Raw genomic sequence first — 43,795 nt, 5'->3', positions numbered from 1 at the left:
GCTCTTTGGATGATAGATCACTTGCGCTTTGAGCGTATGTTTCTTCTTTTTACCACTGTAAAACTTACTCTGATTTTTTTTGGGGACGTTCTATTGAACATTCTGTTGCATCAATAATAACCCAATTAAAGTGTTCATCTGCTGTGGTGATAGATCGTTTTGGAAGCGTAAAACGCCTTGATTTCATCAACGCATCCTCAACCTTTTTTATGGTTCGATTCACGTTACTCTCAGCAATATGATAATGCGCCGCCAATTCTAGCTGAGTGTTGTAGTTTCTTAAGTAATTGAGCGTTAACAACAATTGATCCTCAAGCGCTAATGTATGAGGACGCCCTGATTTCTTTTTAAGTGATTCTGCTTTTGCTAAAACCTCGACCATTTCAGTAAAAACTTGCCGAGGTACGCCAACCAAGCGTTTGAATTCAGAATCTGAAAAATGGTTTAATTTCTGATATCTCATGACATTTATATGGGGATAGTTTTTACTTTCGCAAGAGGTCTAATCGTTTATCCATTTTATATCCAACCCAAAATACCGAATACTCCGCTTCAGGTTATAAATTTACCTATGATGATATAAATAAATGGGTTATTGAAAATGTTTATATCATTAATGGTATTGACGAGTGCAAACAGAAAACTTAATGGTTGTAAAATTATCATCAAAGTAAAACTGCAAAGTTTATAATAGGATGATCATTGAATTCATCTAGCTCACTTTTTGTATGCCTTCCATCTTAGCAATCTCTTGTTGTTTCAACAAATTCCCCTGAATTTTACCACTCGACGTTCTAGGCAAAGCATCGACAAACTTCACTTCTTTCGGATAGGCATGTTTAGATAACTGCGTTTTTACATAAGATTGAAGCTTATCTGCCAAAGCTTGATCAGGTTTAAATTGAGGTTTTAGCACCACAAAAGCCTTCACAATTTCGGTACGCTCAGGGTCAGGCTTACCAATCACAGCAGACTCCAACACCTCATTACACTCCAGTAAAGTGCTCTAAACATCAAAAGGACCTATACGATAGCCTGACGTTGTAATGACATCGTCTACACGCCCCACAAAATCCACTCTACCTAACTCATTCAATTTAACGGTATCACCCGTTAAATAATTGTGGTAATAAATTGCTTGGTTCCATTTAATACCCAATGATCACCCTCTCTACGCGCAGTACACTGTAATGCACCTGCATCTGAACCCGCTTGAGGCTCAGTCAAACAAAAACAGCCTAGCCACTCGCCTGTTGCCAATTTCTTCAAATATTTTTCTTTTTGCGCTTCTGAGCCATATTTTAAAGTGATGCCACAAGGCAATGAGTTCTGAACACTGACAATGGTTGAAATTGCACCATCACCTGCAGCGATTTCTTCCAGTGCTAAAACCAGAGAAATATAATCTAAACCTGCACCGTTCCACTCTACAGGCACAGTCATGCCCAAAGCACCCAACTCGCCTAATTCTTTTAATTCGTCATGTGGGAAACGATGCGATTTATCTCGCTCTGGCGCAGTAGGCTTTAACTTTGCCTGTGAATAATTGCGCATCATGTCCTGAACCATTTTTTGTTCATCATTTAAAATCATTTGAGTTTCCTTCTCAGGGTCAGGTTATTTTCAATAGAGTTATATTTTTAATACAGTATTTGATACGCGGAAAAGTCATTTGCAACTGTTCGAGACTGATGCAGTTCGACTCTAAAGTTTCTGCGATTTTTTAGTTTGGTAAAAAATATTTAACGAGTTTTGCAAATGACAATGGTTTTGGTTACTTTTGCCGAAACAAAAGTAACAATTAAAATAGGGTGTAATCTAACTAATAAAGTACAGACACCGACGCAATGAAAGTTAATTTTTTTACTTTGCAGCCATTCGAATTGCGCCATCCAAACGTATCACCTCACCATTTAGATAAGCATTTTCACAAATATGCCCCACCAAATGTGCAAACTCTTCAGGACGCGCTAAACGTGGCGGAAACGGTACCATTTGCCCTAAAGAATCCTGAACATTTTGAGGCATCCCTTTCAACATGGGTGTTTCCATAATGCCCGGTGCAATCGTCATCACACGAATTTTTTCACGTGCTAATTCACGCGCTAAAGGTAAGGTCATGGCTACAACGGCACCTTTGGAAGCCGAATATGCAGACTGACCAATCTGACCGTCAAATGCAGCAACAGAAGCTGTATTTACAATCACTCCTCGCTCTTCCTCACCGACTTGCAACTCATATTTCGCAATCAATTGTGCGGCAAAACGTAGCATATTAAATGTACCCGTCACATTGATATTGAGTACTTTTTGGAACAATGCCAATTCATGGATACCATCACGTCCGAGCACTTTTGCCGAAGGGCCAATGCCTGCACAGTTGATTAAACCATTTAACTGGCCATAGTCTTGCTCAACCTGCTTGAAGAAACTTTCTACTGCGTTTTCATCGGTGACATCTAATTGAATAAAGTGAGCATGTTCACCCAAACGCTTTTGCATTTCCTTGCCAAGCTCTTGGTTCATATCCACCATAATCACTTTCGCACCTTGACCAACCAAGTGCGTCGCTGTTGCCGCGCCTAAGCCAGAAGCACCGCCAGTCACTACAAAAACTTTTCCTTGAATCTTCATTTTTTATCCTTGCATTTCAGTATTTTTTGAGCATTTTGTTTGTATGTGATCATTATGTTTTAAAGATCGCATAGATCAACACTGTTCACTTTAATCTACACTCGACTTAAGACGCAGAGTAAACATAGTCAAGCTTGAGTACAATTTCCAAAAGTTGCATCCTGTTTGATGCATTTGGACAATTCTAAACGTAGAACAACATAATGGATTTTAAGCAAAATAATCAATCAATTGAATTACACAAAGGCACCATCTCGATCAGCTTAGTGAACGAAGTCATCTCTGCGGTTAAAAATGCGGATTGTGATATCTATATGATTTTGCAGAAAGTTGGAATTCCACTTGAATTATTAGATGCTCCCAAATCACGTGTGTCGATCGACTCTTTTGGACGATTATGGATAGAACTTGCCAATCAACTGAATGATGAATTTTTTGGCATGGATCATCACCCGATGCGACGAGGTAGTTTTAAACTGCTTTCTCAAATGCTGATTCATAGTGAGAATTTGCGTAGAGCAACACAGCACATCACACAATTTTTTAATAGCATTCTCGACGATTTTCAAAGTCAGTTATTAGTGCAGGAAAATTATGCATACATTGTGATCAAGGATGTTAAAACCATAAAACCTATGTTTAGCTATGCCACTTACATCATGCTGATCCATAGCTTAATGTGTTGGCTCTCTGGTCAAAGAGTCATTATTAATCAAATTCAATTGAAATGCCCAATGCCTTTAGATGATCGAGATTATAAGTTTAGATTTTGCGAGCAAATTAAATATCAATGTGATGAAAATTACATTCAGTTTGATGCAAATTATCTCAATATTTCAATTAAGCAAGATCATCAATCTTGGTCAAACTTTATAAAGCAAACGCCTTATAATCTATTGGTTCGATATAAAAACCCCAATGCAATCAGCACCATTATTCGCAAACAGCTTATCAATAATCCACCTTCAGAATGGCTTGAAATTCATGATTTAGCCAAACAACTCAACTTTTCTGAAGCCACATTCCAACGACGTTTAAAAGCTGAAGCAATGAGTTACCAACAACTCAAGAATGAAATACGCCGAGATATTGCCATTGAATTACTCACACAAACTGATCTTTCCCTGCAACAGATCAGTGATGAACTGGATTTTCATGATCCAAGTGCGTTTCACCGTGCCTTTAAAAAATGGACTGGTGTCAGTCCAGGGGCTTATCGAAACTTACAAGAACATTAGACTGAACAGTCACTTAGCTTCAATTTCATTTAACTATTTTATTTTAAAAAACATTATTTAAAAATTGTTCAATTAAACATCAAATAATACATTTACATTCATCTGAATAAGATTGCATCACCAGATTAAATAGATTATTTTTCACTCAAATTTTGCATATGATGCAACCTACATCCTCTCCCTCGTTTAATCCGTTAAAGGTCTAAACATGCTTAAAATCTCTGATGTACTTGAACAGCATCTCGTTCAACACGTTACTCACGCCTTAACTTCGCCATCATCTTCATCACTTGCAAATGTAGAAGCAGATGAATTACTGAATCAAGCTATTTTGAATGCATCTGAGTTGCAACTTCAAAATGCAATTTCTGCCTTTTTTATTGACCATGATGCTTTAGAGTTTGCACATGCTCTAGATATTAGCCCTGAAAATATTCAAGCCATTCAATCTGGTGATGCACTCAATCAAGACAATCTTCACGATACGGCTAAAGTCGTTGCACTCTGCTTAGCACTTGAAACCAATGCTTTAGATCAAGTTGAAGTTTCAGAATGTCTAATAGATTATCCGATGTAATTTCATATACTCATCTATTCAACATAACTCATAAAAAAGCGACTATTTAAGTCGCTTTTTTATTTGAAAATCGTGGTTTAATTCGGCCATTGACCTAAAGTCACACGATCATTACCACCATAGTCTTTGACTGTACGAATTTTCTTAAATCCATACTTTTTAAAGACCTGTTGAACCGCTTCTCCTTGATCATAACCATGTTCAAGTGCAATCCAACCTTTCGCAGTTAATTGCTTTTTACCATGTTGGATAATCAGCTCAATATCTGCCATTCCATGTTTATCAGCAACCAAAGCACGACGTGGCTCAGTGGCTAACTTTGGCATATGCTTATCATCCGCATCAATGTACGGTGGATTTGAAACAATCACATCAAAAAACTGATTGGGTTTTAATGCTTTATACCAACTACCTAAGGCAAATTTTACATGGTTTAAATCATGCTGTTCTGCATTGTATTGCGCCACTTCAAGTGTCGGCGCATAAATATCAGTTGCGGTTACATCCCAATCAGGGCGTTCACTGGCAAGTGATAATGCAATTGCACCCGTACCAGTCCCTAAATCCACAACACGTGCATCCTCAGGTAAGTCCAAATGTAGTACCGTTTCAACCAAGATTTCAGTATCAGGACGTGGCACCAAAGTATCTTTCGTTACTTTTAAATCCAGTGTCCAAAATGGCTGCGAACCCGTCACATAGGCTAAAGGCTCACCTGCTTCAATACGTTTGAGTGAATCAACATAGTTCTGTTCTTGTTCAGCTGTTAATTCTTGATCCTTTTTCATAGTGAGGTCAAAAGAATCAATTTTGGTGATGTGTTCAAGTAACCAAGCATTTTCTTGGCGTTCATAACTTTCCGCTTCACCACGTAAAGCCAATGCCTGTGCAATATTCACTTAACCACCATTCTGCTGAGCGAGCATTGCCAACTGATCTGCTTGATATTCACGATGTAAGCTGTCCAAGAGTTCAGTTAAATCACCTTCCATTACTGCATCCAACTTATACAAAGTTAAGTTGATACGGTGATCGGTCATACGACCTTGAGGATAATTATAAGTACGAATACGTTCCGAACGATCACCCGAACCCACCAAGTCACGACGCATTTCAGATGTTGCCGCATCGGCAGCTGCACGTTTTGCATTTTCCAAACGAGATGCCAATAAAGCCAGAGCCTTAGCTTTGTTCTTATGCTGTGAACGCTCATCTTGACATTCAACCACTGTACCTGTCGGTAAATGGGTAATACGAACCGCCGAATCTGTTTTGTTAATATGCTGACCACCTGCACCAGATGCGCGATAAGTGTCAATACGTAAATCTGAAGGATTAATATCAACTGTGGTATCTACATCAACTTCAGGTAAGATCGCCACTGTACATGCTGAAGTATGTACGCGACCTTGAGATTCAGTTGCAGGCACGCGTTGAACACGGTGCGCACCACTTTCAAACTTCAAGCGACCATAAACACCTTCCCCACTGACTAAGCAAATCACTTCTTTATAACCGCCATGTTCACCTTCATTTTCAGAAAGCACTTCAATACGCCAACCTTGCGATTCAGCATATTTACTGTACATGCGATACAAGTCACCCGAGAAAATGGCAGCTTCATCACCGCCTGTTCCCGCACGCACTTCTAAATAAGCTGAATTGGCATCGTTAGGATCTTTAGGAATCATCAAGATGTTTAAATCAGCCTCAAGCGCTTCGATTAAAGCCTTATTGTCTTTAATTTCTTCTTGCGCCATTTCTTTAAAATCAGGATCTGAAAGCATGGCTTCAGCAGTTTCAATATCTTGTTCTGCTTGAGTGTATTTTTTCCATACTGAGGTGATTTCACTTAAGTCACTATGCTCACGTGACAAGTTACGAAACCGTTTATTGTCCGAAATTACTTCTACATCAGCCAGTAACGCTTCTAATTCTTCATGACGATCACAAAGTTGGTCTAATCGTAAACGTAACGATTCTTTCATTTTAAATAAGATCTCAAGCTAAGACTCGATCTGACTTTAAAATAAGTCAGATCAAGCGAATTCTAAATTAGCAATAGTTTAACGAGTCTAAGCCCCAAAAGACATATATATGTCATTTTCTAAAGTATTTACCAACAGTGATGACTTTAAATTGGGAATTTAAGATGTGTATTCGACTTTGGGGAAATAGTCGTCTCTCCATAATTTGTTCTTATTGCGCTATTTTCAGCCTAGAAAATATTCAGTTGTAATATAAACACAACAATGCGCTACCAAACTGTAAAACTCTGGCTTTGCATCTACACATTTTGAGCTGAACTTTTTGTTAAATTTGCTTCATCGAAATAAATATGAATGAAGTCCAGATCTTGGACATGGAGTGAACCATGAAATTGAATGCTATTTTAATCAGTGCAACATTAGCAGCTTCATCTTTAATGGCTGCGAACACTTATGCAGACAGTACAGCTCGTGTAGCTGCAGCAAGTGCATTAGGCAGTGTTGCAGGTACAGCTCTAGGGAAAAACATGGGTGGTAATACAGGTGCGACCATTGGTGCCGCTCTAGGTGGTGCTGGTGGTGCTGCAGTTGCAAGTAATAAGCGTAACCGTACTGAATCTGCAATCGGTGGTGCCCTTGGTGGTGGTGCAGGTTATACCGTAGGTAAAAACATGGGCGGTTCAAACGGTGGTTACATCGGTTCTGCTCTAGGTGCTGCGGGTGGTGCTGCGCTTGGTAACAAGATTTCTAAAGACAAAGCAGCTGATTCACGCCAAGATCGCAAATGGAAGAAAAAACGTAATCGTCGTCATTAATTCAAATGTGATGTCAATCAAGCACCTTCGGGTGCTTTTTTATATCCTGTAGTATTCAACTTTATTGAAATCAAGATCGCATGACAAATAAATAAACAATATAAGATCTAAGGTGAGATTGCCCTGAATTGATCAAACTCAACAACAGCGTGGTGAGAAGAATGTAGTTATAAAAATAAACTTATTTTTGAATAACCCATTCTAGCTCCAAAATCCATACACTTTATTTAATCATGATTCAGCCGTTGTTATAATGATTTTTAATTGATGTGAAAATATTTTTTGAACAGCAAATGTCAACACGCCCTAGTTTTCTCACGTCAATTTCAGTACAGAAGTTCAGCATTTCAAACTGAAGTTAAAAAATTTGCAAAATTGAATGACTATTCAAATCACATAGAACAACCAAGAAAATATGAACAAGAAAATATGAAGAAATTACGAAGAAAAAAATACAATTCAAAAACGATGCCTTCATGCTGTATTTCCGCTTTATCCCTATATTCAATTTAACAGTTAAACAACGCGCTTCGTAAGGAGTCAAAAATGAAAATCAATAAATTACTCTTTGGTGCTGTCATCGTAACTTCAGTGGTGACAATGTCTACAGCTCAGGCGAATAGCAATACTCGTGTTGCGCTCAGCTCAGCACTCGGTGGTGTCGTTGGTGCTGCAATTGGTCAACAAATGGGTGGTTCAACAGGTGCAATGATCGGTTCTGCACTGGGTGGTGCGGGCGGTGCCGCTGCTTCTGCAAGTAAGAAAGATCGTAATGGTGCAGCCATTGGTGCGGCTCTAGGTGGTGTAGGTGGCTATACCGTCGGTAAAAACATGGGTGGCACGAATGGCGGATATGCCGGTGCCGCTGTGGGTTCTGCAGGTGGTTCTGTACTAGGTAAAAAAGTGTCAGAAGACCGCCGCTATGATGATCGTGACGATAACCGAGATAATCGCTATAACAACCGTTATGACCGCAGTGATCGTGGTGGCTATCGCACCAATAACTATCGCTACAATGATCGTGATTATCGGAGCAACCGTGGGGACAATGGTCGTCATTTAGGTTGGTACAAAAATGGGAAACGCTAAGCGTACTTCTGTTTAATCTCTTAGCGATAATCATATTTAAGCACCTTCGGGTGCTTTTTTTAGTTTATAACTTCAAGTTAAAGTTTAAACCTGCGCATGATTAACCCTATTTCCATAGATTAAGATGAATTGAGCATAACTTAAATTCACAATATATCGTATTTATTCGATATACAAAATCGTCATCTAATCGTATGATTTAAACATCCTCTGAATAAGAGCATTTATATGCGCACTTTAAAAGATATTAAATTCTCAGTATTAGAACTCGCGCCTGTCAGAGATGACAAAAGTGTCGAGTTTTCACTTAAGCATGCTTTAGATCTGGCTCAACATATTGAAAAATTAGGCTATGACCGTTTGTGGTTGGCTGAACATCACAACATGGATGGGATTGCCAGCTCAGCAACGGCGGTTTTATTGGGTTATATTCTAGCGAATACGCAATCTATCAAAGTGGGATCAGGTGGCATTATGCTGCCTAACCATGCTCCATTAGTCGTTGCTGAACAGTTTGGTACGCTTGCAACGCTGTATCCAAATCGCGTTGAACTTGGACTGGGTCGAGCGCCAGGCACGGATCAACATACCATGCGTGCTTTACGCCGTGGACATCAAGAAACTGAAGATCAATTTCCTAGAGATGTTTTAGAAATTCTGAGCTATTTTGATGATGCTCAACCGAATCAAAGAATTACAGCCACTCCTGGTCAAGGTACTCACGTTCCAGTCTGGTTACTTGGATCCAGTCTATTCAGCGCTCAGCTTGCAGCAAAATTGGGATTACCTTATTCATTTGCATCGCATTTTGCACCGCGAATGTTAGGGCAAGCGATTCAACTGTACCGCGAGAACTTTGAGCCATCTGAATATTTAGATCAACCTTATGTATCGATGGGTGTTCCGACTGTTATTGCAGATTCTGATGAGGAAGCAGCGTATTTAGCGACCAGTGCATATCAACGTGTATTGGGTCTCATGCGCGGACAAAGCCTCAAACTTAAAGCGCCAGTTCAAGATATGAATGCGTTGTGGTCACCTGCTGAAAAAATATCAGTGGATAATTTCTACGCTATGGCTCAAATCGGTTCGCCTGAAACGATCAAGCAAAGTTTAGAACAACTGCTTGTACCTTATGATGTCGATGAGTTTATTTTTACTTGTGATATTTACGACACGGAAAAACGTAAATACAACTTTGACTTATTGATGCAAATCAAAAATCAAAGTCACTAATGGGTACAATAAACATTCATTAAACTTTAAAGCCTAATGTTATTAGGCTTTTTAATGACCCATATTCCATTGAAATCATTAAAATAAATGATTAGATCGAAGTTTTAAAAATTCCTTTTAATAGCTTTTCTGTACAAAATAAACTATAAAAATAAGCATGATAATAAAGAATACAGAGAAAAATATGCAGCAATACATTAACGAACCCTCTTCAGCGTTCATTGCAGTCAGTTGGGTCGCACTCATTGCTGGACTCGCAGCGTACTGTGTTGGCCTATTCAATGCGCAAATGGCATTAAATGAAAAAGGCTATTATTTAGTCATTATTTTATATGGTTTGTTTTCTGCTGTTTCATTGCAAAAAGTGGTTCGAGATAAATTAGAAGGACTAAATGTCACCCCGATTTATTTAGCACTCTGTTGGGCTTCGCTGGCGATTTGTATAGCGCTTTTAGGCATTGGTTTATTTAATGCCACATTATTACTCAGTGAAAAAGGCTTTTATATGATGGCCTTTCTACTCAGTTTATTTGGTGCTGTCGCAGTACAAAAGAATGTACGTGACTTAGAATACCTGCGTTTAATTACTGTTACACCAGAAATTTCGAACCCACTTTCAAATGATCCATTCAATCATGACAATTCAAATCCTTAACGATATATGAACTTGAGAAAACAAACCGCTCTCAAGTTCATTTAAATTCATGAATATCGCCTACTTAGAAGTTCCTCATACCTCAATTTACGCTCATAAAAAAACCATTTTCAATCAGTCACTGATACCATTTTAAATGCTACATCATTATTGTTAGACAATTTTTATTTTCAAATGACAGCTGTTTGTCCCCAAATGACACCCTATAAAAAATAATCGCATGATGCCTTTTATTTTCATTATTGAAATCATGACTTTATCTATATGGCATAAATAATCAGTTCACATTTATATTTTATGCAAACTTTGTCACATGATGGAATAGTAAAATTGAAGCATTAAAAAAATATGATGGAATGATCATGGCTTCAATCGATCTTGATAAAATGCTTGAAAAAGTTAAAAACACACAATGGACACTCTCTGACATTGACTGGGATGCACCAGGTCGTGAGTTAATTACTGCTGAACAATGGCCAAAATTAAAAGACTTTATGGCAGATTTGATGTGGATTGAGCATGTCGGAGCTCGTGCATTTTCAGCCATGTCTAAAAAAGCACCAACAGACACGCTTCGTGAAATGTATGCGATTTTCCATGCTGAAGAACAACGTCATGCCAATGCTGAAATGGCACTGATGAAACGCTGGGGCATGCTGGATGGTGATATTCCAAAACCCAATAAAAACTTACGATTAATCATCGAATGGTTAGACACCTATGCAGATGACATGCCGTTTTATATTTTGGGTGCGGTGATTCCAATGCTTGAAGTTGCACTCGATGGCGCACTGTGTACGTTCCTACTGGATACAGTTGATGACCCTGTATGCCACCAAGCCTTCGAACTCATCAACGGAGATGAAGCACGTCATTTAGGTGTTGGCTTTAGTGTGATGGAAGCACAGGGCGTCAACAAGACCATGATCGAGCTTGCACAGATGGCTGCCCGTGCTGTAGATCCACGTATGCTGTTAGGTATTTTGGCTTACTTACCGTTAATCAATAAGATGCGAGATAATGTCATTAAGCTAGGATTACCTGAAGAGAAACTTTATGCAGCAATGAATAAGTTTTCTCGTATTGGAGGTCGTACAGTCGAAGGTCGTCGTAATCCATGGTTCCAAATCATTCAATTCCATGGTAAGAACGTAGTAGATCGCAATAAAAAATGGTTCCATATGCCTATCGATGCGATGGTAAAAGTGACTGATAAGATCCCAGAAAAATCTTTACCTAAAGTCCCAACTTGGATATATGAATTAACTGCAGAACCAAAAGCCGTTAGCTAAAACAATAATTAGGTATCTATATGAATAAGGAAAAAATGAAAAACAAGGACGTTTTTTTTGAAAATTCACCAGAGCACTTTCAGAAATTTAAAGGGAAGTTGATCTCTGCTTCTGAAATCAAGCAAACTGATTTTTCAGGTTTACGCGTGGCGATCATTGGTGCAAATCAACTGTCTGTAACGCATTTAGATCAGATCTGTCAACGAGCTACATTTGTTAAAGTATTTCAAATTCGACCCTACTTTATTTTGCCTCACACAGAAAAAGGGATTCAACGCTTAATTTCACATCCGCTTTTAGTGAAGAATAGACGTTTATTTAACCATCGGGTGAAATCTTTGCTGGCGATTCGTTATTTAGAATCTCAAGTCAGTGATGTGTGGTTGCGCCGTCAACTCATGCCGAACTCAGCGTCTGAACGAAAAGTATTTTTAAAGTCTGATACTTATTATCCAGCACTGCAAAGTAGTAATTGCAAACTGATTACGTGGCCTGTGGTAAAAATTACAGAAGAAGCGATTCAAAGTATGGAAGGGATTGAACATTTAGTCGATATTATCGTGCATACCTATGACGAGTAGTCTTAGAATTATGGGGTAGCTTTTAACCCTATCTAGCTAGTGTTCAATAACATTATCACTTAAAAAAAGGAGCAAATTTGCTCCTTCTTTATTACTTCTTTTTGGATATTTGAAGAATTTCAAATTACTTTTGACTTAAAAGTAATATTTACGATTCATTTGATAGTCATATAGTTCACCATTTTCGTCATAGTGAAGTACTATACGTTTTGAAGTTTTCATATCTTCAAGTTCGCGTGGACTGATGGTGAGATATTTCGCCAACATCGCATTATTCACGTTAATTACCGCTTTTATCACATGTTGTTTTCTAAATCTGATCCAATTGAAGCTTGCCCACAACAATAATGTGGCACCAAAACATACAACCAGAACAGCTAACCACATAATATTATGTAATTGAATATCAAACTCTTCTGCGAAGATATAATTTCTAATTAAATTACCTTGATATAACCATAATATTAAAGTTAACAATGGAACAAACAGAAAGCTCCAAAATGCCCAACCCGTAAATTGCAGTAAATAATGACCTTGCTTATTTTTCACAAATTTCGACTGATCGATATATTGAGGTAAATCTAAATCTCTATCCTGAGATAAACCATATTTCGGTTTCATTTCATTCATTTGTTATTCTCCTTTAAACCCGCGATCCGGACTTACCCATCTCGCTCGTTTATTTCGATTAAAAAGTGCTTTAGGAACAGCAACCACAGTCGTCATCACTGAAAGCACCCAGAAAAAAATCGGATACCAAATCACCCAAAAATAATTTCTAAAAAAACGTCCATCGTCATAGCGCTTATCAATCCAAAGACTAATGAAAAACTGAATAAGACAAGTAATGGCCAAAATCACGCCGTACCATTGCGGCATTAATGATTTAATTTGCCATGAGGCTGGATAGTCGATAAACAAACCGGTCAGGAATAAAAATACAATCAGTAGAATCAGATAAGACCAGATCACACTCAGCATGCATTCAATTGCAACTGGCCACATCCCTATCATTTTAAAACTGAACATTTTAGGTAGGTAGGTTTTGAGGACTTCTACACCGCCCTGTGCCCAGCGAACCCTTTGCTTCCACAGTCCTGAAAAAGTTTCTGGCATGTAGATGTAGCAAAGTGCATTTGGCACATAGTGAATTTTCCAGTTATCAATCTGGATTTTCCAAGAGATATCAATATCTTCAGTAATTTTATCAGGAGACCAAAATCCTACACGCTCCAAAGCTGTTTTACGAAAACCTGCGATGACACCTGATACGGTAAAGATACGACCATAGGTTCGTTGTGCACGTTTGATCAGCCCAATAATCGAAGAAAACTCGCCAACTTGTAATTTACCTAGAATACTCGAACGATTTAGAATTCTTGGATTACCTGTCACTGCACCCACATGACCAAAATTCAGCAAATGGTGCATCATCCATAACACGGCATGCGGATGTAATAAGGCATCACCATCAATACAAATCAGATATTCATAACGGCTGAGCATTGCACCTGAACGTAATGCATAAGCTTTACCCTGATTATTGGCAAGATGTATGACACGTAATTGTTCATGCTCTTTCACCATTTCATCTAAAATAGCTCCAGTCTGATCCGAACTACCGTCATTAACAGCAATCACCTCAAAGTTAGGATATTGAGTCTGCAAGGCATAACGAATAGTTTCTCTGACTTGCTCATCTTCATTGAAGCAAGGAATAATAATACTTGCCCCTTCCTCACTCGGCTCTGGCAAGGCTCTTTCTTTAAACTCATATTTAAAGAAAAACCAAACTCCACCGATCATCCATGTCCATGCCATCACCAGTGGATATAGGAATGAAAATGAAAATATAAAATCAATAATACTCATTTCTTAACCCCTTGCTTTGAGTCAATTTGAAATGGGTCTCGATACAATAATGCACCCGGATTTAAGCTGAGCGGTGTATATAAATGTCGATGAACCTGTTGAGCATTGTCAAAATCATAGTGAGAGAGAGCGAGTTTTTGAATACCTGCTCGTTGTAAGCGTTGTAATTGCTCACTTAAGAGTTGCCATTCTTTTTGACTCTTAATGTTGTCATTATTAAGAGTTACCATCAGTTTGGTTTTCTCTAAAGCACTGAAATTCTTTAATTGTTCGATAAATGATTTTAAACGTTTAGGGTTTTCTAAACTGTTTATTTCAAAATTGATTAATGAAAAATCATGGTTTAAGGCATGAACCACTGACTTAAGTGATTGGCTCTCTGTATCTGGGTAGCTAAGCTGTAAATAGAATTTTTGACTATTACTACTATTTAAATACGGAGAAATTCGCTTTTGAATAGCATCACTTAAATCAGTTACAGCATTGAGATCCGACTGACAGTTGCTTTCTAATACTGCTTTGTTTTGGAAAACACATGCCAAACGATTTTCCGCATTCAGCATAATGCCATCGATACCTTTATTATTTTTAACCAAATCCTCCGCTAAATCGACAACCAATAAAGGCTTGCTTGGATCTGGATAAATCGGTAGTTGAGCAGTTACACGATTGAATACTCGCGTTCTCGCCTGCCAAGCGACCCGATTCAACACATCTTGGTTTAATTTTAACTGCGTGGTTGGAAAATAAGCCTGATCATAAACACCATCTTTGTTCTCATCATTAAGCACTTTCAGAATCATCATATTGGTCGATAAAGCACTAACCTGATTTAGTGCTAAGCCTAGTATTTGATTACCTTGCTCCACGTTTTCGGATTTGAATTGTTTTAAATCAACAGTCAAAGCTCGAATTGGATTGTAATTTTCAAATTGTTGAGTTTTTACAAACTCGGTCATTTGTTGATGTAAATCCTCAGACGTTGGATTATTCATTACCAATCCACGCTGATAAATGGCATCACTCTTTTTATTTGGTGTATCTACACCTAAACTAAATGACAAAGGAAAACCTGCTTGTGCCGCAATTTTGGTTGTTTCAGGATTAACCGCACCATAAGGCCAGATGATCGCCAAGGCATCAATTCCAAGCTCTTGACTCAGTACATTTTTCGATTTTTTAAGATCCTGATAAAGGCGCTGTTGATATTCAGCATCCGTTTCATAGCGTTTCAGATGTGGAAAATATTGGTGTGTTAAGGCAGCTGGTTGCTGATTGCCTTGTGGATTCGCCAATATACCTTTGTGCATATCATCAGAATGGCTGGCAAATTCAACTAAACCTGACTTTTTCATCTCACGCATTTGTGCCCAAGTCATTAAATTGCCTTTTCCATACGCTTCATAAGCAGCTTGCGTATTCCCATTGGTCCAACTGGTCACAATTGCAAAAACAACAGGAATGTTGTACTGCTTAACTAAAGGATAGACATGGGTATAGCCACTCAGCGCACCATCATCAAAACTAATCACCACAGCATTTTCCGGCAAAGCTGTACCATTTTTCTTTGCTTCAGCGATCTCACGCAAACTGATCGGATGCCATTGAGATTGTTTAATCCATTCAAAAAACTGTACTAAATTTCGTGTACTGACGGCATAAACATCTTTATCCCCCTGTTTCAATACGTCATCACGAACATCATGAAAAGTGAGACCGATAAAACTACTATCATCAGATTTTTGGGTAGACTGTATTTGCGCAAAACTTGGTGAATGAAACAACCCGAGTGCTATAGCCATTGAGCTGAGTTTTATTATTTTTTTCATCAGAATTTACCTTCAAAACCTAACTGGCCATACCATTTTTTTTCTTTCTCTCCATCGTAGGGATGCATACCCCAGCCAACACCGTATTGAAGCCCCCACGTTCGCGTGAGTTGCCACTGGTGACCATAACGAATATCCACCACAGGCTCTGCATCAAAATCAGTTTGTTTATAGAATCCAGTGGTTAATGAAAATTGTTGAGTGAATGATTGTTCATATTTACGCCAAGTCAACCAATCGTGATTAAAATCAATAGCACCACTGATACTTTCTTTCGGGCTGAAATAAGCTGTTTGGTCTAAGCGATTGCGACCTAAATAACTGGATAATCCGAGCTGAGTTTTATGATGTGGTTGCATAAAAATATTTTGCTGATATCGTGCACTTAACTCTTGTCTTAAATTTCCATCACTAATATCTGTTGCCTGATACTGTAAAGAAGCTTGTTTTGATTCATTGGCTTGCCAAGATAAACCCGCCGTATAGGACTGTGCATCCTCATTCAGTTTAAGTGCTTGTAAAGGGATGTCTGCTTGAGTTGAAAAACCTAAGTTATATCGCCAGTGATCGTCCAGTCGATGATTCCAATTCGCATCGAAACCCAAATCATCACCATCTAAATCTTGTGACAACATCACCGACATAGACTTTTGTTTCGAATCCCACTCTCCACCCAAACCTAAACGTTCATCTCTGATTTTTCCTTCGCGATAATCGCCCATCCTGTGTTTATACTGGGTAAAAACGCGATAGTTATCATGCATCCAAGGCGAATTCAAACGGGTCGTTGATTCAACATCTTTTGTCCCTTTCAACGTTTCTAAAACCTGATTTTGATCGGCTTTACTCTCTGAAAAACGCGAATCATGTGAAATAGAAAAACGTTCCCGATCTGCAAGTTCTTTATGGCTTTTAATGACACTGGTATCAGTAGGATAGCGTTGACTTAAATGCATTGTCTGATTACGCCAAGCTGAAATATCACCGAGTGCTTGTTGATTTTGCATTTGGTTAATGGACGTACTTTTGGATCTTGGCTCTATACCATTTAAACGGTTTAATGTCTGTTCAGCCTGCTGAGGCTTTTCGCGCCAACGTTGAATGCGCACGAGGTTATTGATCACTTCCTCATTGTTCGGGGCACGTTCAATATTTCGAGTTAAAAGATTTTCAGCATCATTCAAGTGATTTGAATAGGCAAGCGACAGTGCTTTTAAATTTTCGTAATCATTTCGTTCAGGATGAACACGCTTATCAACCCCTTTTGCCAGACTGTATTGGAAAGTAGGCATTTTAGAATCAATGTCTTTGATCAAAGTATTGGCTTGTTTATATTTCTCTTGTTCAATCAGTGCGTAATACAAAGAGGTATAAACATTCATATCCGCATAATTTTTTTCAGTTAATAGCGACTTATAAACTTTCTCCGCTTTGGCAGCTTGTTTCGTTGCAAGGTATGCATCTGCAATTGAATGCCTGACGTATGCAGGCATATCGGTTAACGGTAAATCCAGATTATCATTTACTGCCAATACGTCTCGATGACGGCTCCGATAACTCAGCCCATAAATGTATTCATATCGAAAACGACGATACATATTTGGATCCTGTTTAAGCTCAGACTCGAAAACTGAAGCATTTTCTAAAATTTGATCGAGATGTGCATAGCTTTGGGAATCTGCTTGTCCTTGATAGGCTAAATGTTTTTGATTCTTAATCGCATTTTTAATGGATTCAGAAAATTGTCCCAACAGTGCCTGTCTTCTTAGCGTATGCGTTAGATCGAGTTCAGGGTTTTTATCAATCAATTTTAAAGCTTGCTGGTACGATCCCAAAGCCAGTAATACATTTAGATATTCTTGTTGTGATGCAACGTTAATACTCTCACTATTGTTTTTTTGAATGACTGCTAAAGCACGAATCGGTTGATCAATGATTCGATATGCATAAGACAATTGATTCAACTGATCTTGATTTAGCAGCTCAATATCTATTTTTTTCAACTGATTTGCTGCTTCAAGCTTTTGCTGATTCTCAGCCAGTAGAACCGCCTTTAAAATTTCTAAGTCAGTACTGTTATTATTTTTTTTAAATTGTTCGAGTAAATTTAAAGCAGTCGAAAATTGTTTTTTGTCTCTATATGCTTTGATTAATGGTATCTGAGCATAAGCTGGAAATTCAGCAGGATGGATATATGCTAACCACCGATGATCTTCTTCCAAGTCTCGTTTATTTTGTAAAGACAGTAACAAGTAATCAGCGATAAGTTTTTGGTTATTTGGATTACTTTCTAATAATTGTCTCAGTTTGGAAATTCCATCATCAACAATGCCCTTTTTTATAGAAATAACAAGGGTTTCTCGCTGTTGATCAATTACACTTGTAAACTGATTGTTTGCTGCTTGAAGATTCGTTGCCGTTAATGCTAAAACCGTTATAAGGATAAAAGACTTCAAATAATAAAAATCATATCTAGTTTTCATTCTAAAAAATTCACTTGTTGTTCTGCATAAAATGTGACCGATTTCACACTTCATGAATGGTATGCAAATGATTTAAGAATTATCGTTATCTAATGTAATGTGCAAAAACATGCAAAAAATCAATTAATTTCTTTAATTCAATCGATTATTAAAGAATTTGAAAATCCGACATTTGTAATTACTTATATTTTTTATGGCTTCTTGTAAGTTTAGGTAAAATAAATATAGTTAATTTAGCTTCTCTATAGCCAAATACTCTTTTTAAAAATATAAAATACAGCTTAACCATAGCAGTTTTTTTTTATTTAATGTCATACAAGTCAATTGAGTAACTTCTGCAACATTCATTTCCTGTCTAAAAATCACTTTAAAGACTGATTTTGAAAGCATATATTGACTTATTTATATAAATTTTAGCTTTCCCGATAGCTTCTACCTTTTATCGGAATGTGGTTTAAACTGATTTTTTTGTTAGTTAGATATGATGAAATCTAGATTTTAAGGATTAAAATATACTTTTAATAACGTTTTGAATGGCTTTTCTACCCATGTAATGAGAGCACAAAAATGAATCTAATCGAATTTATATGACTAAAAAATTAAGCCAGCAATGGCTGGCTCAAAACAAGGTGACTATAAATATTATTAGGAATTTTTAACCAATTCTGCGCTTTAATCCCGCCATTTGTAGAACACGCGTAGAGATCTCTTCAATCGACATTTCAGAAACATTTAAATACTTAATCCCTTCGGAAATATAAATTCCTTCCACTGCGCGAAGCTCCATTTCACACTGTCTAAAGCTTGCATAACGGCTATTTGCTTTACGTTCAGTACGAATAGCGACTAAGCGCTCTGCATCAATCATCAGACCAAAAAGTTTATGTTTATGTTCTTTTAAAACCGCAGGCAAACGATTGTCATCGAGATCTTCTTCAGTCAATGGGTAATTCGCGACACGAATACCAAATTGAAGTGATAAATAAATAGAGGTTGGCGTTTTACCAGAACGTGATACACCGATCAAAATGAGATCAGCCTTATCGTAATGACGAGTACGAGCACCATCGTCATTATCAAGTGCAAAATGTACCGCATCAATACGTGATTTATATGACTCAGAGTCCGTTACAGCATGCGTTTGCCCGACTAAAGTCGTAGGCTGAGTTCCAAGCTCTTCAGACAGCTTACTAATCATCCCTTCGAACACATCAAGGTTAACGGCATTGGCTGTGTTAATGATGTCTCTTACATAGGGATCGACCAGAGTATCGAACACCAAAGGGAGCTGCCCATCACTTGCTGAACGTGAGTTAATCTCAGCAACCACGCCCATTGCAGCCTCTTCCGTGGTGATATACGGAATAATATGAATATCAAAATCGACATGAGGAAATTGTGCCAATAGAGAATGTCCAAGTGTCTCTGCAGTGATTGCAGTTCCATCGGAAATAAAAAACACACTTCGCTTTATCTCTTTACTTTCTGACATTAAAATACTCCTCATTTATTTGTCTAAGTGCTATATAATCTTTATAGTAAACTGATCTTACATGAGTGTCGCTTAGTAAAATAAGTTTGCTAAGTTTTATTGAAAATATCATGCCAAGATAGTGATTAATACTGCATAAGTGGAGTAACAACTTTGGAAGCACGCGTAATCGGTCTGGAAAAACTAGGTAAGCACGACGTTGAGATCGTGGGCGGTAAAAACTCTTCCCTTGGAGAAATGATTAGCCATTTAGCAAATGCTGGCGTATCAGTTCCAGGTGGATTTGCAACCACTGCTAACGCGTATCGCGAATTCCTAGAGCAAAGTGGCCTTAATGCTAAAATTTCAGCTGAATTGAAACAACTCAACGTTGATGACGTGAATGCCCTTGCAGAAACAGGCGCAAAAATTCGTCAATGGGTTGTCGATACTCCGCTTACGCCAGCTTTAGAAAAAGAAGTCCGTGATGCATTTGCTGCATTATCAAACGGCAACCCTGATATTGCGGTTGCCGTTCGTTCATCTGCAACAGCTGAAGATCTTCCAGATGCTTCATTTGCAGGTCAACAAGAGACTTTCTTAAACATTCGCGGTATTGATAACGTGCTGATCGCGATTAAAGAAGTTTTCGCATCATTATATAATGACCGTGCAATTGCTTACCGTGTGCACCAAAACTTTGACCATGACATCGTTGCTTTATCTGCGGGTATTCAACGTATGGTTCGTTCAGAAACTGGCGCTGCTGGTGTAATGTTTACATTAGACACAGAATCAGGTTTCCGTGATGTTGTATTTATTACTGCATCTTATGGTTTGGGCGAAATGGTTGTACAAGGTGCAGTAAACCCTGACGAATTCTACCTGTCTAAACCTCTTCTTAATGCAGGTAAACATGCTGTATTACGTCGTAACTTAGGTTCCAAACACCAGAAAATGATTTACGGTGAAGAAGCTTCAGCAGGTAAATCTGTTTCTATCGTAGATGTTGATAAAGCTGAACGTCAACAATTTGCTTTAAACGACCAAGAACTTCAAGAACTGGCTAAACAAGCCCTCATCATCGAAAACCATTACGGTGCGCCAATGGACATCGAATGGGCGAAAGATGGTGATGATGGTCAAATTTACATCGTTCAAGCGCGTCCTGAAACTGTGAAAAGCCGCGAAAATGTCGGCACAATGGAACGCTACCTCCTTAAACAAAAAGGTACTGTCCTTTGTGAAGGTCGTTCAATTGGTCAACGCATTGGTTCAGGTCGTGTACGTATTGTTTCTTCAATTAAAGAAATGGACAAAGTACAAGACGGTGATGTTTTAGTTTCTGACATGACTGACCCAGATTGGGAGCCAGTAATGAAACGTGCTGCAGCAATCGTAACCAATCGTGGTGGTCGTACTTGTCACGCTGCAATTATTGCACGTGAATTAGGCGTACCTGCAATTGTAGGTTGTGGTAATGCAACAGAAGTGCTTGTAGATGGTCAAGAAGTGACTGTTTCTTGTGCTGAAGGTGATACAGGTTTTATTTATGAAGGTGCTTTGGATTTTGAAATTCAACGTAACTCGATTGAATCAATGCCACCGCTAGAATTCAAAGTAATGATGAACGTCGGCAACCCTGATCGTGCATTTGACTTTGCTCAAATTCCGAATGAAGGTATCGGTCTTGCACGTTTAGAATTCATCATCAACCGTATGATCGGTGTGCATCCAAAAGCATTGTTAAACATTGACAGCTTGCCACGTGAAACTCGTGCAGCTGTTCTGACTCGTACAGCTGGCTATGCATCCCCTATCGAATTCTATGTAGAAAAACTGGTTGAAGGTATTTCTACCCTTGCAGCTGCATTTGCAGACAAGCCAGTCATTGTTCGTATGTCTGACTTTAAGTCAAATGAATATGCAAACTTGATCGGTGGTAAGTTATACGAGCCTGAAGAAGAAAACCCAATGTTGGGCTTCCGTGGTGCGAGTCGTTATGTATCTGACAACTTCCGTGATTGTTTCGAGCTCGAATGCCGTGCATTGAAAAAAGCACGTGACGAAATGGGCTTAACCAACATTCAAATCATGATTCCTTTCGTACGTACAGTAGCTGAAGCGAAACGTGTAATTGAATTGTTAGCACTGAATGGTCTTAAGCGTGGTGAAAACGGTCTTAAAGTGATCATGATGTGTGAATTACCAACCAATGCATTATTGGCTGATCAATTCCTTGAGCATTTCGATGGTTTCTCTATCGGTTCTAACGACTTGACTCAATTAACACTTGGTCTAGACCGTGACTCAGGTATTGTGTCTCACTTATTTGACGAACGTGATCCAGCTGTGAAAGCATTGCTTTCTCTTGCGATCCAAGCTTGCCGTAAAGCAGGTAAATACGTAGGTATCTGTGGTCAAGGTCCTTCTGACCATCCAGATCTTGCATTATGGTTAATGGAACAAGGTATCGATTCAGTTTCTCTTAACCCAGACTCTGTATTAGACACTTGGTTCTTCCTCGCAGAAGAAAAGACTAAACAAGCTTAACAAAACGTGTTAAAAAAAGACCCATTCGTGGGTCTTTTTTGTCCCTATAATTTTTTCATTCGTATTTTGTTTTTGAGATTCTAGTTTTATGCAAATTTACTTGGCGCGAAATAATCAACAAGCAGGGCCATATACAGTTGAGCAGATCAATCAAATGCTACAGAGCCAACAAGTGTTGTTGACAGACTTGGCTTGGTATCAAGGTATGCCTGAATGGAAAGCTTTAGGTGAACTCACACAAGGCAAACTTGAGTTTCAACCGGCTGGCTATGTTCCGAATGCTCCTTTTGGAAATACGCAACCGAATCAAACGACTAACCAAAACTCCTCAATCCAAAATATCAGTGTGAACAAGAAACCAAAAAATAATGAGCTGGCATCAATCGGCTCACGTTTCTTTGCTAAAGTTCTAGATTTATTGCTGTGGATTCCAGCTCTTGCGATTCCATCTTTTTTCTTTAAAGAAGGTGACTTAACTCAATTACAAGCCATCCAACAAAAAATGCAAGCTACCCAATCCTCCGATCAAGTGGTACAACTTCAGCAAGAACTGTTTCATCTTATTCCAATCGAAGCTTGGCAAGCAATGGCAGTCTACATCGTGATTATGTTGATTGCACAAGCACTTTTACTGGCGAAAACAGGTCAAAGTTTGGGCAAAAAAGTCGCAAAAATTCAAATCGTCGATGTCGATAATGGTGAAAAAGTGAACTTAATGCGTTCATTTACCTTAAGAAGTATGATTTTCATCATTTTAAACATGCTTTTTATGCCATTCATTACGATTATTGATCATGTATTTGCATTAAGTCAAAAGCGTCAAACTTTACACGACAAATTAGCAAAAACGAAAGTCGTAAAGCGTTAAAATTACACTAAGGGATGCTTCAGCATCCTTTTTTTATATATCTGATTTTTATCAATAAAAATAATCAAAACAATGTAATCCTGACCAAAAAAATCGGGTTTAAGTCAACGAGTTAATGCCACTTTATGTATAGCTTAGTTGGATTGATTAGGGCATAATGCCCTACAACGTAGCGGTGCTTAATGATTGATAAGATTCATGCATTGAGAATATGAATTTTCAATCATGGAGCACTTTAATCGCTATCCCATAATTTATTAGGGAATGGGACTCTTCACCGAGGTTGTAAAATGAGACAAACAATTTTAGCTGTATTGTCTTTATCTGCGATCGCTACACTCTTAACAGGGTGTGGTGGTGATATGGTACTTCTAAACTCAAAAGGTCCAGTCGCTCAAGGTCAATCTGATCTGATGATGACTGCGATCTATTTAATGCTGTTGGTGGTTATTCCGTCAGCGCTTATGGCATTGTGGTTTAGTTGGAAATATCGCGCGTCAAATAAAGATGCAGACTATGAACCTACTTGGGCACACTCTACTGCGATCGAAATCGTCGTTTGGGGTATTCCCGTAATTATTATCGGTATTCTTGCATGGTTAACTTGGTGGGGTTCTCACAAGTATGACCCTTACCGTCCAATTGAAAGCGATAAAGCTCCATTAACGATTCAGGTTATTGCTGAACAGTTTAAATGGATTTTTGTTTATCCAGAACAAAACATTGCAACAGTTAACGAAGTACGTTTCCCAGAAAAAACTCCTGTTAACTTCAATCTCACTTCTAACTTTACAATGAACTCATTCTTCATTCCTCAGTTAGCGGGTCAGATTTATGCAATGGCAGGTATGCAAACTCAACTTCACATGTTGGCTGATAACCAAGGCGTTTACCGTGGTTTCTCTTCGAACTACTCAGGTTACGGCTTTACACAAATGCGCTTCCTAGCTCACTCTGTGTCTGATGCTCAATTTGCTGAATGGGTATCTGCTGTTAAAGCGGGTAACGGTACTTCTGTAAATGCTGATGCTGTACAAAAAGGTATCCTAGACAAAGTTGAATTTGCAGCCTTGCGTGATGGTAACCGTGGTAAGAAACAGATTGAAGCAATCATCGCTAAAGCATCTACGCCTGAAGAAAAGGCTGCAGCAGAAGCAATGAAGCCATATCCTACTCAGCCACACCCAGTGACTTATTACTCTTCAGTAGAACCTAAGCTGTTCGAATCAGTGATCAATAAGTATATGAGCAACTACCATGGTGCTGATCACTCAGCGACTGCTGTAGATGCAAATGCACATGATACTGCTGCTTCTGAAGTTACTGTTAATGCCGAACAACCTGCTTCTCAAGTTGTGGGGGAATAAGACATGAACTTATTAGGTAAGTTAGGTCCAGATGCAATTCCGTACGATCCTATCGTATTGGCTACAGTTGCAATGATGATCTTAGGTGGTATCGCAATTGTTGCAGGTATCACTTACTTCAAAAAATGGGGCTACTTGTGGAACGAATGGTTCACATCAGTAGACCATAAAAAAATTGGTATCATGTACCTACTCGTTTCGACAATCATGCTTGTGCGTGGTTTCGCAGATGCGATCATGATGCGTCTTCAACTGTTCCTTGCAAAAGGTGGCGGTGAAGGTTATTTACACCCTGAACATTACGATCAGATCTTTACTGCGCATGGCGTAATTATGATCTTCTTCGTTGCAATGGGTCTAGTGGTAGGCTTAATGAACATCTCTGTACCTTTACAGATTGGTGCTCGTGACGTTGCCTTCCCATTATTAAACTCTTTAAGCTTCTGGTTATTCGCTGGTGCTGCGGGTCTAATGATGGCTTCTCTAGCAATTGGTGAATTCGCTGCAACAGGTTGGATGGCTTACCCTCCACTGTCTGGTATCGAATATTCTCCAGGTGTTGGCGTCGACTACTATATTTGGGCACTTCAGATTTCTGGTCTAGGTACACTTCTTACTGGTGTTAACTTCTTTGTAACCATCATTAAAATGCGTGCGCCTGGCATGGGTCTAATGGACATGCCGATCTTTACATGGACATCTTTATGTACCTCTGTATTGATCATTGCATCATTCCCTGTATTAACTGCAACAATTGCAATGTTAACGCTTGACCGTTACTTCGGTTTCCACTTCTTTACAAACGACATGGGCGGTAGTCCAATGTTGTACGTAAACTTGATTTGGACTTGGGGTCACCCAGAAGTTTATATCTTGATCTTACCTGCTTTTGGTATTTTCTCAGAAGTCACGTCAGTGTTCTCTCGCAAAACATTGTTCGGTTACAAATCAATGGTATATGCAACTATCGCGATTACAGTTCTTGCGTTTGTTGTATGGGTTCACCATTTCTTCACGATGGGGGCTGGTGCCAACGTTAACGCGTTCTTCGGTATCATGACCATGATTATTGCGATCCCAACAGGTGTTAAAATCTTCTCATGGTTATTCACCATGTATAAGGGTCGTATTACATTCACATCACCAATGTATTGGACAGTTGGCTTCTTGGTAACTTTCGGTATCGGTGGTTTGACTGGTGTACTTATGGCGGTTCCACCTGCGGACTTCCTTGTACACAACTCTTTATTCTTGATTGCTCACTTCCATAACGTAATTATTGGTGGTGTAGTATTCGGTATGTTTGCTGGTATCACGTTCTACTGGCCGAAAATGTTCGGTTGGCAGTTAAGCGAGTTCTGGGGCAAAGCATGCTTCTGGTTCTGGTTCTTCGGTTTCTACTTTGCGTTTATGCCACTTTATATCCTTGGTTTCATGGGTATGACTCGTCGCTTAAACTCTTACGATAACCCAGAATGGGATCCGTACATTGCAATTGCACTTTTCGGTTCTGTATTGGTTGCTTGTGGTATTGCGTGTTTCATCTTGCAAATTGTTGTAGGTTACTTACAACGCGAAAAAACTTTAGATGTGACTGGCGATCCATGGGATGGTCGTACACTCGAATGGGCGACTTCGTCTCCTGCTCCGTTCTATAACTTTGCAGTACTTCCTGAAGCGAATGGTATTGACCGCTTCTGGACTGATAAAGAGAATGGCGTAGCTTATGCTCGTCCGACTAAATATGAAGACGTTCACATGCCAACAAACCGTGCTGCTGGTTTTGTTATCGCAATGTTCATCACTGTTATGGGCTTCGCGTTAATCTGGCACATTTGGTGGTTAGTTGTCGTTACTTTCATCGCTTCTGTCATCAGCTTCATCGTGTCTTCTTTCACTAAGAAAGTGGATTACTATGTTCCTGCTGCTGAAGTTGAACGTATCGAAAACGAACGTTATGCATTACTTGAAAAACACTTGAAGAAGGACTAAGGATATGGCTGAAGTACTTCATCACGACAACCACGGGCACGATGAGCATCATCACGATGATACTGACATCACTGTCTTTGGTTTCTGGACCTACTTGATGAGTGACTTGATTTTATTCGGTACACTCTTCATCGCGTTCGCTGTATTAAGCAGTCATATTCCAGCTGGCACACCAAGTGCAAAGGATCTTTTTGCAGATTCTTTAGGTTTCGTTTTAACTGAAACTTTTGCGCTTTTGATTTCTTCTGTGACTTTTGGTTTTGCAGTACTTGCTTCATACAAGAAAAATGTAGGTCAAGTATTAACTTGGCTCGGCGTTACTTTTGTATTTGGTGCAATCTTCATCGGCATGGAACTTTATGAATTTAATCATTTAGTTCACGCTGGTCACGGTCCAAGCGTAAGTGCGTTCTTATCTGCGTTCTTTACTTTAGTTGGTACGCACGGTATCCACGTAACTTCAGGTTTAGTTTGGATGATCGTTTTAATGATTCAAATCAAGAAAAATGGTTTGACTACAATTAACACGCGTCGTCTTGCTTGCCTAAGCTTATTCTGGCACTTCCTTGACATCGTATGGATCTGCGTATTTAGCGTAGTGTACTTGATGGGAGTATTATAATGAGTCATGACCATAATGCTGCTGATGCTTCACACGGTAATGTAAAACAATACACGGTTGGTTTTATCGTTTCTATTTTATTGACTGTAGTTCCTTTCTACATGGCAATGAATAGTGAAGATTTTAGCCGTGGTGCGATTGTTGCAGTTATCGGTATTACTGCTGTTGCTCAGGTACTTGTACAATTAGTTTACTTCTTGCACATGAACTCATCTGCTGAGCAACGTTGGAACGTGATTGCATTTATCTATACAATTCTAACGATTGCAGTTTTATTAGTTGGTTCTGTATGGATTATGAACTACTTACATTCAAACATGATGATCTAAACTGATCGGCATGTTTAAAAAGTATTTATTCCTGACTAAGCCAGGAATTCTCTTTGGTAACTTTGTTACCACTTTGGGTGGCTACTTTGTAGCTGCCCAAGGTTCTGTAGATTTCCTTCTCCTGCTTCTTACCCTTCTTGGTACAACACTCGTTGTTGCATCTGGATGTGTGGTTAATAACATTATTGACCAAGACATCGACCAAAATATGCAACGCACACAAAATCGTGCAATGGTTAAAAAATCCATTTCTGTTCCAGTTGCTTTTGTTTTTGCAATTGTACTTGGCATACTTGGTTTTGGCATATTATGGTTTTGGGTAAATGCGTACGCATTCTTATTTGCCGTTATTGGTTTTGTCGTATATGTTGGCTTTTATAGCTTATGGACAAAACGAACAACGATTAACCAAACGGTTGTAGGCAGTATTTCTGGTGCAGCACCACCAGTAATTGGCTATACCGCTGTAGCGAACCAATTCGATTTAGGCGCATTGTTTATCTTCTTAGGATATGCACTGTGGCAAATGCCCCATTCATGGGCAATTGCAATTTATCGCTTTGATGACTACAAAAATGCAGGTATCCCGATTCTACCTGTCGCACGCTCTATTCAGCGTACGAAAATAGAGTCACTGATCTATGTCATCTTGTTTATTGTTGCCATGAATGGTTTATTCGTATTCGGTTATACGAATTGGGTTTATCTTGTTGTATTGAATGCTTTAAGTTTTTACTGGCTTTATCTGAGCATTATTGGTTTTAAAGCCAAAGATGACCAGCTTTGGGCTAAAAAAACATTCTTATTTTCAGTCATCTTGATTACCGTGATTAGCATCTGCTTTAGTTTTACTTCTAAGGCACCTATGACACAGATTGTATTTTTTTAAAAAGATAGAGTTTTACTCTATCTTTTTTTTCAGCTTTTATCACCATTCAAATTTTCAAAAACAATCTTTTCGCTATTTTTAATCTTTGATCTTATTGTTATCATTTAGCCCATAATTACAACGTTCTCAATTATAATGAAAGCTAAATCTTTATTTATTTCTAAAACACTCTTTAGCACTTTTCTTCCCTTATTTTTTTATAGTCAAAGCGCACACGCAGGATTTGAAGATGTCTGTGAGCCTGATTTTTATTTGAATGCTTCTAAATATAATAAATGTAGTAATTTACCCGTACTTGTACCAGGCAATGACAATCAAACCAATATGCTGTGGTTATTAAGTGATCTAGGTTTAGCTACGATTACCCCTGCTCCAACTAATCAAGTATTGTGGACTTCAGCCTATGCTCAAGCGCCATTCGAAGGCATTCCTACTGCTGAAAACCGAATAGCCAATCAAAGAATTAAAATATCAAAGCAAGAGCAAGCTTATGATGAACATTGCAACAGCATCATCAGTGGCAAAGACAATTTCATCCAACACGTTAATTCGAATAAAAATATTTCTGCTGCAGAAAAGCAAATTTTAATTTCTGAGCGCAATAAAATCTTAGAATGTACAAATCAATTGGCGCTAATCCCGATCAACTCAGAATGGTCTGCAACTGCAAGACAATATGCCTCTTATTTAAATGCTTCAATCTCCTTTTATAATACTAACTTTTCCACAGCGACTAAAATTTATTCAGTATTAGCACAGGTTGATGACGCATGGTTAAAAGAAACGTCACAATATATGCTGATTCGAACGCACTTAAATTCAGCTTTTGCATCTGCTACCAATGAATATGGTGATCTTGATCTAGACAAAATAGATCAGACTCTACTCAAACAATTTTTAGATCAGATTACCCAATACCTTAAAACCTATCCAAATGGACAATATGTTGCTAGCGCTCGTGGATTGATGCGACGTGGTTTTTGGTTAACAGGCAGACAAGATTTATTGGTGAATGAAATTGTTTGGCAAATCAACAATCCTAAATCTAAATACTACAATCTTGATCTCAATGAATTACCTGCCGAAATTGATCGTCGAGTGTTCAACAGTCAATATTTCAATGTAAAAAATCTAAACGATCCATTTTTTTTAACCACTTATAATTTGATGCATATGCGTGATTCGTCTGCGAACGGATACAAGCCCATCACTTGGAATACATTGAATGCTCAAAAAGATATTTTTAAAAATCAGCCTGAATTATTTAAATATCTGCAAGCTGTGCATTTACTCTATGTCCAAAAGCAGCCCCAAGAAGCTTTGAAATATTTACCACAATCTTCAAATTTGAATAATTATTTACAGCTGAGTCAGGTTTTTCTGAAAGGACTCATCTTAGAAAAAACCAATGTTGCACAAGCTGAACAACATTGGGCAAAGATGTTGAATCAATCAAAAAATACGTATCAACGTAGCTTATTTGAAACTGCATATTCAAATCACATGAATGAAAAACAGAATGTGAATGCATTCATTGGCAATAAACCGCTGATTAGCCATGCCAATTTACAAAAACGTTTTATCTTATATAAAGCCAATGAAAAATCATTAGAAAACATTATTCAAAATAATCAAGCAACTATAGAGCAGAAGCAAGCTGCGCTTTATACCCTATTGAGCAAGTCCTTAAATTATCAAAATTATGCTTTGTTTAACCGCTATTATTCACACCTACCCAAAGATGCTGGACTCTACAAAAGCTTTGATGCTGATAAAAAATATCAAGAAAAACCTCCCTTCGCAGACTTTATTTGGAATGGTTCTAGCATTACCACTCAGCTCAAATGTTCTAATTTACAGACTTTAGCCAATCAATTAGAAAAATCTCCTCGAGATCCATTGTTAAATGTCTGCTTAGGAGAGTACACACGTCAATCTCACTATGGTTTCCCCTATCAAATGACTGCTGAAAGCGCTCAACATACTTTTCAAGGAAAATCATTTGCACGTGGAAATATTTATAAAAACATTATTCAAGCAGGTAGCTCAGGAGAATTACATGCATATGCATTGTATAGAGCCATTATGTGCTACTCACCGAGTGGTATGAATGAATGTGGTGATCAAGATGTTGCCAAACCCGTTCGTAAACAGTGGTTTGATCAAATTAAACAAAATTACCCAAATACCACGTGGACTAAATCTCTGAAATATTATTGGTAATTTTAAATGTTTATGCAAAAAACTTGGATGTTATGCTTATTTTTCTGCTGTGGTTTATTGGCATGCCATCCAAGTCAATCTGCTTCATCTCAAGATCAGATCAATGCAGATGATTTTGATTCATTCTGGATTTGGGGAAATATAAAAACTGCCCCGTATTTAACCAAAGCAAAAGAAGTCTATATTTTACAAGGTGAAGTCAGAGTCGATAAACGTTCCAAGCAATCTATTTTGACTCCCCAAGGAATTCCCGTCGTTAAAATTCCACATCAAAAGATTTGGTTAGTTTTTCGAAATTATCACCTGAATTGGCAAGATCAAGAATTAGATAAAATCTTAAAACGGATTCATCAATGGGAAAACTTAGGCAACCAGATTGTAGGTATTCAAATTGATTTTGATGCCCGAACCAAACATTTAAAAGACTATGCCCTTTTTCTTAAAAAACTTAGAGCCAAGCTACCTAGACAATATCAGCTTAGTATGACCAGTTTGATGGATTGGACCAATATCCAAGATCAACAAACACTTCAATTATTGAGAGACAATATCGATGAAATGGTGATTCAGACCTATCAATGCACAACGACCATTCCCAATTATCAACGCTATTTAAAGCATATTTCCAAGCTAAAATTACCCTATAAGATTGGTTATGTCCAACACGGTGTTTGGGATGGACAATTCCCAAATAACGATCCACTCTTTAAAGGAAATGTGATCTTCCTGCTTCAGGATACACATCGAGATTAATTACTAATTCTGAATAGCACTCAACAGCGACCATAAAATATCTTTAAAACTGCTATTTTATTGAACTTTAGCTTGTAATCATTACTCAATCTACCTAAAATACAGCTTCGCAATTTTTTGCGACGCAATTTTATTATCTTTTAGATAACTTTAATTGTGACTCCTTGCTTCTAACAATTATGTTAGGGGCTGCATAAAACCGTAAGGAGCTGACAATGCGTCACTACGAAATCGTAATTCTGGTACACCCAGACCAAAGCGATCAAGTTGTGGGAATGGTAGAACGCTACATTTCTCACATCAAAGATGCTGAAGGTCAAATTCACCGTCTTGAAGATTGGGGCCGTCGCCAATTGGCTTACCCAATTAACAAAATTCACAAAGCGCATTACATTTTAATGAACGTTGAATGTAACCAAACTACGCTTAACGAATTAGAAGAATTATTCCGTTACAACGATGCTATTCTTCGTAACGTTATTATTCGTCGTGAAAACGCAATCACTGAAGAGTCTTTATTGGCTAAGAGTGCTGAAGAAAAACGTGCGCGTAAAGCTCAACGTGAAGAAGCACAACAAGCTCAAGACTCTGCTGAAGCATAAGGAGAACATTCAATGGCACGTTTTTACCGTCGTCGCAAGTTCTGCCGCTTTACAGCTGAGAAAGTTGCTTACATCGACTACAAAGATATCGATACTTTAAAACAGTACATTACTGAAAACGGCAAAATTGTTCCTAGCCGTATTACAGGTACTAAAGCTCGTTACCAACGTCAATTAGCGCTTGCGATTAAACAAGCTCGCTACTTGTCTTTGATTCCTTACACTGACAATCATAAGTGAGGTTGAGCTGTGGATATTATCTTATTACAACGCATTAAAAACCTAGGTAAACTAGGCGATAAAGTTTCAGTAAAAGCTGGCTATGGTCGTAACTTCCTTATCCCTCAGGGTATGGCTGTTGCAGCTACAGAATCTAATACTGCTGCTTTTGAAGCTCGTCGTGCAGAACTTGAGAAAGCTGAAGCTGATGTTTTAGCTGCAGCTCAAGCACGTGCTGATCAATTGGACGAAGTTAACATCGTAATCACTGCGAAAGCTGGTGATGAAGGTAAACTATTCGGTTCAATCGGTACTCGTGATATCGCTGACGCGTTAACAAACGCTGGTCTAGAAGTTGACCGTGCAGAAGTTCGTTTACCGAACGGTGCACTTCGTCACACTGGCGAATTCAACATCGCAATCCAATTGCACCATGATGTTGTTGCTGAAGTTCTCGTTACGATCGTATCTGAGTAATTTCTTGCAAAAAAAAGAGCATGCTTTTGCATGCTCTTTTTTTATCTCTAAAATTTGTGATTTGCGCAATTGAATTTTTTAGATTTAAGCTCAATCCATGATTGATAATTCAGTTATCCATACCAAGTTTATGACTTTTCTATTAAGATAAGCCATATTCAATTTAGTTTAATCGTTATATTAAAAATCAAGGGTTTATATGTCTCAGGCGACCGCCACTGCAAATTCAAAAAAGTTTAATGATGATTCGAAAAAGAATGAGTCAAGTCCATTAAAAGAATTTCGTACGCCTCCACATAATTTATCTATTGAGCAAGCCGTACTCGCTGCCCTCATGACAGTCGCCGAATCATTTGAACAAGTCAGTGATGTACTGACTGAAAATGATTTCTACGCAACGCGTCACAAATATATTTATCGCGCAATTGAAAGACTCGCTCAAGAAAGCTCGCCTTATGATGCTGTTTTGGTCAATGACTGGCTCATTAAACAGAACTTGCTCGATGCCATCGGCGGTGAAGAATATTTGATGCAATTGATGGCGGACTCCCCTGCCAGTTTCTACAACTTAGAAACTTATGCGACCAAAATTCGTGAATTTGCTACGCTACGAAATATGATTAAAGTCGGTAATGAGATTTTACAGAATGCTTATGACACCAAAGGTCGTGAAGTCAGTGAAATCTTAGATATGGCTGAAACCAATATCTTCTCCATTGCAGAACAACATAATAATAATGCAAAAGCCCAAGGCCCTAAGACAATCAGTAGCGTCACAGCTGACTTAATTACTAAACTGGATGAACTTTCCCAAATGGAAGGTAGCATTACAGGTTTAAGCACAGGCTTTGTAGAGCTGGATAACAAAACTTCAGGTATGCAAGCAGGCGACATGATCATTGTTGCTGCACGTCCTTCTATGGGTAAAACAACACTGGCGATGAACTTGGTTGAAAGTGTGTTGTTTAACTCAAATTTACCTGCACTTGTATTTTCCATGGAGATGCCAGCAGATTCGATTGCCATGCGTATGATTTCATCTTGGGGACGTGTTCACCAAGGTCATTTACGCTCAGGTAAAATGGATGGCGAGGAATGGTCTAAGGTGACTGGCACCATTCTACAACTACAAGAAAAGCATCTTTATATTGATGACTCATCAGCACTCCCGCCGACAGAAATGCGTGCCCGTGCAAGACGTATTGCCAAACAGCATGGTGGAAAACTGGGCTGTATTATGGTCGATTACCTTCAGTTGATGAAAGTCCCTGGCATGGGTGACAACCGTGTAGGTGAGATTGGTGAAATTTCACGAAGCTTAAAAGCATTGGCCAAAGAAATGCAGTGTCCTGTGATTGCACTATCTCAGCTTAACCGTTCTCTTGAGAACCGCCCGAACAAACGTCCAGTGATGTCGGATTTACGTGAATCGGGTGCGATCGAGCAGGATGCCGATTTGATTATGTTTATTTACCGTGATGAGGTTTATAACAAAGAATCCAAAGAAGCTGGAACGGCTGAAATTATTATTGGTAAACAGCGTAATGGTCCAATTGGTACTGTACGCCTTGCATTTGAAGGTCAGTACACTAAATTCAGTAATCTCTCTCCAGAATACTATGCTCAATATGATGATGAAGAGTAACCCTCTTCATCTTCGCCTTTTCCTAGAAACCCTGAAGGAGTCACTCAGGTGCGCCAAGCAACAGTTTATATTGACAGTCAAGCACTTCAATATAATTTAAACCGTGTCAAACAACTTGCCCCTACCGCTAAAATCGTCAGCATGGTCAAAGCCAATGCTTACGGACATGGAGTTAAAGACTGCTTAGCAGCCTTAAGTGAAACAGATGCCTTTGGTGTCGCATGTTTAGAAGAAGCATTAGAAATTCGTGAGTTGGGTTATCAACAACCGATTACGTTGATTGAAGGCGTTTTTTCAGCAGACGAAATGCCGATCATTATCGAAAAAAATATTGAATGTGTCGTACATCATACACCGCAAGTTGAATGGCTGATTCGTCATAAAGTCCAATACATCCAAAAAGAACTTAAAGTTTGGGTAAAACTCAACAGCGGTATGAATCGCTTAGGTTTTAAAATTGATACGATTAAAGATGTAATCAATCAACTGAAAGCAGAAGGATTTACATGCGTATTGGCGATGCATTTTGCCAATGCAGATGCCGATCATCCCTTAAATGATGAACAAATTCGTCAATTCTTAGAAATTAAAAATGACTGTGCCCCAATATTAGCATCCTGTTGTAACTCTGCTGCTATCTATAAATATCCTGAGCTTCACTTTGATTTTGTCCGTCCAGGCATCATGCTGTACGGCGCAACACCATTTGCAAATCGCAATATTCACGATCTTGATTTAAAACCAGTGATGACCTTTAGCGCTGAAATCATTGCACTGAATGATATTCAAGCTGGCGAAGCTGTCGGATATGGTTCGCACTTTGTTGCAGATGAAGCAATGCAACTCGCCATTGTTTCCATTGGTTATGGTGATGGATATCCACGTGCCTTTCCAAAACAAAACTATGTAGCGATTGATGGACAACTCACACGTGTTATTGGTCGTGTTGCTATGGATATGATTGCCATTGATGTAACGAATCTTAAAACTGAAATTGGTACGACAGTTGAACTTTGGGGTGCGACGCGATTAGTGGATGATGTTGCTGAAGCCAATGGAACCATTGGCTATGAATTACTGTGTCGATTGAGTCAGCGACCTAAAAGAATAAAAATCTAAGTCATACAAAAAAATCCAAGCATTGCTTGGATTTTTTTAATTGTCTACAAGCTCAACCGACGCTGTATTGACCATGAAAAAAATCAGATCATCAACATGATTTTGTTGAAAAAAATGTGGTTTAAAACCATCAAAACCTAGAGACTGACAAAATTGATGAATCTGGTGATTTCTAGAAATATATTTCATAGACCAATCTGGGAATAATCTCTGTTCTAAAGATTTAATTGCAAATAGTTTGATATTGTCATGCCTTGAATCATTATTTAATTTATTTAACAGCAGATTCAGGATTTCTAACTCACCTTCTAAGTACTGAAAAAAATAGCCATTGGCATAATACAAAACACCTGATATCTGGTGCTTATAATTAAAATCACGAGCTTCACTGAGTATTATCGTCAGATTTTTCAGCAAGCTTTTTTTATCAGATGTACTTTCACTTGCATAACAGAACTGATGCATGATGAACTCTTATTCTTATCCGTAGAATTTGAGATTAACATGCAATCATTAGTAAAGGTATGAAACATGAGAATTTTTAATACACAATCATCTTAATGAAAGTAATCATCAGTCGGTGCTGGAAGTTCTTGCAAACCTTGTTTTAAGGTTTCAGACCATCGCTTACTAATATGGGTAAAGTAAGCATCTTCTTCATAGATACGCTTACCCGCTGGCATAATCAGAGAACCTTTTTGATAAATCACGGCATCCAAAGGCATACCAACCGAAACATTAGACCTTAAAGTCGAAGCGAATGAGATTAACCCACAGCGCAGCCCATCTGACAAACCTGTCTCGTAAGAAAGTGCACGATCTAAAATAGGTTTTCCATATTTACTTTCCCCAATCTGAAAGAAAGGCGTATCACTGGTTGCACTAATAAAGTTACCCTGAGGATAGATATTATAAAGTTGAATATCTTCACCTAAAATTTGCCCACCGACCAATAAACTACAGTAATAATTACTTTGTTCTTGCTGATCCACTGTCACTTCTGCGATCACACGTCTGACCGTATGACCCACCAATTCAGCCATTTCGAACATGGTATTTACACTGTACAAGTTGGGTTCTTGCTTAAGATCTAATTGATTTTTTAAATGTCCAATCACGGCTTGAGTCGTTGCGAGATTTCCAGACGTTTGAATGGTGATAAATCTTTCTCCCTGAATTCCAAAAGTATATAACTTGCGGAAGACAGAAATATGATCAACCCCAGCATTGGTTCTTGTATCACTAATAAATACCAAACCATCTTTTAAACGCATCGCACAACAATATGTCATTATTTTTCCCTTATTTTTCTAACAAGGCAGTACTTGCACGATTGTACTCATGCTTTCAATACCCCCTTTTTCGCGCACCCCTCTAATAGGTGCAACATCCCAATAATCACGACCAATTGCAATATAAATATGTGAACTCGGTGTATATTTTTGATTACTCACATCAAAAGTATGCCATTTACCATCTACAAATGCCTCTGCCCATGCATGACTTGCCAAATGAATGGATTCAGGAACATAAAGATAACCTGATGCATAGCGAGCAGGAATACCCAATGCTCGACACATCGCGATAAAGACATGACTGTGATCTTGGCAAACCCCTTGTTGATGGTGAAATGCCTCAAGTGCTGTCGTCGTTACCTGAGTGCTATAACTGATATAAGGCATATATTGTAATAGTGCCTCAGACAATCGAACTAAATTTTGATGATTTGTATAGGGTACATAGCTTCGAGCGAATTGAATCATTTGATCATCACAGACCGTACTCGGCGTCATCTGCAAAAATATACTGGGTCTTAAACCAATCTCAATCGCCTGAGCAGAATCTTGCTGAATATCGATCGTTCCTTGAGCCATGATCGTCATACTGTGATAACTGAATCGCTGTGAACTGGTTAACCAGACATTTTGAAAGGCATCTAATTGTTGTTGCACTAAACCCGGCACACTGATCCCCCAAGATAACACCTGCTGATGTGTATTATTTTGCGGTGTCATTTTAATGTATTGAATACTGTTTTTAGCTTGCTCAGTATAGACATAGTGGGTTTGATGATTAATCATCAATTTCATGCATCCACCTCAAATAAACACTGAACCTGGTCATTTAATTGATAAAAGCTGTGCGCATTACGTTGATGCAATAAATATTGCCATGCTTCATCAATACTATCCCAACCCTTTGCTTTCAACATTTCAATCAAAGCACTGAGTGATTGAATCGTTTGATCAATACTTTCGTTTAAGCGTATTTGGCGATCCAGATTTTCAAACAGTTGTCCCATACTGAAAAATAGGAAAATATCTTCATTTTCAGACTCAAGCACATCGCTACATTCATCAACAACCGTGCAAATAAGCCCTGCATTGAATTTTGCTGTATCAATCATGTGTTTCAATTCACAATAAGCATCAATTGAAAGTACACCGCGCAGGTCTTGAATATTATTGATCACCAATTGGAATTGCTGGTAGAACGATGCAGGCTGTTCTGGACTCATCACCAGTTCATTCAGTGAACTTGCATTAAATGCTGGAAGGCAAAATGCATGTGCATAGGCTAAAGCTTGTTCATCATTTTGAAATGGGAATTGACCGCATAAATCTTGAATACGAGCAAGGTAACGGCCGACCCAATAAATATTTTGTGCATTACTATTTAGAATAATCATGTCCTTCTCCTGATTTCTTTAGGAATGAGGTGTGTCAACGACCCATGTATCTTTAATGCCACCACCTTGTGAAGAGTTCACCACCAGCGATCCTTGTTGCATCGCTACACGTGTCAAACCACCAGGCACAATTTCAGTTCTATACGGCGAACTTAAAACGAAAGGTCGTAAGTCGATATGTCTTTCCGCAATACCAAAATCGGTCATGGTCGGTGCAACGGAAAGTGCTAACGTGGGCTGAGCAATATAATGATGTGGGTTGGCTAGCAACTTGATTCGGAAAGTATCAATCTCTTGCGAGGTCGACTGAGGTCCAATCAACATGCCATAGCCACCTGAACCTTGCGCCTCTTTAACCACCAATTGATCTAAGTTTCGATTGACATAGTCCAAGGCATCGGGATCGCGACACTGATACGTCGGTACATTTTTTAAAATCGCCTGTTCGCCCAAGTAATATTTGATCATCTGATCTACATAAGGATAGATCGATTTGTCATCAGCTACACCTGTACCTGGTGCGTTCGCAATGACGACATTATGGTGTAAATAGGCAGACATTAGGCCCGGAACACCTAGAGTACTCGTCGGCATAAAGAATAAGGGATCTAAGTAAACATCATCTAAACGTCTATAAATAACATTGACTTGCTGTTTCCCCCAAACCGTTTTGACATAAACCTTGCAGTTTTCAACAAAAAGGTCACTTCCTGTTACCAAAGGTACATCCATTTCCCTTGCTAAAAAGCAATGTTCATAAAATGCACTGTTATAACGCCCCGGGGTCAGCACGACAATAAAAGGCTGATCCACGTATGCATTTTCAATCAGAATTTCTTTTAGTAGTTGCGGATATTGTTCAATGCCCATCAAATTACTTTTTTGACAAAGTTCAGGCATTAATTTTTCACTGATCTTACGGCTTTCTAACATATAAGAAACACCAGACGGTGTTCTTAAATTATCTTCCAGAACAAAGAAATCTCCTCGTTTATCTCGAACAATATCAATACCGCTAATTTGGCTATAAATTTTTCCTTTCAATGTGTGATTACACATTAATGGTTGATATGCTTCATGCGTAAGTACTGGGAGCTCTGGAATCATGCCGTCTTTCAAAATGTCTTGATGATGATAAATATCATGTAAAAAATGGTTTAATGCTTGCACCCTTTGCGCGCAACCCTGCTCTATTTTTGTCCATTGTTGTTTAGCAATCACACGCGGAATCAAATCATACGGAATAATTCGATCGGTACCTTCTTGATCATCGTAAACAGTGAAAGTGATACCTTGATGTATAAAATGCTCTTTAGCTTTTAAGTTTAATGCTTTGAGCTCATCCAGACTTCGCTCACATAGCCATGATTCAATCTTTTTAGATGATTCACCTGAAATACTCGCATCATCCAACATTTCATTAAAAAATTCTGATTTTAAATGATCGAATAAATAAGCTGTACTGTTATGTTCTACTTCGATTTTTACTGATTTTTCAAACGCAACTTGCGTCTTTGTTGTAAAACCATTCGAAGTTGTATCTTTATTCTCTTTAAGCATACAGACCTCATCATTATTTTAAATTATTATCTCTATTCAATTCATTAAGTCATTAAGCAAATTGAGTGCCAAACAAACAAAACATTGGCTTACCTCTATTAATTACTGATCTAGAAGATCCATTCAATGTGTTTATTGATTTAAGTTGTTTCTAAATATAGAAAATTGAGGCTTGATAATCTGACTCAGTTTTCTTATTGTGTCAGAGTAAATTTAAAGTCATTGTTAATATTAGATTATGTCATCACAAGAAAAAGAAACCTCAAATAGCCTGTATCGACAATGGCAAATTCTCTCTCGACTTTCGACTGGAAAGTGGATGGGAACACGTGAACTTCAAGAAACCCTTGAGCGTGAAGGTATCGAAATTAGCTTGCGTACCATTCAACGAGACTTAAATCAAATTTCTCAGCGCTTTCCTATTGAAAGCAATAAAACCGTACCACAAGGCTGGCGTTGGCGCTCAGATGCGCCTATCCAAAGCTTACCCCATATGACCAGCTCTCAAGCTGTGACATTTATGATGGTTGAAGAACATTTAAAACATTTACTCCCACCCAGCTTAATCGAAGAAATGAACCCTTGGTTTGACTTGGCTCGTCGTAGCCTTTCAACTCAAAATAACGTTCGCCAGTGGATTAACCGTGTTCGTATTGTCCCTGCCAATCAACCCCTGATTCCGCCTGTGGTTGAAAAATATGCACAGCAAGCGATTTATGAAGGCTTATTGCAAGATAAGCAAATTGAATGTGTCTATCGCGCTCGTGGTCCATTGGGTGAAGATCGTAGTTATATTCTGAATCCGCTTGCTTTAGTTCAGAAGGGTTCGATTATTTATCTCATTTGTACTCGTCATGATAAAACTGAAGTTCAAACCTTTGCACTTCATCGTTTTAAATCTGCTTCTGTACTTGATACACGTGCCCTCCACCCTGTGAATTTTGATATTGATGCTTATATTGATTCAGGTGCTTTAGGCTTCCGTGTTGATTTTGATAAACCGACTGAGCATGTTGAGCTTGAATTGATCATGAATGAAGCCGATGCATTATATTTTTCCGAAAGCCAGCTTAGTAAAGAGCAAACTATTACGCAAATTTCAGATGATTTGTACAAAGTTAGTGCAAGTGTTCCTTTTACTTCTCAATTGGTGTGGTGGCTAAGAAGCTTTGGTAAGAAAATTATTCGTATTGAACCGCTCAATGTCTTCAATGCAGTACATGAAATTGAATAATCACATTTACTTTATGTTTTTATTCTAAAAATCCGCATAAAAAAAGAGCCAAATTCGGCTCTATCTAAAATTTTTAGTATGGTTATCTAAAATCAAAATCTTTTTATATGGTTAGGATTTACAACAGTGTTTAACCCCGGCATCTGCTGTAGATGATTGATCTTTAGATTGATGCATAAATGAATATTTAGCATTGCATCATACAGCATGCAAGTTCATAGCCATTATAGCGAATCGCTTTTTTAGTCATGATGCTTACCTCTCGTTGTTGGTGTAAAAATAAAGTAGCATCGTAAATCCAGTATGAAAAATAATTAAAACAGCTTAACTAATCTTTAATTGTAAACATCCGCTGAACCCCATTGCTATGTTTTAACGGGGTTCAGGTTTCCAGCGGTGTGGCAGTAATTCTTCTATTTGAGTCACTTTATGTGTCGGCAACCTTTTCAGCACATCACTTAAATAGGCATACGGATCCAGCCCATTCAGTTTTGCTGACTGGATTAAAGTCATGATATTTGCCGCTCGCTGACCACTGCGCAGCGAACCTGCAAATAACCAGTTCTTACGCCCCAAAGCCCAAGGCCGCATTTGATTCTCTGCCCAATTATTGCAAATAGGTAGATTGCCATCATCCAGATAACGGCTTAAGGCTTCCCAACGTTTTAGGCTGTAATTGATGGCTTTAGCAGTTGCAGAGCTTAAGGGTACTGCAAGTTGATGTTGTGTCAGCCATTCATACAGTTGCTGCATAACAGCTTGACTATACTGTTGCCGGTACTTATAGCGTTGTTCTGCTGTACCGTCGGTATTTTTTCTTATTTCAGCCTCTATCGCATAGAGCTTCTGAATCAAGAACAAAGCCTGTTCTGCAATCGGACTTTTTCCAGTCACATGCAACTCATGGAATTTACGACGTGCATGCGCCATGCAGCCCACCTCAATGACCTGACCTGATCTAAAGCGTGCTTTGTAGCCACTGTAATCATCACAGACCAGATGACCCTGCCAGCCTTTCAGGAACTCTTCAGCATGCTGACCTGAACGGCTATCCTGAAAGTCATAAATCACGGCTTGAATTGGATTATATTGAGTTGTTGCATAAGCCCAGACATAACCTTTCTTCGGTTTTTTATCTTTATCATCCATCCGCATGATGGTGACAGGTGTTTCATCTGCATGAATCACCGCTTGCTGTAGGATCACCTTCCTTAATGCATCGGTTAGGCCTTCTAACTCTACACCACAGCGACCTATCCAGTCAGATAAGGTTGATCTGGACAGATCAACACCTGCGCGTAGAAAGATTTGACGTTGACGGTACAGTGGTAAATGATCGGCATATTTAGACACCAGTACATGGCTAAGCAGTTCAGGTGCAGCGATTCCTTTCTCAATCACATAGGCCGGCATTGCTTGTTGGGTCAGTGTGTCACATTGATCACACACCCATTTGCCACGCACATGCTGTTCCTTATAGAACTGTGCCGGTCTGAAATTCAGTTTTTCACTGATATCTTCGCCAATACGACGCAAGGTGCAGCCACAAGCACATTGGGTTGATGCAGGTTCATGCTCAATACGGAGGGTTGGCAGGTGATCTGGCAGTGGTCGACGTTTAGGTTTGTTGACTGGGGCTTTCTGCGCAGCTGCATTGGTTTTATCTGCATTCAGCCGTTCCAGTTCCAGATCAACCGCAGCAATATCTTCTTCGACCGCTTCGTCCCATAGATGGATTTGTTTTGCGCTTAGATGTTCGTTTTTACTGCCGAATTTATGCTGTTTAAATAGCGCAAGCTCATGCTCGTATTTTTGATTAAGAATGGAAAGATGTTGATTCGTGACTTCAAGATGTTGAACTTTGGCATCTAATTGTTGTTTATCTTCTGCGAGTTGTTGATGCTGCAGCGCCAACTGCCGGGTAAATTCCAGCAGTTGTTCATGGGTCAGTTGGCTTAAATCAGGCAGCGTATTCATGACCGCAGTATGGCTGAGATCATGAATATGTGTAAATAAAACGTTTGGAGAATAGCAGAATGGATGAGCTTGGTTTAGAGCATATTCACCACCTGCTGTAAGCCGATTCTCTGCCAGGGCAGACCCTGAATTAACGCCTGTAACTGTTCCGGGCTGATCGCCACGGTTTCACCCTGGTGAACCTGAGCCCAGTGAAATTTGCCCTGTTCCAACCGCCGGGCACACAGCCAGATGCCCAGTCCATCATGCACCAGTACTTTCATGCGATGGCCACGTTTATTACAGAACAGGTAGGCGCAGTGTGGTTTGATATAGCCAAATGCTCTCAGCACCTGAGCCATGGCAGTATCCATACCTGCACGCATATCCATCGGCTGGGTAGCAAGCCAGATTTCATCGATACGGATCATTTGATCAAGCCCTGAATTAAAGGCAGTAATTCCTTTGCCGATTCCACCGGCCAGTCGATCTCGATCATCTGATCCCGTGCGGAACCTTGTTCCTTATGCAATGGAATCCTGATATGAGCGACAGCATTCTTCTCTGGCACAGGTGGCGGAGGTGCTTCTTGTCTGACTGGAGTCGGGTGAAGAATGATGGGAAGAAAGTCGGTCTGTGGACTGGATGGGCTTTTTAATGCAGGGGGCATTGATCTGGACTGGCGAATCCATTTATGCAGCAGATTGGCATTGATCTGATGTTGCATTGCAACCTTAGCTACTGACGTATCTGGCTGCTGGCAAAGCTCGACCAGGTACTGTTTAAACTCAGCTGCGAAGATTCTGCGGGTTCTTTCTGTCGTTTGTTCAGTGTCTATAAAAGTGTCTAAGGCCATAAACATAATGTCCATTTAATAAATAATGGACACTATCGGGATATTGAGCAAATAAGAAAAGTGGGGTTCAGCGGACGCTTAC

The 43,795-nt window shown here is 38.9% G+C and carries 39 protein-coding genes and 3 pseudogenes; 23 read left to right on the top strand and 19 right to left on the bottom strand.

The window, feature by feature from the left end; genetic code table 11:
• From AC5YD2_RS13305 to AC5YD2_RS13290, 4 genes and pseudogenes are all read right to left on the bottom strand, one after another.
• Positions 1-463, bottom strand: a pseudogene (locus tag AC5YD2_RS13305) (transposase family protein); the annotation flags it as partial.
• A 249-nt stretch (positions 464-712) separates the two neighbouring features.
• A pseudogene (locus AC5YD2_RS13300) lies at positions 713-1,120 on the bottom strand (AMP-binding enzyme); the annotation flags it as partial.
• Between the two features lie 2 nt (positions 1,121-1,122).
• Positions 1,123-1,593: pseudogene (locus tag AC5YD2_RS13295) on the bottom strand (acyl-CoA dehydrogenase family protein); the annotation flags it as partial.
• Between the two features lie 270 nt (positions 1,594-1,863).
• Entirely contained in the window at positions 1,864-2,634 is a 771-nt protein-coding gene (locus AC5YD2_RS13290; protein ID WP_496126797.1) for a 3-hydroxyacyl-CoA dehydrogenase, read from the bottom strand.
• 203 nt (positions 2,635-2,837) lie between these two features.
• Between AC5YD2_RS13290 and AC5YD2_RS13285 the strand changes: the two genes are divergently transcribed.
• Positions 2,838-3,872, top strand: coding sequence for a helix-turn-helix domain-containing protein (locus AC5YD2_RS13285; protein ID WP_496126796.1), 1,035 nt, complete (start codon positions 2,838-2,840; stop codon positions 3,870-3,872).
• 208 nt (positions 3,873-4,080) lie between these two features.
• On the top strand, positions 4,081-4,449 hold the full coding sequence (locus AC5YD2_RS13280; protein WP_496126795.1) for a hypothetical protein: 369 nt from the start codon (positions 4,081-4,083) through the stop codon (positions 4,447-4,449).
• 77 nt (positions 4,450-4,526) lie between these two features.
• On the opposite strand, the gene prmC is transcribed toward AC5YD2_RS13280, so the two are convergent.
• Both prmC and prfA read right to left on the bottom strand, forming a co-directional pair.
• Positions 4,527-5,348, bottom strand: a complete 822-nt coding sequence (prmC, locus tag AC5YD2_RS13275) for a peptide chain release factor N(5)-glutamine methyltransferase (protein WP_496126794.1) — start codon at positions 5,346-5,348, stop codon at positions 4,527-4,529.
• Entirely contained in the window at positions 5,349-6,437 is a 1,089-nt protein-coding gene (gene prfA / locus AC5YD2_RS13270; RefSeq protein WP_496126793.1) for a peptide chain release factor 1, read from the bottom strand.
• Between the two features lie 386 nt (positions 6,438-6,823).
• Between prfA and AC5YD2_RS13265 the strand changes: the two genes are divergently transcribed.
• The 6 genes from AC5YD2_RS13265 to AC5YD2_RS13240 all read left to right on the top strand — a co-directional run bounded on the left by AC5YD2_RS13265 (position 6,824) and on the right by AC5YD2_RS13240 (position 12,105).
• Complete coding sequence (locus AC5YD2_RS13265) at positions 6,824-7,252, top strand: glycine zipper domain-containing protein (protein WP_496126792.1); 429 nt, start codon at positions 6,824-6,826, stop codon at positions 7,250-7,252.
• 546 nt (positions 7,253-7,798) lie between these two features.
• The gene (locus tag AC5YD2_RS13260; RefSeq protein WP_496126791.1) at positions 7,799-8,341 is read left to right on the top strand and encodes a hypothetical protein; all 543 of its coding nucleotides are present in this window, start codon (positions 7,799-7,801) and stop codon (positions 8,339-8,341) included.
• 228 nt (positions 8,342-8,569) lie between these two features.
• The gene (locus tag AC5YD2_RS13255; protein ID WP_496126790.1) at positions 8,570-9,577 is read left to right on the top strand and encodes an LLM class flavin-dependent oxidoreductase; all 1,008 of its coding nucleotides are present in this window, start codon (positions 8,570-8,572) and stop codon (positions 9,575-9,577) included.
• Positions 9,578-9,761: 184 nt separating this feature from the next.
• Positions 9,762-10,232 (top strand): inner membrane protein YiaA, encoded by a 471-nt coding sequence (yiaA, locus tag AC5YD2_RS13250; protein ID WP_496126789.1) that lies wholly within the window; start codon positions 9,762-9,764, stop codon positions 10,230-10,232.
• 362 nt (positions 10,233-10,594) lie between these two features.
• Positions 10,595-11,524 carry a ferritin-like domain-containing protein gene (locus AC5YD2_RS13245; protein WP_496126788.1) on the top strand — a complete coding sequence of 310 codons (930 nt, stop codon included), beginning with the start codon at positions 10,595-10,597 and terminating at the stop codon, positions 11,522-11,524.
• Between the two features lie 20 nt (positions 11,525-11,544).
• On the top strand, positions 11,545-12,105 hold the full coding sequence (locus tag AC5YD2_RS13240; protein WP_496126787.1) for an NAD(P)/FAD-dependent oxidoreductase: 561 nt from the start codon (positions 11,545-11,547) through the stop codon (positions 12,103-12,105).
• A gap of 135 nt (positions 12,106-12,240) precedes the next feature.
• Here the strand turns inward: AC5YD2_RS13240 and pgaD are convergent, their stop codons facing one another.
• From pgaD to ppsR, 5 genes are all read right to left on the bottom strand, one after another.
• Positions 12,241-12,735, bottom strand: coding sequence for a poly-beta-1,6-N-acetyl-D-glucosamine biosynthesis protein PgaD (pgaD, locus tag AC5YD2_RS13235; RefSeq protein ID WP_496126786.1), 495 nt, complete (start codon positions 12,733-12,735; stop codon positions 12,241-12,243).
• A 3-nt stretch (positions 12,736-12,738) separates the two neighbouring features.
• Positions 12,739-13,977 carry a poly-beta-1,6-N-acetyl-D-glucosamine synthase gene (pgaC, locus tag AC5YD2_RS13230; RefSeq protein WP_496126785.1) on the bottom strand — a complete coding sequence of 413 codons (1,239 nt, stop codon included), beginning with the start codon at positions 13,975-13,977 and terminating at the stop codon, positions 12,739-12,741.
• A complete protein-coding gene (pgaB, locus tag AC5YD2_RS13225) occupies positions 13,974-15,806 on the bottom strand; it encodes a poly-beta-1,6-N-acetyl-D-glucosamine N-deacetylase PgaB (protein WP_496126784.1) in 1,833 nt (610 codons plus the stop codon). The genes pgaC and pgaB overlap by 4 nt, the downstream gene beginning before the upstream one ends.
• Complete coding sequence (gene pgaA, locus AC5YD2_RS13220; protein ID WP_496126783.1) at positions 15,806-18,289, bottom strand: poly-beta-1,6 N-acetyl-D-glucosamine export porin PgaA; 2,484 nt, start codon at positions 18,287-18,289, stop codon at positions 15,806-15,808. Before pgaA ends, pgaB begins: the two co-directional genes overlap by 1 nt.
• 655 nt (positions 18,290-18,944) lie before the next feature.
• On the bottom strand, positions 18,945-19,781 hold the full coding sequence (gene ppsR / locus AC5YD2_RS13215) for a posphoenolpyruvate synthetase regulatory kinase/phosphorylase PpsR (RefSeq protein ID WP_496126782.1): 837 nt from the start codon (positions 19,779-19,781) through the stop codon (positions 18,945-18,947).
• A gap of 153 nt (positions 19,782-19,934) precedes the next feature.
• Here ppsR and ppsA point away from each other — a divergent pair, with 153 nt between their 5' ends.
• From ppsA to alr, 14 genes are all read left to right on the top strand, one after another.
• Complete coding sequence (ppsA, locus tag AC5YD2_RS13210; protein WP_496126781.1) at positions 19,935-22,313, top strand: phosphoenolpyruvate synthase; 2,379 nt, start codon at positions 19,935-19,937, stop codon at positions 22,311-22,313.
• Between the two features lie 88 nt (positions 22,314-22,401).
• Positions 22,402-23,181 (top strand): RDD family protein, encoded by a 780-nt coding sequence (locus AC5YD2_RS13205; RefSeq protein ID WP_496126780.1) that lies wholly within the window; start codon positions 22,402-22,404, stop codon positions 23,179-23,181.
• A gap of 290 nt (positions 23,182-23,471) precedes the next feature.
• Positions 23,472-24,548, top strand: a complete 1,077-nt coding sequence (gene cyoA, locus AC5YD2_RS13200) for a ubiquinol oxidase subunit II (protein WP_496126779.1) — start codon at positions 23,472-23,474, stop codon at positions 24,546-24,548.
• Positions 24,549-24,551: 3 nt separating this feature from the next.
• Positions 24,552-26,540, top strand: a complete 1,989-nt coding sequence (gene cyoB / locus AC5YD2_RS13195) for a cytochrome o ubiquinol oxidase subunit I (RefSeq protein WP_496126778.1) — start codon at positions 24,552-24,554, stop codon at positions 26,538-26,540.
• Positions 26,541-26,544: 4 nt separating this feature from the next.
• Entirely contained in the window at positions 26,545-27,162 is a 618-nt protein-coding gene (gene cyoC / locus AC5YD2_RS13190; RefSeq protein WP_496126777.1) for a cytochrome o ubiquinol oxidase subunit III, read from the top strand.
• Complete coding sequence (gene cyoD / locus AC5YD2_RS13185; RefSeq protein WP_496126800.1) at positions 27,159-27,491, top strand: cytochrome o ubiquinol oxidase subunit IV; 333 nt, start codon at positions 27,159-27,161, stop codon at positions 27,489-27,491. The genes cyoC and cyoD overlap by 4 nt, the downstream gene beginning before the upstream one ends.
• A 10-nt stretch (positions 27,492-27,501) precedes the next feature.
• Positions 27,502-28,380 carry a heme o synthase gene (cyoE, locus tag AC5YD2_RS13180; protein ID WP_496126776.1) on the top strand — a complete coding sequence of 293 codons (879 nt, stop codon included), beginning with the start codon at positions 27,502-27,504 and terminating at the stop codon, positions 28,378-28,380.
• A gap of 135 nt (positions 28,381-28,515) precedes the next feature.
• Positions 28,516-30,603 carry a PA5441 family protein gene (locus tag AC5YD2_RS13175; RefSeq protein WP_496126775.1) on the top strand — a complete coding sequence of 696 codons (2,088 nt, stop codon included), beginning with the start codon at positions 28,516-28,518 and terminating at the stop codon, positions 30,601-30,603.
• A gap of 6 nt (positions 30,604-30,609) precedes the next feature.
• Positions 30,610-31,356, top strand: coding sequence for a DUF3142 domain-containing protein (locus AC5YD2_RS13170; RefSeq protein ID WP_496126774.1), 747 nt, complete (start codon positions 30,610-30,612; stop codon positions 31,354-31,356).
• Between the two features lie 215 nt (positions 31,357-31,571).
• Positions 31,572-31,958, top strand: coding sequence for a 30S ribosomal protein S6 (gene rpsF / locus AC5YD2_RS13165; RefSeq protein ID WP_035267614.1), 387 nt, complete (start codon positions 31,572-31,574; stop codon positions 31,956-31,958).
• Positions 31,959-31,970: 12 nt separating this feature from the next.
• Positions 31,971-32,198 (top strand): 30S ribosomal protein S18, encoded by a 228-nt coding sequence (gene rpsR / locus AC5YD2_RS13160; protein ID WP_004648825.1) that lies wholly within the window; start codon positions 31,971-31,973, stop codon positions 32,196-32,198.
• 9 nt (positions 32,199-32,207) lie between these two features.
• Positions 32,208-32,654 (top strand): 50S ribosomal protein L9, encoded by a 447-nt coding sequence (gene rplI, locus AC5YD2_RS13155; RefSeq protein WP_496126773.1) that lies wholly within the window; start codon positions 32,208-32,210, stop codon positions 32,652-32,654.
• A 199-nt stretch (positions 32,655-32,853) separates the two neighbouring features.
• Complete coding sequence (dnaB, locus tag AC5YD2_RS13150; RefSeq protein ID WP_496126772.1) at positions 32,854-34,299, top strand: replicative DNA helicase; 1,446 nt, start codon at positions 32,854-32,856, stop codon at positions 34,297-34,299.
• Between the two features lie 48 nt (positions 34,300-34,347).
• On the top strand, positions 34,348-35,418 hold the full coding sequence (alr, locus tag AC5YD2_RS13145; protein ID WP_496126771.1) for an alanine racemase: 1,071 nt from the start codon (positions 34,348-34,350) through the stop codon (positions 35,416-35,418).
• A 36-nt stretch (positions 35,419-35,454) separates the two neighbouring features.
• Here alr and AC5YD2_RS13140 read toward each other — a convergent pair whose 3' ends face one another.
• The 5 genes from AC5YD2_RS13140 to AC5YD2_RS13120 all read right to left on the bottom strand — a co-directional run bounded on the left by AC5YD2_RS13140 (position 35,455) and on the right by AC5YD2_RS13120 (position 39,667).
• On the bottom strand, positions 35,455-35,883 hold the full coding sequence (locus AC5YD2_RS13140; protein WP_496126770.1) for a BLUF domain-containing protein: 429 nt from the start codon (positions 35,881-35,883) through the stop codon (positions 35,455-35,457).
• A gap of 92 nt (positions 35,884-35,975) precedes the next feature.
• Positions 35,976-36,710 (bottom strand): proteasome-type protease, encoded by a 735-nt coding sequence (locus AC5YD2_RS13135; RefSeq protein ID WP_496126769.1) that lies wholly within the window; start codon positions 36,708-36,710, stop codon positions 35,976-35,978.
• 18 nt (positions 36,711-36,728) lie between these two features.
• The gene (locus tag AC5YD2_RS13130; RefSeq protein WP_496126768.1) at positions 36,729-37,508 is read right to left on the bottom strand and encodes a transglutaminase family protein; all 780 of its coding nucleotides are present in this window, start codon (positions 37,506-37,508) and stop codon (positions 36,729-36,731) included.
• Positions 37,505-38,107, bottom strand: coding sequence for an alpha-E domain-containing protein (locus AC5YD2_RS13125; RefSeq protein ID WP_496126767.1), 603 nt, complete (start codon positions 38,105-38,107; stop codon positions 37,505-37,507). The genes AC5YD2_RS13130 and AC5YD2_RS13125 overlap by 4 nt, the downstream gene beginning before the upstream one ends.
• 18 nt (positions 38,108-38,125) lie before the next feature.
• Positions 38,126-39,667, bottom strand: coding sequence for a circularly permuted type 2 ATP-grasp protein (locus AC5YD2_RS13120; protein ID WP_496126766.1), 1,542 nt, complete (start codon positions 39,665-39,667; stop codon positions 38,126-38,128).
• Between the two features lie 235 nt (positions 39,668-39,902).
• On the opposite strand from AC5YD2_RS13120, the gene AC5YD2_RS13115 reads away from it, so the two are divergent.
• The gene (locus tag AC5YD2_RS13115) at positions 39,903-40,901 is read left to right on the top strand and encodes a helix-turn-helix transcriptional regulator (protein ID WP_496126799.1); all 999 of its coding nucleotides are present in this window, start codon (positions 39,903-39,905) and stop codon (positions 40,899-40,901) included.
• A 372-nt stretch (positions 40,902-41,273) separates the two neighbouring features.
• Here AC5YD2_RS13115 and tnpC read toward each other — a convergent pair whose 3' ends face one another.
• From tnpC to AC5YD2_RS13100, 3 genes are all read right to left on the bottom strand, one after another.
• Positions 41,274-42,878, bottom strand: a complete 1,605-nt coding sequence (gene tnpC / locus AC5YD2_RS13110; RefSeq protein WP_496125722.1) for an IS66 family transposase — start codon at positions 42,876-42,878, stop codon at positions 41,274-41,276.
• Positions 42,879-42,952: 74 nt separating this feature from the next.
• Positions 42,953-43,288 carry an IS66 family insertion sequence element accessory protein TnpB gene (tnpB, locus tag AC5YD2_RS13105; protein ID WP_496125721.1) on the bottom strand — a complete coding sequence of 112 codons (336 nt, stop codon included), beginning with the start codon at positions 43,286-43,288 and terminating at the stop codon, positions 42,953-42,955.
• Entirely contained in the window at positions 43,285-43,713 is a 429-nt protein-coding gene (locus AC5YD2_RS13100; protein WP_496125720.1) for a transposase, read from the bottom strand. The genes tnpB and AC5YD2_RS13100 overlap by 4 nt, the downstream gene beginning before the upstream one ends.
• Positions 43,714-43,795: the final 82 nt, after the last annotated feature.

The sequence above is a fragment of the Acinetobacter sp. CY73 genome, assembly GCF_059515865.1.
The sequence above is the reverse complement of the archived record's forward strand: the minus strand, read 5'-3'. Positions and strand labels throughout refer to the sequence as shown.

Coding starts and splice junctions, on each gene's coding strand:
- AC5YD2_RS13290 (WP_496126797.1), bottom strand. CDS start 2,634: ATGAAGATTCAAGGAAAAGTTTTTGTAGTGACTGGCGGTGCTTCTGGC.
- AC5YD2_RS13285 (WP_496126796.1), top strand. CDS start 2,838: ATGGATTTTAAGCAAAATAATCAATCAATTGAATTACACAAAGGCACC.
- AC5YD2_RS13280 (WP_496126795.1), top strand. CDS start 4,081: ATGCTTAAAATCTCTGATGTACTTGAACAGCATCTCGTTCAACACGTT.
- prfA (WP_496126793.1), bottom strand. CDS start 6,437: ATGAAAGAATCGTTACGTTTACGATTAGACCAACTTTGTGATCGTCAT.
- AC5YD2_RS13265 (WP_496126792.1), top strand. CDS start 6,824: ATGAAATTGAATGCTATTTTAATCAGTGCAACATTAGCAGCTTCATCT.
- AC5YD2_RS13260 (WP_496126791.1), top strand. CDS start 7,799: ATGAAAATCAATAAATTACTCTTTGGTGCTGTCATCGTAACTTCAGTG.
- AC5YD2_RS13255 (WP_496126790.1), top strand. CDS start 8,570: ATGCGCACTTTAAAAGATATTAAATTCTCAGTATTAGAACTCGCGCCT.
- yiaA (WP_496126789.1), top strand. CDS start 9,762: ATGCAGCAATACATTAACGAACCCTCTTCAGCGTTCATTGCAGTCAGT.
- AC5YD2_RS13245 (WP_496126788.1), top strand. CDS start 10,595: ATGGCTTCAATCGATCTTGATAAAATGCTTGAAAAAGTTAAAAACACA.
- AC5YD2_RS13240 (WP_496126787.1), top strand. CDS start 11,545: ATGAATAAGGAAAAAATGAAAAACAAGGACGTTTTTTTTGAAAATTCA.
- pgaD (WP_496126786.1), bottom strand. CDS start 12,735: ATGAATGAAATGAAACCGAAATATGGTTTATCTCAGGATAGAGATTTA.
- pgaC (WP_496126785.1), bottom strand. CDS start 13,977: ATGAGTATTATTGATTTTATATTTTCATTTTCATTCCTATATCCACTG.
- pgaB (WP_496126784.1), bottom strand. CDS start 15,806: ATGAAAAAAATAATAAAACTCAGCTCAATGGCTATAGCACTCGGGTTG.
- pgaA (WP_496126783.1), bottom strand. CDS start 18,289: ATGAAAACTAGATATGATTTTTATTATTTGAAGTCTTTTATCCTTATA.
- ppsR (WP_496126782.1), bottom strand. CDS start 19,781: ATGTCAGAAAGTAAAGAGATAAAGCGAAGTGTGTTTTTTATTTCCGAT.
- AC5YD2_RS13205 (WP_496126780.1), top strand. CDS start 22,402: ATGCAAATTTACTTGGCGCGAAATAATCAACAAGCAGGGCCATATACA.
- cyoA (WP_496126779.1), top strand. CDS start 23,472: ATGAGACAAACAATTTTAGCTGTATTGTCTTTATCTGCGATCGCTACA.
- cyoB (WP_496126778.1), top strand. CDS start 24,552: ATGAACTTATTAGGTAAGTTAGGTCCAGATGCAATTCCGTACGATCCT.
- cyoC (WP_496126777.1), top strand. CDS start 26,545: ATGGCTGAAGTACTTCATCACGACAACCACGGGCACGATGAGCATCAT.
- cyoE (WP_496126776.1), top strand. CDS start 27,502: ATGTTTAAAAAGTATTTATTCCTGACTAAGCCAGGAATTCTCTTTGGT.
- AC5YD2_RS13175 (WP_496126775.1), top strand. CDS start 28,516: ATGAAAGCTAAATCTTTATTTATTTCTAAAACACTCTTTAGCACTTTT.
- AC5YD2_RS13170 (WP_496126774.1), top strand. CDS start 30,610: ATGTTTATGCAAAAAACTTGGATGTTATGCTTATTTTTCTGCTGTGGT.
- rpsF (WP_035267614.1), top strand. CDS start 31,572: ATGCGTCACTACGAAATCGTAATTCTGGTACACCCAGACCAAAGCGAT.
- rpsR (WP_004648825.1), top strand. CDS start 31,971: ATGGCACGTTTTTACCGTCGTCGCAAGTTCTGCCGCTTTACAGCTGAG.
- dnaB (WP_496126772.1), top strand. CDS start 32,854: ATGTCTCAGGCGACCGCCACTGCAAATTCAAAAAAGTTTAATGATGAT.
- AC5YD2_RS13140 (WP_496126770.1), bottom strand. CDS start 35,883: ATGCATCAGTTCTGTTATGCAAGTGAAAGTACATCTGATAAAAAAAGC.
- AC5YD2_RS13135 (WP_496126769.1), bottom strand. CDS start 36,710: ATGACATATTGTTGTGCGATGCGTTTAAAAGATGGTTTGGTATTTATT.
- AC5YD2_RS13130 (WP_496126768.1), bottom strand. CDS start 37,508: ATGAAATTGATGATTAATCATCAAACCCACTATGTCTATACTGAGCAA.
- AC5YD2_RS13125 (WP_496126767.1), bottom strand. CDS start 38,107: ATGATTATTCTAAATAGTAATGCACAAAATATTTATTGGGTCGGCCGT.
- AC5YD2_RS13120 (WP_496126766.1), bottom strand. CDS start 39,667: ATGCTTAAAGAGAATAAAGATACAACTTCGAATGGTTTTACAACAAAG.
- tnpC (WP_496125722.1), bottom strand. CDS start 42,878: ATGAATACGCTGCCTGATTTAAGCCAACTGACCCATGAACAACTGCTG.
- tnpB (WP_496125721.1), bottom strand. CDS start 43,288: ATGATCCGTATCGATGAAATCTGGCTTGCTACCCAGCCGATGGATATG.
- AC5YD2_RS13100 (WP_496125720.1), bottom strand. CDS start 43,713: ATGGCCTTAGACACTTTTATAGACACTGAACAAACGACAGAAAGAACC.